Source organism: Bradyrhizobium sp. UFLA03-84 (assembly GCF_002289535.1).
Classification (GTDB): domain Bacteria; phylum Pseudomonadota; class Alphaproteobacteria; order Rhizobiales; family Xanthobacteraceae; genus Bradyrhizobium; species Bradyrhizobium viridifuturi.
The window spans coordinates 1-57,671 of sequence record NZ_NSJY01000012.1 but is presented as its reverse complement, the minus strand read 5'-3'; the positions used below and the strand labels follow the sequence as shown (position 1 = coordinate 57,671).

Sequence of the window (57,671 nt, the reverse complement as noted above, 5' to 3'; positions counted from 1 at the left end):
CTCGGTTCTGCAGCCCCGGCCCAGAGGAGGAATGTCGGGTGCGAGCTCGCCGCTGCGCGTCGCTATCCAAGCGATCAAATGCCGGTTGCGCAGCTGACTGACTGACACTCTCGGGGCATGTCGCATTCCACCGTGGTGCCGCCGGCGCCTGCCTCACACGTTATTGGCGCAGATCAACGCGTTGAGTGGTAGGAAGTCTGGCTAAATCAGCCAGCGTGTTTTGATCGCAAGCATCCAGATCACCCTAAGCCATATTGACGATCTGCTCAAGCCGCGCGACCTCGCCTCGCAAAATCTCAATAGCCGCGTCGCGAGTCCGAATAGCATCGAGCCCTGCAGCTCGATCAGCTTCTGACGCCAACAGTGCCTGTTGCAGCTGCGCTTTCATTGGATCGGCCAGCAGCACATTTTCGGCAAAGCTGGGGGCGGGCAGATCTTGCGCCTGCACCACGGACATGTCGCACGTGGCACGAACGTTCTCTGGAAGCTGCCGAGCAGTGTGGACTTGCTCGGATTGATACGGCCCGGACGATGCTGCCGCCTTGCCAGCTCGTAAATCCCACCAGGTTTGGAATATCTGTCGATAGAGTTCAGTTAGATGAGGTCCCCTATCGACAACTCCGGCTTGCTGTGCAAGCAGCAGGTCCTCCTCATAGCCGAGTTCTGTCAAAAGCTTGGTGCCGACCAGATCGGTCACAGTTTGCATCTCTTCGACGCTTAGTTGGGATTGCCATGCCTTGATAGAGCTTTGATCGACCGCGTTTCGTTCCAGGATCTTTCGATCTCCGAAGCTGCTGGATCGAAGATAATCTACTTGTCCCATGCTCGCATATGCGGCGGCCGCCGGATCACAGCCGAGCCCCAATAGCAGGCGCCGAATCTCTTGGTCCGGATGCGCCACCACGAGTTCATATCGCACCAGCTGTGTCTGCGCGCGCGTGCGGTGCGCTGCCAGCCTGGGAAAGCCCAGAACCAAATCGGCGAGTGAAGATATGATGACATCGGGCAGCCGGAGCATGAGATCGGCGAGGCTGGAGACGCTGACCGAATAGGAGCTCTCGGCCCGAAGCGGGATGCCCCACGTGGATTTCAGTGAAGCCGCGATGGCAAAAGGATTGCGCAGCAAGAGGATGTGTGACGCTTCTGGATAGACACGTTCAAGGAATTCGAGCGCCGTCCAATAGCGTGGCGTTTTGTCTATGATGATCCGCTTGCCCGCTGCTGTCAGGTACTGACCGTATGCTGCATCGGCAAAAGCCCGGATCGCAATCGTCCGATCGATGCGTCCTAGGAATTCGGAGGTTGCGACCTCAATCAACGAGGGTCCTGCCGGGTGGCGTTGATCCACCCTTCCAAAAGCTTCAAGTGCCAACATCAACCAGGGTTCAGGCGGAGCCAGGACGTCTGGATGGCGTTGGAGCAGGTGCGCCAGGAGTGTCGTCCCGGCTCGCGGAAGTCCGAGGAGAAAGCAGACCGCAGGCGAACGGCCAGAAGCACAACTCATAATTCAGGTCCTCTCGAAGAGCGAGCCGCGTTCGATTGAGCGAAATAAAGCCGGCCCTAGCCTCAGTTGAGGCGGCCGCTCGTATACCAAGCGTTACTGCTACGAGGATTTCGGCTGCCACTCATGATTTGAGAGCCGTTAAGTTCAATCGGTTGGGCGGGGATCGCAGAAGCGTTTGACAGCTGTGATCGCCCCGATTGCTCGACAGTTAAGGCGAAGTCAAGGACCAGCGCAACTGCACGAAGATTTACTGCGCATATGGGAAAGATGGAATGAACTATACGGAAGTTTGCCGGGCAACGACCGCGGGGCATGGGGCGATATCAAATACAGTCGACGCGATTCTGCTTGCCAGCCCATTGAAGACGTAAATGCAACATGCACTTCCCTGGTGCTCGGCGTACACCGGAGAAGTTCGACATATAGAGCGGACAGGCCGGCGAGCGGAACAAAGAACGAGGGCATCTCAAATGGCAGATCGGATCAAATCTTTTCATCGCGCGATATCGGCCCCGGCGCAACTGCCGCTGCTCGGCCAACACAATGAGCGTTTTGCACGTCTACCAGCCTGCCCATCGCAAGTCCCACATCGGTCCGAACTGTACCAACTATCTGACTTGCTTGTTCTTGCGGCGTTGTCCCGATTTCTAATCCGCGCTAATGGAAGTCTGTAAAGGATGGAACCCTGGCCCACGATGCCGCCGGATTTACCGAGTCCAGCAACCGCGCCTTATCGTATCTCCACTGACGGACAGGAGATATTCCGGCCGTTCATGTGGGAGATCAGATCGATCAGTGCCTGCCTCGAAGAACTCGCCAAATTTCGTGCCGATGTGCTTGGCATCACTGGGCCACAATGGATGATCCTGATGGCAGTGGACTATCTGGGCAGAGAAAAAGGTGTGTCCGTCAACCTGGTGTCACGCTTGATGCACGTCGATCCTTCCTTTGTCACGACCCACTCAAAAATCTTGGAGAAAAAGCGATTCTTGCTGCGCAAGCCATCCACAGCCGATGCGCGAGTAGTCCAGATGTCGCTGACTGCCAAAACGCGCAAGCATCTTGCAAGTTTGACGCCTCGAGAGGAAGCGCAGGATGTACAGGCTTTTGACGAATTCGGCCATGACGGATCAAGCGAGTTCATGGCCGGGCTGGCCGCAGTGAGGCATCGCTTGGAGAAGGCCCGCTCTGGAATCCAGAAGACCAAAACGAACAATCGTCAGAAATGAAGCTGGCCAATCATCGGACTCTCCCGGCTTTCGAATATTTCGTGACGCGGCGCGGTCGAAGGTGGTTATGGTCCCTTCACACCGCCGAAGGCTTGCAGGTGATGATGGGTTCAGCACGCAATCGCTCCGCCGCCGTCTATCAAGCCAACAGGGCGCTTTTTCAATTGCTGCTGAGCGCGCCCTATCGCTTGGGAGTTCAAGTTCACCAACAAGCTCCGCGGCCACCGCCTACGCCAAAGCTTTAGCCTAGCATGAGCTTCGACTGCGGCGGCGTGCGGGTCATGACTTGCAGCGATGCGGCTTGCTATTTGGAGCACTCCGTCTCGCCGTCACCGAGAACAATCGTAGCCCTTCAAAGCGATCCGCGGCATTCTACGATCCTTAACGGGAACGAGCGACCATCGAAACTGGAACAATTCGAAGCAGGACCGGTCGTAAGATTGTCTCATCGCTCTCGATCGTAAAGAGCAAAGCGGCCTTCGCGGCCTTACTGCTTTAACCTCAAAGATGACGAAGCACTGGAGCCCGTTCCACGAGAGTGACAAACCAAGCGCGTGAAAAGCTCTTTCCACAGCAATTGGCAGGCCCTGCAAAACAATTTTAACGGACGTAAAGGGCGGCCTGCGAGCCACCCTTTTGTGCCGGCTACCAGCGCTGCCAAGTAAGCTACCGCTGATGTCCGAGTCCTATTCCGAGATTTAATGCCTTCTGGCGCAACGCAGCGACGCTGCGTTTGGTCATTTTTGCAATTTTTATGACGGGAGTCCGAGCCTTCGAATGGACTTTGAGCTCTTTGATATCTGCCTTGGTCCACTCGCGCCGCTTAACGCGTTTCTTAGTTGCTTTTTTCACAGTGAATGCTCCTTTTGAGAGGATCGGCTTGTAACATAGTTTTTTCGGAGCGACGACCGTAAAAAAGAGGCAATCATAGGAACTCGCGCCATGATACGTATTCAGAAGACGAGGCACTCGACTATTGTAAACTTAGTATAGGTGCCGAGAGGCTTCGCCTGGTTATTCGAAGCTATGCCCGCAGACCAACATGTTGCTGGAAGGAAGCGAGCAAGCAGGGCATGGTAAGCTTAAACAAACTCCGAATCAGGCATGTTCGTGATTTGTATTAGGCGTGGAGGCTTAACGCTCGATGACCGTGACACATCGCAGCAATCCCTACCACGGTCGCCCACTAGCTTGGCGCGCTGCGCTGTCTAGACAGTCAGAGCCTTCTTGCGCTGGCGAGAACGCCGGATCGAATCTCCACTTCGCACCCGTCGTCCGGTCTCGGCTCAGAGTTGGAGGGACGAGTCTGTTGCTTTGAACGGCCAGCTTTCACCGCGCTTGACGCGGGGCGAGAAGGGCAATAGCTGCGATTGACTGCCCGCGATGATCTCTCATAGGGAGGCTTCGGCTGACATGAGGATGAGCGGCCACCGCTTCAGCCTTGATGGCGCGATCTTCCTCCAACTTTCGTCGCGAAGAAAGCGGCCACCTTATCGGGCCAAGGCGCGATATATGGCTTAACCTGCCCCATCCAAAGCTGACCGACGCCGACTTTTTCCCCGCCGCGAGGCCGGCCTCAAGCTTGCCGGACAAACGACCTTGCGGTGTCTCGATAGCCAGACGTGCTGCTGAATATTTGTTGCTGATCATGGCGCATTACTGCCCGAGGAATGGAAGCTCCTGGACGAGCCGACAAGCCCGCCGATCAGCAGGTCGCCTGACCTTCACGCAATGCCATCCATGGAGCTCGCCGTGCCCGCGTTCACGCGTCGATCAGGTGGTCTCGTCGTCTGCGTACTCAGTTCTTCAAGTGAGACACTATGATGCTTTGCGAACACACCGATTGCGGATTGTCGATCGGCGAGAAGCGCATTTACAGGCGCGCGCCCTGTTCAGCTGGAGCCGACACCAGCGCCTAGTCGGTCCCGCAGTGCCGGTCGACTGATGACAAGATCGGTGAGGTCCAGGTCCGGCCGTCTTGCTGCCAATCGTCTTACAAGTTCCCGAGTGCCGTCGACGACGAAGACGCCGCAGTCATAACCGTTCTGCTGCTGTCTTATCGGGGCCTGTTGCGGGTTAGCGTCGAGCCGTTCTGCGAGTTCCGCTGCGAGCCTGTCATTGTATCCTTGGGTGGAATCATAGTGATAGGCAATCGGCCGGCCCCAATTGCGGCGGTCAACCAGCAGCAGCGACCAGTGACTGCCGCGCTGATGTCTATCCGTATCGCTGGCATCGCTTACCGGGAGAAACAGGAAGTCGGCGGTATCATGGCGAATCCACCCTAATGCTCGTTCGGCGACCTCCTTGGAGGGGGATCGCAACATTTGGGCTATCAGGGGATCCACGAACCGCGTCCGAGCGGCGAGATCCGGATTGTTCTGCAACAATTCCTGCGCCAAGAGCTCATAGTCCCGCTGGATATGTTCGTCACCCAGCCATTGCGTGGGGCCCAGCACGGCGTCGCTGCGCGGGCCGGAAGAGGCAACGGTAGCCGAGGGGCCGATCTGAGCACCCGGGACGGGAGACGGGCGAGGATGATGGATGACCTGCGCACCGCGGCGTCCTAGCGGCCCCAATGGGATCGAGCGGGCCTTACCATTGACGGAGATCTGGGTTGGGTCGCTGAACTGGGTCGGCAGGACCCCGATGTTATCCAGGACATTGCGTAAGAAATCCGGCACCGGCTGGCGGCCATCCTGCCAATCCGCGTCGACTCGGTATCCGATGTCCTCAAGCTCCTGAGGTACGCCCGACCGCCCGACGACGAACGCGGGTTTACCGGCAGGGCTGAGCACCGGCGCTGACTGAGCATCGTCGCGCATCTGCTGCGGCGTGTACGGCAGATCAACGAAAGACTGAAGACCGCGGAAGGTATCTGCCGGCCGAGCTGGCGCGTCCGATGGTCTGGTGAAGAGCGGCGGCCTGGCGGCAGCCCCGCCCGCCGGCGCTGACTGAGCATCGTCAAGCATCTGCTGCGGCGTGTACGGCAGATCAACGAAAGACCGAAGACCGCGGAAGGTGTCTGCCGACTGAGCTGGCCCGCCCGATGGTTCGGTGAAGAGCGGCGGCCTGGCGGCAGCCCCGCCCGCCGGCGCTGACTGAGCATCGTCAACCATCTGCTGCGGCGTGTACGGCAGATCAACGAAAGACCGAAGACTTCGGAAGGTGTCTGCCGACCGAGCTGGCGCGTCCGATGGTTTGGTGAAGAGCGGCGGCTTGGCGGCAGCCGCGCCCGCCTGCGCTGAGTGAGCATCGTCAAGCATCTGCTGCGGCGTGTACGGCAGATCAACGAAAGACCGAAGACCGCGGAAGGTGTCTGCCGACTGAGCTGGCCCGCCCGATGGTCCGGTGAAGAGCGGCGGTTTGGCGGCAGCCCCACCCACCGGCGCTGACTGAGCATCGTCTCTCACTTCCGGCAAAGTGTACGACAGGTCGACGAAAGAGTCGATGCCTCGGTAGATCGCCGACGACCCCTCTGGTACCGCTTCCGGCGTCGGCCACTCAAAATCGTGCGGCAGGCGCGGCGACCACGTTAAGCTCGACTCCTCGCGCCGCGGCTCCCCGCTGGCCTGCTCAGGGGAGACGCCCAGCGCTGCGTTCGCCTCGACGAGCCTTAGGTAGCTCCGAAGACGATCGAAGCCCATGTCAGCGTTTCGGCTGGCTTTTTTAAAGTCCGTGTGATCGTCGTTCAACGACTTTTGCTGCTCACTGGTGCCGGTGAGCCGGCTTACTATGCTCCCTCGCCCGTTCCCCTGGAGCCAAGCGCCGAATCTGCGTTGGTTGCCGGCCAGATTTTGAACAACTTTTCTCCGGCTCGTATCCTCCGGTTTGAGCAGGCTCAGCTCTGCCTTTTCCAGGCTATCGATGATGCGGGCGTCATCGGGATAAAGATGCAATGTGGGCGACCGGACAGCATGACCGCGGGGTTTCCGAGACGCTCGCGCTCCGGAAACGTGCTCGGCATCGCTGACCTTGCCTAACGCGAACAATAGATGCTCGTCCTTCGGGAACAACTTCTGGGCAAATTCAATGCGCGCAGCGTGGTCCAATCCGGATATCGAGTAGCCCGCAGATTTAAGGGCGTTAGAAAATCTGCGAAGACTACGATCATGGCGAGCAGCGCTGCCCGACGTCATGCCGCTGGCGTTAAGCCGCTCTGAGAGGGGCGCGTCCTCCGCTGAGGGGATCGTTCGCGGCCGCCCGCCAGAAGCTACATAGCTCGGATCATGATACGAACGAAGGATATTCACCCCCTTCTTCATGTCTTCGTCCTTTGGGAAGTAAGTCTTGACTTGACGGACCAGGGACTCGTGGTCCCCCAGAACAATCGTTAGGCGATGAGCGCCAAGATGATTTCCAAGTCGGCGAAGCGCCTGAGTATAGCGCTTAACCGTCTTCAGGTTCGGCTTTTTCTGATCCGCATATTGGGCAATCGCTTTATCGATAATGTCCCGATGTTCTGCAGAGAGATGAGGATGGTGGTTGCGGCCGCCACCAGAGACAAGACCCGGATCGGGTGGGCGCGCCTCGGCCAAGTGCTGCTCAAAGCCCGCTTGCCCGGCATGGCCGCCCTGATGCTCTTCCAAGACGGGGTGCTGCACCTGGGACCAAGCGGATACATTGGATGGATCGGAATTATACGGGTCCACGCCAGCCTCACGTCCACGAACTCAATTGAGCTGATCCTATCTGGATAGGCTTTCCAGAAGCTGACGAGGCCGTCGCTTGCGGAACAATGCATCGCCACATCCGCAAAATGAAACCGCCCCCAAGGCTCTCGATCGTCGCACCCTTCATGGGTTTCAGGACCTACCTTTCGCCGCCAGGATCTCACGCTGATAGGCGAGGCTCGCGCTGTAGGCGCTGTCAACCTCGGTTCCCGGCAACGTCGTGATGGCAAAGCGCATCATGATCAAATTGGCGCAGATCACGACCGAAAAGAAAGCGAGCATGGTGATCAGGACAAAGCGTCCGGTGATGGGCCGCGCGACTGGATTTGATGCGGTCATTGGTAAGATCCCGTCGGTAATCTTAGGGGACGACGAAGTGGTCCGTTGCGGAGGCGACCTCACCGAGGCCGATGTCGGTGACCCGAAATGTGACCGGCATCGACCGTTCCGACGTGTCGTCGGCCGGCGCGGTCACCAATAGCCGCAGTTCTGTCGTAGTATCGCGAGCCAAGACAATCGTCGGTCGTTCCACGGTCACAGAATCTACGCCGACGACGTGCACGGACGTTTGAGGTGGCCCATCGATGTGGATCGCTATGACGCGGTCGAAGCCGCGCTTGTTAAGCAAGCGTACCGTGTAGCCGTTGCGAATCGAACCATCGCTGAGCCTGACCGCCATCGGATTACGATCGTGCAGCACGTTGACGTCGAGCAGTGTTCTGGACAACAACCCATAAAGCATCATCGCACAGACGACCGAGATCAAAGACGCATATACGATCGTCCGCGGGCGCACCGGCTTGAAGAGCTCCGACTTGCCTTCCATGCGGCGCCTGATATTGATGTCGTTGTCGCAACCAATCAGGCGACCTGCGCGCCCGATCCTCTTCATGACGGCATCGCAGGCGTCGATGCATAGGCCGCACTGGATGCAGCCGAGCTGGGCGCCGTTGCGAATATCGACGCCGGTCGGACAGACCGCCGCGCATTGATTGCAGTCGATGCAGTCTCCGATCTTTTCACCGCGCGCGCAGATCGAATGACCTCTTCAATGAGCAGCGCTGTTCGCCGCGATCGTATTTGTATGTGACATTGAGTGCCCACTCATCGGTGAGCGCGGCCTGGATGCGCGGCCAAGGGCACATATACACGCAAACCTGTTCGCGCATGTAGCCGGCCAACAAGTATGTCGTAACGGTCAGGATCCCGATCCAGATATAGGCGATCGCGGGCGCCTGGAACGTCGCCAGATCGCGCACCAATGTATGCGCATCGACAAAGTAGAGCACCAAGGCACCACCGGTCCACCAAGCGATCATCAGCCAGACCACGTGCTTTAGCACGCGCTTTGCCGCCCGCTCCACTGTCATCGGGCGTGCAGCAGCCCTCAGCCGGTCGCGACGGTCGCCCTCGACCCAACGCTCTACCGCATAGAACAGGTCGGTCCATGCCGTTGCGGACAGAGATAGCCGCACCAAATACGTCCGCCCAGAGCGTTCATCAAGAATAGTGCCAGCGCCGCAAGCACGAGCAGCCCGGTGACGTAATAAAGCTCCTGCGGCCACAGCTCGATGAAGAAAAAGTAGAACCGCCGGTTCGGAAAATCGAGCAACACCGCCTGGTCGGGGGCCACCAAGCCACGACGCCAACGCACGAACGGCAGCAAATAGTAGATGCCGAGACACACCACCATCAGCCGCCATTTGATGGTGCGGAAAGTGCCGCAGACGCTCTGCGGATGGACTTTCTTATGAGCTGTATAGAGAGGCCCATCTTCGCCGATCGGCGGGTCATCGCGCGGACCAGTCTTGTTCAGGGCTAGCTTCATGGCCGACCTTACATCTGGCACGGGTGACTGACTTAGAGCCTCGTCTATGGGCCGGTGGCTTCTCGGCTCATCTCACCTATTGTCTACCACCGAGCGAGTGCACATGGACCGCAAGCGCCTTGATCGTGATGGGATCGAACCGCCCGCTCCAGGCCGGCATGATGCCCGCGCGGCCATAACTGATCGTCTCGATCAGCGTCTCCTCGTCCGAGCCGTACAACCAAATGTGGTCCGTCAGATTCGGCGCGCCGAGCCCTGGTTGCCTTTGGCATTCTCGCCATGGCAGGCCGCACAATTGTCGGCAAAGATCCTTGCGCCGGCCGCGGCATCGAAAGTGACGACTGTTGACAGGCCAGACAGCGATCGCACGTAATTCGCTACCGTGGTGATCTCATCTTTCCTGAGGATGCCGTCGCGGCCGAAGGCCAGCATTTGCCCCTCATGGGCCTGGGCATGGCCGGACCGTGCGCCGAACTGGATGGTCTGCTGGATCTGATCGAGCGATCCGCCCCACAACCAGTCATCGTCGTTGAGATTGGGATAACCCTTGGCACCTGCGCCGCCGCTGCCATGGCATGGCGCGCAATTGTCTGCGAACACCGTCTTGCCCCGGGCACGGGCCAGTGCCAGCAGGGCCGGGTCCGTCTCGATCTCTGTCAGAGACACTTTGCCGAGAACTGCCATCTTCTCCCCCCGCAGCTTCTCGCCCGGCAAGATCATTGGCGACGCTCGCGCGGGCCGAATAATGAAATACGCCGGTCGTGTAGCTAGAGAGGAGCGGCCAGGCCGGATAGACGACCCAATAGGCGATCGCCCAAAGAACGGTGGCCTAGAAGGTCGAGATCCACCAGCGCGGCAGCGGCGTGTTGAGCTCTTTTATGCCATCCCATTCGTGCCCCGTCGTGGAGCGGCCGGAAATCTGATCGAAGTCGCGGTCAGTCATGGTCTGTCAATCCCGGCACAGCGGCAAGCGCGCCGCAGAGTCAAAACGCCGCTAATTGCCAGGCCACAGCGCATAAACAACAATGGCCATGAAGATGCCGACAAACAACGGCGTCCAGAGACTTACGACGAAGCTTGACGCCAGGTTCTCGACGGCTTTCATCACACGATCCTTCAGCGCAGATTGGCTTTTTCGTCGTAGAGCTTGAAATCGATCAGCGTTCCGAGCATCTGCAGGTAGGCGATGAGCGCATCGAGTTCGGTCGGATTGCCAACGCTTCCGTCGAAATTGCGCACAGCCGCCTTCGGATAGCGCTTCTGGAACGAGGCTCGGTCCGCGCTGTCAGGATCGAGCTGGGTCTTCAAGTCAGTGACCGCGTTCTTGATCTGATCTTCGGTATAGGGCACACCGACCGCCCGGTTGGTGCGCAGATGTGCGGCCATGTCGGTCAGGTCGAGCTCGGTGTGCGCCAGCCTCGAGTATCCGGGCATGACCGACCGCGGGACGATGGCCCGCGGATTGGTCAGATGCGTGACGTGCCATTCATCGGAATATTTCGCGCCGACGCGTGCGAGGTCCGGGCCGGTACGCTTCGAGCCCCATTGAAACGGGTGATCATACATGCTCTCGGCGGCCAGCGAGTAATGTCCGTAGCGCTCGACCTCGTCACGCAATGGCCGGATCATCTGCGAGTGACAAACATAGCAGCCTTCGCGGCACGTAGATGTTGCGGCCTGCAAGCTCAAGCGGGGTATATGGTCGTACGCCCTCCACGACCTCGATCGTACTCTTGAGGTAGAACAGCGGCGTGATCTCGACCAGTCCCCCAATCGCGATCACGGCAAGGATGCTGCGATCAGGATGATCGAGTTCTTCTCAAAGATCTTGTGTCGGTTCCAAAGAGACATGCGATGGCCTATTCCGCGACTTGGAGCGCTCCAGTGTCCTTGATTTGATCGGCCTGCTTTGCTTCACGGTCATTCAGAGATTGGCGGCCATGATCAGCGCACCAATCAGGAACATTGCGCCGCCCGCGGCGCGAATGATGTAGAAGGGATGCATAGCCTCGACCGACTCAATGAAGGAGTATTCGAGGAAACCTAGCGGGGTATAGGCGCGCCACATCAGGCCTTGCAGGACACCAGACACCTACATCGCCGAGATGTAGAGCACGATCCCGATCGAGGCGATCCAGAAGTGCCAGTTGACGAGCTTGAGGCTGTACAGCTCGCGATTCCAAAGCCAGGGAATCAGGCAATAGAGCGCACCGAACGACACAAAGCCTACCCAACCCAGCGCGCCGGAATGCACGTGGCCGACGGTCCAGTCGGTGTAATGACTGAGCGAATTGACGACCTTGATTGCCATGGTCGGCCCCTCAAACGTCGACATGCCATAAAAGGCAACGGAGACCACGAGCATGCGGAGCACCGGGTCTGTGCGCAGCTTGTCCCACGCACCCGAGAGCGTCATCAGGCCGTTGATCATGCCACCCCATGAAGGCATCCACAGCATGATCGAGAACGTCATGCCCAGAGTCTGCGTCCAATCGGGCAGCGCGGTGTAATGTAGATGGTGAGGGCCCGCCCAGATGTAGAGGAAGATCAGCGCCCAGAAGTGAATGATCGAGAGGCGGTAGGAATAGACCGGGCGCTCGGCTCTCTTCGGAATGAAGTAGTACATGATCGCCAGAAAGCCGGCGGTCAGGAAGAAACCGACCGCGTTGTGACCGTACCACCACTGAAACATGGCGTCCTGCACACCGCCCCGGGCGATTAGGATTTCGAACCGAACACGGAGACCGGTAATGCGGGATTGTTGCCGAGGTGGAGCACCGCAATGGTGACGATAAAAGCGAGATAGAACCAGTTGGCGACGAAAATGTGCGGCTCTTTCCTTTTCACCAATGTCGCCAGGAACACGATGAGATAAGTGACCCAGACGATGGTGAGCCAGAGATCGGCGTACCATTCGGGCTCGGCGTATTCCTTTGACTGGGTGGCGCCGAACAGGTAGCCGGTGCCTGCGATCAGGATGAAAAAATTATAGCCAACTACCACGAACCATGGCGCAAGATCGCCGGCGAGGCGCGTGCGGCAGGTCTTCTGCACGACGTAGAAGGAGGTCGCGATAAGCACGTTTCCGCCAAACGCAAAGATCACGGCCGACGTGTGCAGCGGGCGGAGTCGGCCGAAGCTCGTCCAAGGCAGATCGAAATTCAGTGCGGGCCACGCAAGTTGCGAGGCGATAAAAACGCCGACTGAAACGCCTGCGATACCCCAGAACATCGCCATCACTGAGGCAACTTTGATCGGAGCGAGATTGTAATTCGGCCGGCCTTTGATCTGCGCCGGCGGCAATTGCGCCGGGCGTTCATAGTAGCGATTGAGGATACGCTTGCGGCGGCCAGGCTGGCGGCGGAAGCGAGCAATGCGTGGAAGCTAAATGCAGAATCGTGCCCCATCGCCCCTGCGAAATAGCAAACGAAGGCAGAAACGGCGAATACCGACATCAGGCCTGCTTCACCCATGGTCATGGATTTCGCGGTGAGGGGTGGGCTTGGCATGTCTTGGCCTCTTTGAAAACGGATTGCCAGGAGATCACATTTCGGGGGGACGGGTTGATCGAGCGCGATCAATCGCCAAAATGCTGCGGAGTGCCGCCGATCTCACGCGCGAGCGCGCGCAGAGTATGTTCGTTGGGACAACCTTTGAGGGGATTTACAGGCTTATACCGTTCGAGGTCGGCCGCGCAGCGGATCCTGGTCTGACACAGGCCGCATACCCGCTGCAAATCGCGCAACACGTCTCCATAGCGGGCGGCCAGCGCATTCTCGGAGAAGCCTGCAAGTGCGAGGCGCTTGCTTAAGAGTTCAGGAGAGCCCGCACTTAGCGCCATCTTTCGAAAGTCGGGCGTCGACAGATTAAGTTCACGTGCGATCGCGTCGATGTCCTGCGCGCTCAAATAGGCCAATTCGGCGGTCCGGGACAGCTTCGCTCGGAATCGGGTGAGCAGATACTTGAACCCCCAAGGGCGACGGACATATCCAGATTGGCCAACCATGTGTCATCCCCTCAGAGCAACCATAGCCGCCCGCGGCAGACTTGTTTTTGACATCCATCAAATAAGGCTCGTCTGTGGGAGAAAATCGGCGGAGCGGAGGATGTCGCGGACAAGAGGGCCCGGCTGCTCAATTGGCGGCAGCATCGCGATGCTGTTGCCTCGATCGCCGCTCGGGAAGACGTTTTGCAAGTCTGGTGCCCGGATTCGCGGAGTGTCTATACGATCAAAATTCGTATACCTCCCTCGCCGAGCTCGGGTTAGCCACCCCATGCCGGGGGCAATGCAAGCGGGGTTCGAAGCTCCATCGCATCGGCGAAGATGGTCCAATCGCGGACACCTTTTTGCTTGCAGAAATCAGTTTCTGCCTGCTGTGCAGCAGCACTCAGCGAGGGCGCATCCACCCGGAACGCTGCCTGACAGGCACGATGCTCGTGGCCGGTATCGTCACAAACGGTCTTGATGAACCGAACGTTAAATGAAGGCATGACACCCCCTGTTCCTGTGCGTTTCCTCATGTTGCATTCTGCCAGCCGCACCAGGCGAGTATGTGATTTGTCTCAAGCAGCACCGAAAAAGATTCTCGCTCCATCGAGATAAGGTCGAGACTTGGGCAGGTGATATGAGTGCTCTTTCGTCCGAAGAAGCTCCAAATCAACAAGCGTCGGTTTGGCGGATCACATCTGGTTGAGGTCGCTCAGGAACCACAGCTCTCGTCTTCCCGTGCGTTGGGCCGGCAGAGTTGAGGCGCGGATCCAGAATATTCTCATGAGACGGTTGGGCAGATGGCGATGATCGATCGATCCCAACTTCAATCGCCGAGAATGTGGGAGCTTGTGCCGCCGCGAAACTTGCACGGTACTTGGTCGTCTCGCAAGGCATTCCCGACCGCTCCGCCTGATTGCGAGGCAGCGCGGGCAAAGGTATTTTCGACCGGAACCGGCGGCCGAAGATTACCGGCGGCGGCTAGAACTGCTCGCGCGTGGGCAAATGAGGCAAAGCGGCTTGATCTCGCTCGTGATGGTCCATCCTATCGCAGCAACCGCAAAGCCGATGATCAGGCTGGCCGCAGCCAAGGTTTCGATAAGCCCAAGCTTAAAGACTTCCGCGCCATACCCGATAACTACGATCAGCGCGGGCAAGACCAACGACAATGTGAGGCGAGCAATCAACTTACCATCTCCTTCGACTCTCGCAGCTCAGTGACACGCGCTCGTCATGACGCAATGCGCGTGCGCTGAGCAGCCTGAACATTTGCACATTGCGCGTCCTAGATTTTGATTTTCGTCAAACCCGCTACATGCTGGCGTATTGTGTGATCGATGCGCGCCTCCGCCGGATGACCCGGTTTGCTACGTGTTACCGGCAACGCACCGACAGTTGCCACTCGCCCTTGACCCGTTCTGGACGTGCATCAGCTTCTTTTTGACCTGCATCAATACAGCGGTTCCGGCTTGAGATAGAAAGGACGTACCAGTCAAGCTCAGACACGTGGCAGATTGAAAGACTTGGCGCCCTATCATCTTTTCGCCTACAAATACTGGCAAGTCGGCTCAAGGACTGCCGGACGCACCCGAGCGAAGTGCACCCGGTCGCCTGCGCCGCGTGTGATGCTGGCCACTTCATCGACCCGCGGATCGGTACGATGCTCTGGCCGAGCGCAGCTGGTCCATCTGAATGCCATCGAGCGAATTCGGGCGTCATACCGTTCCCGCACGGACACGCCGCCTGGCTCGCAAGAGCACGTTCGACGGCATCAAGAGTCCACGCCCCACGCTGACTTCGTGGGACGGGGAAACGTCCGACCGACAAAGGATGTTCGACATGACAGACCACGGCGACAATTGTCCCGCCGCGGCCACGCTGGCGGGAACTGCAGTCCACTCCAGCTGCTGTCCAACAGAATTCAATAACAACCGGCGCTGGCTCGAACGGGTCCGGTTTGACTCGACCGGATTCCGGGAACTGCTTCGCAACCCTCATACCTCGGTTGGCGATCGGATCACGTCCCAGCACGATCCGATCGGCGGTTGCTACGTCTCAAAGCATCCGGACCATAACTGGCTTGATCGAGACCATGCGCCGCTTGGGCGAGATCAGGCTGAGCTTGTTGGCGCAGCGGCCGAGCGATTTCGGCGCTAGTATTCGGAAGGTTACCTGATTTTGTCAGTCGGCGGCGATGAACACCGTCCAGGGTCTATTGGCAAACTGACCTGGGAGCGAATTGAAACGGCGCCCTTTGACCGGGAGCTGGAGATCGCGGTGATCGAGGGTCATGCCATTCACCGGCTGGTCTTTCCTTGTCGACGGATCTTCGGCGGCTGGATCAAGGCTATGACCGGAGAGCACGTCGCTGTACAGCCGACGCACTGGCGCATCTGGCCGAGATAGCGGCGCCGCCCTGCACAATAGGTAGCGCAACGAAACGCAGCTGCATCCGGCCTCCTCACATAGACAAGCTACGTACACTCGATCGAACGAGAGGGTCTGCCCGGAAACATGTCCGACCACATTTGGTACCACTATGTCACAGCCGCGGCGGCCGCCGCGCTGGCGGTCGTGCTTCGTGCGGCGCTGGATCCGTATCTTCAGGACCGCACGGCCACGATCATCTACCTTCCAGTCATCGTTTTTGCCGCTTTCGCTGGTGGCCGCGGACCGGCCATCTTCGCCACGCTGCTCTGCCTCATCATTAGCGCGGCATGTCTTGGGAACAACCTCATCTCCGATTCCGCAAACATGATCGATATAGCCGGACTCGCGATAGTTGGCCCCCTGCTCGGCTTCATGGGCGATCGGCTGCGGCGAGAATCAGAGCAGGCACGGTACCGGCAAGCCCATCTGCAGTCGATCCTGGACACCGTGCCGGAAGCCATGATCGTGATTGACGAGAGAGGAATCATCCGCTCGTTCAGTGCCGCGGCGGTGCGTTTATTCGGTTGGTCTCCGGACGAAGTGGTCGGAGCGAATGTATCCGGGTTAATGCCGCAACCCTACCGCGCCGAGCATGACCGCTACATTGAACGCTATCTGACTACCGGAGAGCGGCGCATTATGGGCCTCGGCCGTATCGTGGTCGGCGAGCGAAGCGACGGCTCGACCTTTCCGATGGAGCTTGCCGTCGGTGAGGGCAAAGTGCGCGGCGAACGATTCTTTACCGGCTTCATCCGAGACCTCACCGAACGGCGAGCGCAAGAACGCCGATTGCAGGAACTACAATCTGAGCTCGTACACGTCTCGCGGTTGACCGCCATGGGAGAGATGGCCTCGTCTATTGCCCACGAGATCAACCAACCGCTCTCCGCAATCACAAACTACATGCGCGGCGCCAAGACGCTGCTGGCATCAGACAAGCCGGACGCCAATCGTATTGCTGATGCCATCGAAAATGCCACCCAGCAAGCGCTGCGCGCCGGCGAAATCATCAAGCGCCTGCGGGAATTCGTCGCCAAAGGCGAGACGGAGCACACAATGGAGAATCCGCTCACTATGCTTGAAGAGGCGGTCGCTCTGGCCTTGCTCGGCGCCAAGGATCAAGGCGTGCGGGTGACGATCCACAGCGATCGCGATCTGCCATCGATGATCGTGGACAAGATCCAGATCCAGCAGGTCGCGCTGAACCTGATACGAAACGCGATCGAGGCGATGGCTTCCGGCCCGCGTCGCGAATTGACCGTCGGAGTTGCCAAAATCGACGGCCTCGCCAGGTTTACCGTCGCCGATACCGGTTCTGGCATCAGCCCTGATATCGCCGACCGCCTGTTCCAGCCCTTTGTCACGACCAAAGAGCATGGCATGGGTGTCGGACTATCAATCTGCCGGACGATCATCGAGTCCCATGGCGGCCACATCGCTGTAGAAGCCAATCCGGGCGGCGGCACGGTCTTTCAGTTTACCCTGCCATTTGCGGAGGCTGATGAAGAAGCATGACCATGCGGCGCGTTCTTGTGATCGACGATGACGCCGCGATGCGGGACTCACTCGCGTTTCTGCTTGATGTTAAAGGCTTCTACGTGGCAACCTATGAGACGGCGAGCGGCTTTCTCAGTGACGCCGCGAGCGGTCCGGTTGACTGCATTGTGTCGGACATCCGCATGCCCGGCATGAGCGGCCTGGAACTGGTCCGCAAGCTGAAGGCCGATCGCGTCGACTGTCCCGTCATCCTGATAACTGGTCATGGCGACGTAACGCTGGCGGTCGAAGCGATGAAAGCGGGTGCGGTCGACTTCATCGAGAAGCCCTTCGAAGACGAGGTGCTATTCCGTGCGATCAATAGCGCCTTGGAAGCACGGCCAACCAGGCCAGCGGACGATACGGCGAAACTGCAGGCCGAAGCCCGCCTGGCAGACCTCTCATCGCGCGAGCGTGATGTCCTGCAGGGACTACTGGCCGGCAAGATCAACAAGGTGATCGCCCATGATCTTGGTATCAGCCCGAGAACGGTCGAGGTTTACCGGGCGAACGTCATGGCAAAGACCAATGTTCGCAGCATGTCCGAGTTGATGCGAATAGCTATCGCCGCCGGTCTCTAGCAACATCGCAAGCGACGGAATGCCCTATTCAAGCGACCGGCTGTCCGTTTCAACTGAGCAGATCGCGCCGAGAAGGTCATGTTGCTGATGCGGTGGAGCTTTAAATCGCCTGCGGATTCTTTGCGGAGCGTAAATCGTGCAACACAGGCGAGTACTATTCCTGGCCGTGGACTATTATGAGGCCCGCTCCTTGCCAGTTTGTTCGTGCTCAAGAACATGCGGATCATTTGAGGGCTCGGATTCTTCCGAGGCAGCAGGTCTTTGACTTCGGAGAACAACAATGCTCGGGAACATACTGGTCCACCTTCCAACAGAGCTCCCGGTGCGGGCTGCAATCACCGGCTCGATTTCCTTCGCACAGAGTACCGGCGCGCATCTTGACGTTATAGCCATCGGCTACGAGAGAACAATTATTCCGCTTCTTGCAATTGGCGTAACGGCGGTTACTTCTGTTTTCGAGGTTGAGCAGTCGCGTGCGTTGGAGCGGGCCGAAGCAGCACTTCATGCCTTCGATCTACAGGCACGGAATACCGGCATTTCCTATACGAGTCGCGCGCTGAGCGCGCTTCCAACCGACGCGCGCCGGATCATCTGCGCGAGCGCGCGAGTCCACGACATGACCATCGTTACCCAGCCTCAGGGCGGCTACGATAGTTGCGACAATCTGATACTCAGGGGGATCCTTTCCCGGGCTGGCGGGCCAGTTCTGTATCTGCCACCAACCTTCGACGGCGCCTTCTCGATCAGACGAGTAGGGATTTGTTGGGACGGCAGCCGCCGTGCGGCGCGTGCGTTGCACGACGCAACGCCACTTTTGTGTAAAGCCGATATCCTCACCATCATCGCGACCACCGCCCCGGACAAAGTCCCCGCAGAGAGTTCCACCGCGCATCTGGGAGAGTATCTCGCAAAATCAGGACTTCCTGCGAGGATCGTGTCACTTCCGGCATCCCGGGCAGCGCGGCGCGCTCTCCCGTCGCTTGCGACCGACGAGAGCCTCGACCTGCTGGTGATGGGAGGCTACGGTTGCTCTCAGCTGCAGGAGAGGCTGCTCGGCACCGCCAGCCATATGCTCCGCGGGATCAACATCCCGGTCCTGATGTCACAGTGAGGCGGTACGGGCGGCACGTCGCCGGATCCGCGAAGATGCCATCAAAATGCTGTCGCGATCGGCGCATCCGACGATGCCTGACCTCGACATCAGGCTAGATCACGATTGTCCTTCGGTTCCTACGATTGCGGAGTGCCGGCAGAGCGGACTGTTGAGCCAGGACAACATGTCACGCGAGCCTAGCTCTATGATTCAGTTTCCAACTCGGACCACATGAAGTGACGGCCGGGCCGTCGTCCACGTCGATGAGCATACATGGATCCTCATGATCCCGGCTGGCCACTCAAGGCTGACCAGGATCAGAGTCATGATTTGCAGGAGACTTCCTGCGCCGGGCTGAGAGTGACGGTGGGGATAGCTCTTGGAACTCTCCACCGGTGTGGCCGTGCGCTTTCGATTGTTTTCGTGGCGGCCTGCCAGGTCAGCCTTCTGATTCAAAGCTGGCCCAATTGATTTGAGCATGTTCGAGTAGCAGGGGACCGGCGTCGCGCGTCGTTCAAGAGGAACTCAATCATGAGCTTACGCGTAACTACCTAGTGGCTTCTACTTAGGTAAAACATCTGGATTTCACAGTTTGTCAGGAGCGGCCAATCTGCGTGTCATCGACGTTCGCAAGCAAAGTTCGCCGTGCACGCCTGGGCCGCCAGCTTTCCTGAGACCAGCCGCCATCCACCCAACGCCTTGGGTGGGAAATCCAATCGTGGACCGCTTGGTATGATTGCGACACCGATGCGGTTCACACGCAATAGCGAGATTTACGGAGAGGATGAATCAGCTGAATACCTTTATCAGGTGGTATCGGGGGCTGTGCGAACCTACAAAATTCTGGAGGACGGACGTCGTCAGATCGGCGCATTTTATTTGCCTGGTGACATCTTCGGCTTTGAGGCCGAAGAAAGCCATATCTCTTCGGCCGAGGCGATCTGCGAGACGCACCTGCTCATGGTGAAGCGCACCGCTGTCATCTTTCGCGCCAGCCACCAGAGGGAACTCGCTAGGCAGCTCTGGGACGCGATGGCGCTTGAGCTCCGCCGCTTCCAGGCGCATTCGATGCTCCTGATCAGCAGCGCAGAAGAACGGGTCATCGCGTTCCTGCTCGACATATCCCGCCGCACCACGGAGAACGCGGCCATCGATCTACCCATGTCACGGCAGGATGTTGCAGATTACCTTGGCTTGACCATCGAGACGGTGTCGCGCACTTTCACTCAGCTTGAGCAGAATGGCGCGATCGCCCTGCCGACCACGCGCCGAGTTGAGCTCCGCAAGGACACATTGTCCAACCGCTTTGCGCAGAACTTTGGCTAACGTGATTTGCGCCGGCTCCAGGCTAGGCGGCGCACGCCTCTGTGCTCCGAGCCGGCTGGACAATACAGCGAAGGACATCCAACTGCGGCTTGGGAAACCGGGCACAAATCGCCGCCAGTTTACATTTTCCTCCATGGAGCACCGCAATGATCATCGGTCGCTTGCTTCGAGAGCATCGTAATATCGATCTTCTTTTGGTCGCCCTTCAACGCGAATTGGAGATTTTTGAGGAAGGACATCGTCCGGACTATGAGGTGATTCGCGCGATTATCAGCTATTTTGAGGTTTACCCCGAGGTGTACCATCATCCTCAAGAGGACTTGATCTTTTCCAAGCTCAAGAGGTGCGATCCGGATGGGGCCGCACTGGTCGGCGATCTCGCGCATGAGCATCAGGAAGTCATCGACCGCTTGCACCACTTCGCTCGCGCAATTGACGGTGTCCTGGCAGATCGTGAAGTCTTTCGGCAAGACGTCGGCAAGATCGTACGCGACTTTATAGTATGCGAGCGGCACCACATGATGTGGGAAGAACGGGACTTCTTCCCCGCCGCCGTTGCGGCTTTATCGGCTCAGGATTGGGCCGAAGTCGCTTCCGCCCTCACCGATCACGGAGATCCGCTATTCAGCGAGACAGCTGAAGCGGCCTCCGATGCGTTGAGAGCGCATATTCTACAATTGGAACAAGAAGCTGAGGCCGAACGGAGCGCACTTGCGTTTTCGAGCGCGTTGGCCGGCAACCCGCGACACAATGCGGAGAGGGAGGGGCCACACTGACCGCTGCCGCATTCGGCAGGAAATGGACATCATTCATGGGGCTCAAATGAAGATCGCCTCGCCGGCTCTCAGATCGAGCACAGGCGATATGCTTCTCCGCCCGATGATCGTTTGCTCTAACTGGCGGCGCAAGCGGCATGGCCGACGTTAAAGGCGGTCTGATTCGGCATAAGGCAGTGACCGTAACAGGCTCGGCCACGAGCATTGGCATCGCGCGAACGGACATTTCTGAGCAGAGCTGTCCGACGTCAATTAATGGTTCGTTTGCTGCTTCGTTTCGTCCGGTTTTCTCGCTCGATCTGACCATGATGGGAGGTGCATTTCCAAGAAAGCTCATCCTTGCCGCGGACCGCTTCATCACAATTCAAAATATGATGTATGCGCCGTTGGCATGCCCCACCGGCCAGCCCATCAGTAACCGCGATATTTGAGGCAGCGCAAAGCTTACCAAGCCCCTGTCCGATAATCGGGCGCCCAGAGAGCGAGAGAGGCATCGCAATGCGACCGGACCTAGCACAATTCTACGGGCAGCACCGACTACCGCGCTACACCAGCTATCCGAGCGCCCCTCACTTCTCGGCATCAGTTCGGGAGCTCGACTATCAAGCTTGGCTCAAGTCTCTCGATGGCCAGCAGTCCGCCTCTCTCTACGTGCACGTGCCATTTTGCCGAAGCATGTGTTGGTACTGCGGCTGCCATACATCCGTCACGAAACGCGACGATCCGATCGCGATCTATACAGCTGGATTGCGCACTGAAGCCTACCTCGTTGCAGATGCCATTGGCCAACGACAGGCAATCTCTCATATTCACTTCGGCGGCGGCACGCCGACGATCCTGACACCTGAAGCATTCGCCGATTTGGTCGGCTCGTTGCGTTATTCGTTCGCCATTCTGCCTAATGCTGAGATCGCCGTCGAGATTGATCCCCGCAAGTTGAGCAATGCGATGGCGGAAGCCCTGGGCTATAGCGGGGTCAACAGGGCAAGCCTTGGCGTGCAGAGCTTCGACCCAATCGTCCAACAGGCCATCAACCGCCGGCAGAGCTTCGAACAGACCGCAATTTCGGTCGAGCGGTTACGCCACGCCGGCATTTGCCGGATCAATTTCGACCTGCTGTATGGGCTGCCCGGGCAGACGGTCGATTCGTGCCTGGATACCGTCGGCAAATGCCTCGAATTATATCCGGACCGGTTTTCGGCTTTTGGTTACGCGCACGTCCCAACCTTCAAGAAGCATCAACGCAAGATCGACGAATCCACTCTGCCCGACAGTGTCGAGCGCTATTTCCAATCCGAGATGGTAGCTCACACTTTGGTTGACGCTGGATACGTACGCGTAGGCCTCGATCACTTCGCCCTGCCGCATGACAATCTCGCTGTGGCAGCGAAGCAAGGCAGATTGCGCCGCAATTTCCAGGGATATACTGACGATAGCGCAGTTGCGCTTATTGGCCTCGGTTCTAGCGCCATCGGCCGGCTGCAGCAGGGGTTCGTCGCGAATGCTGTCTCGACCAGGGACTACCTCGCTCGCATCACCGAGGATCGGCTCGCGGCCGCGAAAGGCTATTTGTTGACTGATGATGATCGCTATCGGGCGGAGATCATCGAACGAATTATGTGCGACATGACAATCGATCTCTCCGAGACGTCTCGCCGTCACGGCAGGGATCCGAATTCGGCTGTTGTCGATCGGCCCGGGCTCGACAGCCTTATCGCAGATGGCGCCGTCGTAGTCGAAGATGGCCGGCTTTCCGTAGTCGATGGCGCGCGGTTTCTGGTCCGGAACGTCGCCTCCGCGTTCGACGCTCACCTCGCTCGATGCGGGGCTATGCACAGCGCGGCGGTCTAATCGTGTGAGCGGCGGGCCTGCCACTCTAGCAATCCGCACTTCGGTCACCAGTGAACTGGCTTATGCCCGGTGCGGGCCGATCTCGTGATCGTGGATCATCCTATTTGTCCACCACTTTCATGGTCGCGCGTATCGATCCGCCCATCCATTCCGAACAGGTTCCCAAACCTTCGTTACAGTGGAACCGGACAGATTGCCTGCGCAGCCAGACAGGATCATGCATCGGTTGCTCGAGTACTTCTTGCAGTCGCGTTTGCTCGCATGGTCGCGCTGATCCGGCGGCAAGAAAGCGCCGCCAATTGCATTCGCCTTGGTCGGTACTAAGCCGGTCGGGTGTCGCCAGCCGCAGTCTTTGCTCGCCTCGACAAACCATTATGACCGGATGCTCCAAGCAAACCTTAGTCTAGTGTTGCAATACTCGATGACATCGGTCGCATACCACAGCATGATTGAGCTATGCTGATCCGTGCTTCAACTTGGGGGCGATTTACGGCGGATGTCCTCGCCGGCAATCGAACCATCGGCTGTCCTCCCTCCGCCGATGGAAGTCGGCGATGTGTCCGCATCGCTCCCCTCAGACTTAACTTTCGCCCGGCCGGCTAAGCGCGGCCGGGCTTCTTTTGTCCGAGTTCGGTCGAGATGATCCAGAGAGCAAACGCGTTATGAGCGGGTCAGCGTCCGGGAAGAGAGAGGGAGAGAGAGAGAGAGAGAGTAGGATCAATGACTTGTCCGATCGGAGGCCGCGCGCAGTTGCCGGGCGGCGGCGACCATGTTGATCAGCGCCGGGCGAACCTCCTCCCATTTGCGCGTCTTTAGACCACAGTCCGGATTTACCCAGAGCTGCGAATCCTGCAGCCGCTGCCGAGCCAATGCTATCAGCTCCTTCATTTCGCTCGCCTCGGGAATGCGGGGAGAATGGATGTCATATACGCCCGGCCCAATTTGATTGGGATATTTGTAGTTCCTGAACGCGTCGAGCAGCTCCATCTTCGAGCGCGACGTCTCGATCGAGATGACATCCGCATCCATCGCAGCAATAGCGTCGATGATGTCATTAAACTCCGAATAGCACATATGCGTATGAATCTGGGTCTGATCTGCAACGCCTGATGAGCAAATGCGGAAGCTATCGACGGCCCATTGAAGGTAGGCCGCCCACTCCGATCGGCGCAATGGCAACCCTTCGCGGAGGGCCGCTTCGTCGATCTGGATCATGCTCGCACCGGCTATCTCGAGATCGCGGACTTCGTCGCGGATCGCCAGAGCGATCTGCCGGCAGACCTCGCCTCTTGGAATATCATCGCGAACAAACGACCAGTTCAAGATCGTCACCGGTCCGGTTAACATTGCCTTTACCGGCTTACTAGTCAATGATTGCGCGTAGAGCCACCAATCGACCGTGATCGGTTTTGGCCGCAAAACATCTCCGAACAGGATCGGTGGCCTGACACAGCGCGAGCCATAGGATTGTACCCAACCATTCCTGGTAAATGCGAATCCGGCGAGTTGCTCGCCGAAGTACTGCACCATGTCATTACGCTCGAACTCGCCGTGCACAAGGACGTCCAGACCAATGTCCTCCTGCCAACGCAGAGCGCGCGCGGTCTCCTCCTTGAGGAACTTGTCGTATTGCTCGTCGCTTATGGCGCCTTGCGCATGTGCTGCGCGCGCATTACGGACCTCTGGGGTTTGCGGGAAGGATCCAATCGTCGTGGTGGGAAAGGCCGGTAGTCCAAAGCGCTTGCATTGGATGTCGGCTCGACGGACAAATGGGCTGGCGCGCCGGCACATGGCCTGGTCGATAGCTCGCATCCGCACCGCGAGATCGGCATCGCGGATCTTTGGTGAAGTCCGGCGGAACGTCACGGCCGACTGCGATTCAGCAAGGCTTTCAGCGACATCGTGATCGCCCGCGAGTGCCCGCGCCAGGATCGCAAGCTCACGCATCTTCTGTACCGAAAAGGCAAGCCAGCTCTTGAGATCGGGTTCAAGTCCGGTCTCGAGTTCAACATCGACGGGCACATGAAGCAGCGAGCAGGACGGAGCAATCTGGACATGACCTCTGCCCAGCTTCGCAATCACGGGATCCAGTTGCTGGCGGAGCGTCGACAGGTTTGACCGCCATACATTTCGCCCATCGATGACGCCGAGGGACATGACGAGGTCACTTCGGCGGGCAGCAATGATTCGGCCCAACAGGTTCGGCGCGCGGACCAAATCCACGTGCAGTCCGGCAACGGGCATGTTTAAAGCCGTGTCCAGATTATCGCCGAGATCGCCGAAATAGCTCGCGATCATGATCTTGACGTCAGGAACTTCCCTGGCGAGCCGATCGTAGACGTGTAGCAATGATCTTCGCGCCCCCTCCTCCAGATCAAGGACCAGGCAGGGCTCGTCGCATTGAACCCAGCTTGCTCCCCGTTTGGCCAGTTCTTGCAGAACTTCGACATAGACCGGTATCAGCTCGTCCAGGAGCGACAGCGGCTGGAACGCAGGATCCGCGCTCTTGCCAAGCTTCAAGAATGTGACCGGCCCGATCAGCACAGGGCGGGTCTGGAACCCGAGGGCCTTAGCTTCCTCGTACTCCTCGATAGGCTTTCGCGAGGACAGGCGGAACGTCTGTCCCCGATGAAATTCAGGGACCATGTAGTGGTAGTTGGTGTCGAACCACTTGGTCATCTCCTGTGCGGGTGCGCCATATCCACCCGATCCGTGGCTGCTACTCGCAGTCTGGCGGCCCCACTGTGAACCGCGGGCCATCTCGAAGTACGTCTTGAGCGAAACCGGTTCGGTTTCCGAGGCGTAGACTTCCGGGATAGCACCAACCATGACAGAGGTGTCGAGCACCTGATCGTACAACGAGAAATCGTTCGACGGAATGACAGTGACACCGAGGGAGTTTTGGCGGGCCCAGTTGGCAGCGCGCAGGCCAGCTGCGTCCTCGAGCAATCGCTGTTCGCTGATTGCGCCGGCCCAGTAACTTTCAAGCGCGCGTTTGAGCTCGCGCCTTGGACCGATCCGTGGCGTTCCAAGCGTGGCAACCGGAAGGGAGAGAAGAGACATAGCGCTAACCCCGTAGTTGGGGGCAAAGGCCATGGCGGACGCTAGCACAATCGCCCGAGGGCGGTTGCTTGGCGCACCACCGGGACACCCCGCCCGTGGACGTATATGTGGTCGAGGCAGGTCTCCTGGCTCGCGGGTCATCGCTGCTGTCCGGCCTTCCCGAAGCCGCACAGGCTTCAGTGACTTTGTTGGACAGCGGCTCGCCGCTTACAGTTGCGGGGGCAGCGCCGGCCTGTTCACCGGCTTCCCTCTTAGCTCCGGATCAAGCGCGACCGGAGAACCTCGACGACTTGGATTATCGGCTACAGACCGCTTCCGTCAACCTCTCAGATGGCACTCTCACTTCAATGCCGCCATCGGTGACTCCAATGGCCATTTAACGCCGAAAGTTGACCACGATTGGAAGCTCTCTCCGATACATGTGTCGAGAGAATTGTCGAAGGCGCAATTCGCGGCGCTTCCAACGCGCCAGCATCCTGTCTCTCGACAGTCGAGAATCGCCGCCGGGGGCAAAACATCTGCGCAACCATTCATCAGCATGCCCGGCGCGCATGTTGACTTATGAGCCCACCAATCCTGATAGGCGACTTGCGGTCTCTGATGCCGATAATACTCGGGCACGCATATCGATTCGCCTCAACGCACACTGGGGAGGCCCGTAATGAAAATGGCTGTTTGGAGCGCCGTCGGCGTATTTGCTGTCACCGTCTTTGCGGTCAGCCTGTTCAGGAGGCTGCTGACAGCGTTCATGAATCAATCCGTCAGTCAGACGCTCTCGAGAATGTTGAGCAACTTGAGAGGAAGCTAGCGCGACTTGATCGCTTTTCGCTTACCCGGCCGGCGCGACTGGAAACAGCGGCTCATCCAACCATGAATGCGTAATCGAGGCAGCTGGACGACTGACCGTGTGCGTAGGCTTCCGAACGATTCCAACGCCCGGCGATGATGAGCGTTTTTTGCTTATTATCGTTTGCGAGCCGGTAGAGATCGCGGGCGTTCGGGTGACCACACCGACCGGACGGTCCGACAATCTTTAAAAATGCTTCCCGATTTCTCATCCGTAAACCGGCAGCGCCCTTCGCTTACGCCTCGAAGATCGGCGCGACAAAGCTGAGCAAGCCCGCGCTGATCGGCGGATTGGAAACATTGAAACGAGCGGAGGTCGGAAAGCCGACAAACGCTGCACGAATCCGGCGCGATTTACCGGGTATTTCCTGGCACGAAGGATGCAGGCTCAAGATGCCCGGGCTTCTCCCCCTGGGCAGGTCCAGCACAGCAAATTGAGGTTGTCGCTGGCCCACTGAAGTTAGCGGCGCGTGACGTCGAGTGGGCTGCGCCTGCTCGCGCGCGGGACATCGGCAGGCGCCCGCGTCACGTTGCCGCTAACTTCTTCCAATCGAGGATAGCATTGAAGGCTGCCGCTTTGACGTGTGGATGCAAAACCGATGGTCCTGCCGCTATGAAGAGAATGTCTGCAAGAGCCACGCTTTGTCTCTGTCAATTGCTGATTTTCCTTGCTGGCCTGGTTGCGACGGGCAACAGTGCGCGAGCCGGCGAAAACGCGCTTGTCGAGCGAGTCAAGTCAACCTGGCGAGCACGAGACGGTGAGACAATCGAGCACATTGTTTCCAAAGTCTCGAAAGTGGCTCACTTCGTCCCTCGAAACTGGGGAATCGCCGAAGGCATCGACCACACCGAGTATGTTTATCTTTCCTGGACCAGACGCCAGGATAACATATCAGACGAACATTACGTTATTACCTGGAAGGTGGGGACCGACGGAAAGATTGAAGTTGCGTCTCCCTATGCAAAGCCCATCGAACTCGGCTGGCGTGCCCTCGCGCTTTCACTCATCGCCAGTGAAGTCACCGACGGAGAAAAAGACGCAAACCTTCGTTTTCTGCATGATCCGGTCAATTTCAACTTTGTGACGACCGCGCGGGGCAAGCTCGGAGATCTACTGCGGCGCGGCCGCTGTCATATCATCGAACCTGTTGTCGTGGATTACGTGACGGCGGCGAATGATAAGCCGACCGAGAAAGCGAACCGTTGGCGCGTTCTGCTGTTGGTGAACTGCAACATACCAGGCCCGCGTTATTTTACGGAGAATGGCGTCATCACCTTCGAGAAGCGCGAGGGGCACGATTGGGAGCCGCAATCTTTCCTTGCCAAGAGGATTGCGACCTCTCCTCCCGGCTCTTGGTTCCGTCACATAGAGCCAAACGAACGGGAGGCGTTGGAGGGGGTGCGAAAGGCCTCGGCAAATAATCAGGACGGCAGCGCTACTCCTTGAGCACCGAGCGGGTCGGGCCAACAGCAAGACCCATACGCTGAAATAGTGACGCGTCCAGCTATGCCAGCAGCAGGCAAGTCTTTCTCCGGCCTGCAAGCCCCCAATCGAGAAAGCCAGGCATCAGGATGGCGCTCGCCTCTTCGGACGAGTAGGCGGCGGAACCAGCACAAAAAGACACATCCGCTCTCGCCAGCGCGACGTGTCATGCTTCACGGACCAAGCGAGGCGACGCTGAGGCCAAGCCCGACCCGGCGTGCGCGCAGCGCATCGCGCGACCAACAAGCACCCGCGGGAGCGAGTGCAGCGACGAGACCGGTTTAAGAGGGACCCCGGGAACGGGGCAGTGATAGCGACGCCGGCATCCTCAATGGCGGCGGGACCCTTTCCCGAGTGCCCCCGGCGAGGAGCTCCGCAGCCTTGCTGCGAGGATGAAAGATCGAACTGAGCTTAATCTAAATTTCCTCGCGCGCATTCGTCTGCGCGTCATAGATCTTGATTTGAAGCGTGGGAAAACGCTTCTTTAGTTCTGCTCCACCAGCCCGGGCGCCGTCTCTGGTTGCGAATTCGGCCTTGAGCCGGCCGTCCACTTCTAGCGCGTAACAAGAGACCGGCAATTCGGGGGTGGCCATAACCATTTCAATCCCATTGTGCGGCGAGGCGGTTGAACATGATGACTAGCGTGAGTCGCCCAAGTCCCGCCAGCGCGAATGCCGCAATGCCTGACTGCAGACACGTGTTGTGGATTAATTCATCGCTCTGAAATCGCGACCAGATCGCAACTCGCAAGAGTGCGAGGACGCCTTTGCACCGCGGCCCGTAAAAGCCGTCCCACATCATTCCGCACGCTACGCCGAACCGTGCTTTCTTCCGTTCGACGAGCATCGACGGCCGGCCAGGCCTATGGAAGTCATTTCGCGCGCAGCGTTTCAGGGCAATGACGGTCGCGGATGCGGCCCACCGTGTAAGTGAAGCATGGTTGCTCTGTGCCGTGGAACCAATCGAGAGGCCGATCTCTTTTGAGCAATCACTCTATTCGTGCCTTGCCAAGCCTCCACTTTCCTTACCATTAACCGCGTGCAGTCCTGTCGAACGATAGAGACTTAGCAGTGCGGCTTCTTCCGCTCGGCGGTGAAGACTAGCACACGACCGCTTTTTCCGAGCCCTTGGAGAAATAGCGTGCCAAGCGCCCTTCCCGGGTCGTGAGTCCAGCGCTGAAAACATGCGGGAATATGTCCGGGAGAGAGGGAGCGAGCTTCGGATCCCAGAGCCGCATCGGAAAATACCCCCGAAGAAATCTCTTGAATCTCACCCAGCGTCAGGTCGTAGGCTGAAAGTATAAGCAAGCTTCCACAAAAGCGCTTCCAAAAGCATTGTCGAAAGATGCCGACCAGACGACGACCTGTGCGCTCAGCAGTCGGCTGTGACGACACCAGTTCGCTGCGATGTTGTGAGCCGATGAACCAAGAGCGAAAGGATATCAGGATGAAGTACCGCGTAATGATGGCAGCATTGCTCGCCATCATCGCGTCTCCCGTTTGCGCGGCGAAACTGAGCGGTGCTCCCCAAATCCTCGACGCCAACACGATAGAGATCGCGCAAACGCGAATTCGGCTCTCCGGTATCGAGGCCCCCGAGACTGATCAGATTTGCCTGGATACTCATGGTCAGAAATGGGCCTGCGGGGTAGCTGCTCGTGATGCCCTTATCAACTACTCGAATGGACGAATATGGGATTGTCAGACCGCAGGAGTAGACAAGTACGGCAGGTTTCTCGGCAGTTGCTTCGTCGAGGGCCAGGACGTGAACGCCTGGATGGTAAGCTCCGGCTGGGCACTGTCATCCGGTCCATCCGCGCATGTTTACCTCATCAATGAGGTGGTGGCGAGCAATGCCTTTGCCGGCCTGTGGTCGGGGGCATTCATCACCCCTTGGGACTGGCGCCGCCGCAACAAGAGCACGATCATTGTCGGCGCGAGCTCGGTGCCGAACAAAGCCCAGGAACTCCTGCTCGGATCTGCTCTGCTATCTGACCCGCCCTCCCCCGACTGCGTGATAAAGGGCACCGTCGACGGTAACGGCGAGCGCACGTATCACTCTCCGGGACAAATCAGTTACGGACAAATCGACATGACGAAGAAACCGGCTGAACGCTGGTTCTGTAGCGAAAACGAGGCCGAAGCCATGGGTTGGCATAGAGCCGCGCGATAGAGGTCCTATCAATGCGTGCAAACTATCCACAGGGCACTCCGTATCCGACCGAGGTCCCTCCATCCCGCCGCTCGCTGTTACTGTTCGCTCTTTCGGCATTTGTCGTGCCGTTTGCCGGCAACATTGTCGACGCGAAGCAAGCAACAGCGCCGCCGAAGCCGGATAATCAGCTCTCGCCCGATGCTGCACTGAAGCGGCTGATGGAGGGTAACGATCGTTATGTGCAGAGCGCGTCGCGAGGGCGCGATCTGGAACGCGAGCGCCGACTTTTAGTCGATGGCCAGAATCCATATGCGGCGGTTCTGAGCTGCGCCGATTCGCGGGTAGCGCCCGAGCTTGCCTTCGACAGCGGACTTGGTGATTTGTTCATATGCCGCCTCGCCGGTAACTTCGTCAACGATGACACGCTAGCGAGCCTGGAGTACGCAGTCGCCGTACTGAACACGCCGTTGATCCTGGTACTCGGTCACGATCACTGCGGCGCGATAGAGGCCACCATCAACTCGCTTGACGAAGGCAAGCCGGCACCGGGACATATCCGCTCCCTCGTCAGCGCGCTTGCGCCTGCCGTAAGAGGGACCGGCCACCAACCAGGTGATAGCTCCGCCGATGTGATCCGGCAGAATGTGATCGATAACGTCAATAAACTCAAATCCGCCAGCCCGATCCTGAACCCAGCTGTTGAGCAAAAAACACTCGCGATCGTCGGCGGTCTATATCGGCTCGAAACCGGCAGGGTCGACGTATTGGGCTGACGCTGATGCCTTCGCGCTATCGTCCAGCCGGTGTGCCCTCGCCCCCTCAATCAACTGACACAACATTCGCGGATACGGTGCTGTCCTAGTTAGGACGCTCGACAGAACAAACTAGGACACTTGGGGGATCGGTGTTGATGGAGCCGCCTTCCTGACAATCGTCAGCCGGCAGCTAACGGCCGCTTCGGTGCGGCCCATGTGAATGGCTATCTCTCGGAGCGTAAGCCCCGGTACGCCGGTGAGCGCGATCAGCGCAATGTCATCCTCAGGCGTCCAATGCTTGGCTCGGTTGATCGGCATAGAGCGTCCCCCACAAACTGCGCCGGTCACTCCTTGGTAACCGATGGGATTTGGGGTGGCCTATCCGTGCGATTACGGGGCCGTTTTCTTTTAGGTCACGTAGGCTGCCGTGCCTAAGTGAATGCGGGAACACCTGCTCCACCGCAAACTGACGACATGCTCAGATTTGATCATCACATGGACGGTGTCGAGTACAGCTTCGTCGGATTGGCTGCGGTTTCACTCGTCGCGCCGATCGCTAGTGTGAGCTGTCTCTTCATCTGGTGACGCTCGCCACCTCCAAGGCGTCGCCCACCGCCCCAGCGTGTGCCCCCTCGCTGGGGCCGTTTCTTTGGAACTGCCGTTTCAGTGCGTCAGCGAGCGGAACAGCATGGAAAGGGAATCTACGGTCAAGTCACGATTCTTCAAGTAGTGACAGGCGCTGTAGAGATGACCGAAAATCGTATTCGCGCGGATTTGGCTCGTAAGACCAGCACAGGCGATACGACAAATCGAAGGCTACCATCTGATTGTGGAAGGCCTCGTAGAACATGGGGAAGCGGCTCATCTGCTGGCTATCGCCGTAGCTGAGACCCAAAACCTCACCCGTTTCTACCTGCTCCAGTGCGCCGTACTGACTGGCCTCGAACTCGATGTCGGTCACGATGTTGCTCCATCGTCAGATGATAACCATCTGTCGAGCTTGGCTGTCTTCGCAGCATGATGACTTGTGCTTAACAGGGATCATTCCAGCGACGCTGCTCCATCGGCGGCCGTGAAAGTGATTGCTGACCGCGCGACATGGGTACGATCCGGCGATCGGTCGGGTATATTGATTTCAGTACGCCTTCAATATCGAACAGGTTCAGAACCTGTACGATGCGTACCGTCCGATCCTGGCTATCAAGCAGGACTAAAGATTACATACAGAAGAATTGCGACGAAGATGGCTGTCCAGCCAACCGATGATATGAACAGTGCTACTCGCGTCGACATCATGCTTTTTCTCCTTCGGCAGCCAACGAAGCCGCCAGTGTCGGAAAGAGCAACCTCGTCGAAATTATGTCGAGTTCATACTTGCGCCGCATAAAGCGGAACTAACGCGCACGGAACGTCGCGATCACCGACCGGCGGGAAGATTCGCAGCGCCCCGGCCCATTCCTCGGAAGATCGTTGACCGATCCGGATGCCGACAAGCATCATGATTGTGGGACCTCACCGTATCTTACCCCAGGTCTCTTCGACCAGCGCATCGATCATCTCGGATACATCATCTTGCTCGACATTAAGCGTTAACGAAATCCGCAACCTTGCCCTGCCCGGGGGCGCTGGCGGTCGTATTGCTCGGACATCAAAACCGCGCGCCTGCAGCGCAGCGGCTAGCCGGATTGTGCGTGCGTTGTCACCAACCCTGTAAGGAATGATCTGTGAGCTCGAACGGGTCGGGCGGCCGCAGATGGCGAGCTGACGGTGTGCAAAATCGATAAGATCGATCAGGCGTCGCCGCCGCTCAGGCTCCTCCTGTACAATTAAAAGGGCCTGCCGAGCAGCGACTGCCATCAGGGGCGATGGCGCGGTGGCGGAAATAAATGGACGACACCGATAGACCATGAAATCGCGCAATACGCTCGATGCAGTGACAAGAGCCCCGGCCGCCCCGAGAGCCTTCCCGCAGGTGTGGACCACCAGAATATATCCGCATCCCTGGTAGGGCGCTGTGAGCCCCCGCCCCTGCTCGCCGTAAATGCCTGTAGCATGGGCCTCATCCACAACCAGGAAAGCCTCGTACCGTTCAGCGATTTCAACCAGATCTGCAAGCGGCGCAAAGTCACCGTCCAAACTGTAGAGGCTCTCGATCGCAATCCAGACGCGCCCTACGCCGCCTTTGGCGTGCCAATCGCCAATCGTGTCTTCAACAGATTGAGGATCATTATGGGCGGCTATCCGGAACTCAGCTCGGCCCGCGCGCGCCCCCTCATGCATGCTGGCGTGCACGAGCGAATCGAGAACCAGCAGATCGCCTCGCTGCGGCAGCGTTGTCAAAATGGCAAAGTTTGCAATGTAACCGCTACCGAAAAATAGCGCTGTCTCCGCGCGAAAGAACCGCGCCGCTTCCGTTTCGAGGGCTTCGTGTTCCCCGCAATTGCGGCGCAGGAGCCGTGACCCGCCGGCTCCGATAGGAGTACCAGCCTTGAGCGCACCGAACAGAGCCTCCTTCATACGTGGCGCGCTAGCCAGTGCTAGATAATCGCTCGAAGCAAAATCAACACCTGCACGTGCCGTGAGGCCGGGCCGCCCGCCCTCTTCTCTCATAGCTTCCACGGCCGCGGAATACCGATGAAGCTTGCTCTGGTGAGTTAAGTTCATTGCTTGATCCAGCCTATGCCATCGAACGGGAAGACGAGGGTACGCCGCGCAGAACGCAGTTGCCTGCCCTCAAGCAGAGTACGCGCGACCTTTGCGCCTTCCCATGGCTGCAGCCCGTCTATCGAAGCCGCCAGTCCCGATTTCGGAGCGCTTCGATCACGTACATAGCCACCGTCGTCTCGGCTCCTATAAGTTACATCTTGTCCGCTGAACGGCTATACTGGCCACGCGGCCGCGCCATCGATCAAGTCTTTGTCCAACAATCTGGCTCGATCACTGGAGCGCGACGCATTTGCGGGACGTTCTACGGCATTCTGGCCAGAACGGCAAAGCACCGCGATAGCTTCCGTCGGGTCGGTCGACGCGATGACCAGGAGCGTTGCTGAGGCACCTTTCGATATGGACCATCACGACCACTAGCGCGCGCTCGAATGTCTCAAGGACGTTCCCAAATGACCGCCCTCAAGGTGAGCCACATCCGCCGACAGTCAAGTAGAACCGGCATTCCACCAGGTCTCCGTACGCTCGCCCGCTCCGGCGCTGCTGCCGCCGCAGCTGAATCCGCGACATCGCAGGAAGACACCTGTGCCTTTAATCCCTTGCACCCAAAAACGCCTCACCGAGGAGGCCCAATGAGAGGACGCGCCTTGCGCTGCGCGCTCTTCTACTCTTGGATAGTCAAGTTGGCAGATTATCGTTTGCCATTCGCGCAACCTCGGCACGAACCGGACAGCCGCGCACTACGACAGTGAGTGCGATCCAATTGCATCATAATCGTTCGATGCGTACGAACCGTTCCCAAGGCCACTGCCAATTTTAACGCCAACCGCTCTGATAACCTTGCGGCGAGCATCGCGGCAACCGGAGCAGCGTCGCGGTGCAGCCAATGCGACAGTCACGTCCTGACCGGTTTGGGCCGCGAGTTCGGATGTCTCAGGATTCGTGACGTGATTTGTTCATCGACACGAATGAGTTCAATCCAAGCGAGTTTCGACGGCAGACCGGAACTCGCACCGCTTCGCTGGGATAGATCGAATGATCTGACTTGGCAGACTTGACTGCCGATGTGTCGCATTAATTCGGAAGGCGTCCACTCCTTCCGAACTCAAAACGCTTCCGGAAATCGCAAAGGAAGAGCTCGCCGCATGTACAATGGTTGGTACGGTACGCGGGTTCGGACTTTCGACGGTACAGGTTTGACCGATGGTGAGGCCTGAAGGTCTGCTCGCCTGGCATTTGCCATCGGGCACCTCGCGAGCTCTAATCAGGGCCCGTTGCACGTGCAGTGAGGAGGCACGGGAGTTAGGTCGTTCTTCTGGCTGGCGCCGAGAGTAAGCAGCGACAAATGCGGGCGCGTGCTGGCATTGGGCGGTAATATTAGCTTTGCACGGAGCTTCCTTACAACGGGCAGCGGCGACATATAGGGACACCCGCACGCACCAACACCGATCGCTATCTGAGCTGTCATATAGCACTGATCTCACCAGCAAGGACCGGCAGACGCTGCCGTGTCGGACACCGGGCAGTCGCGCAGTCTCTTGGCTCGGTTTGTATCTTGGGTGCCTTTGCCTGTTGATGAATCTCGACCGAGGACGCGCCCGCCTCGGTCATTTGCTTGGCGAATCGCTGCATTCACCTCGCGCCCTGTCCGCTTGATGACACGATGTGGCTGGAACCAGACAGAGTTGGCGCTAACACCCCGCTGACCCGGCTCGTATCACGCGATTTACTTTTAGGGAAACACAGCTAGCAGGCCCTGTTTGATGGCACATCGATTGCTGGTGAGACGATAAACGGATCAACAGGTTCGTGAGGCCTCACAACTCCCTGTTTGAGAAGAGATGGGAAGCCAGCGCTATCGCCAGCTCTCGCAGTCCTGGTCAAACGGGTGAGGACGGATGCTGCCGCCGCAGTTGTTTGCTTACCGGTCCAAATTCAAGGGCAGCGCCGATGGCCATGTGTTGTTCAGCATTCGGGCCCCTCAACACCGTGTTGTTGACCCGATCCGCTCGGCAAGCGGTTTGGAGAGGAAGGAGCTTGCGGGCTGGTCACGATCAATATCAACTGCGGCAATCGGCGATCTTCTCGGGCTTCACCCAATACGGCCGGCTCTGCCATGCACTCGCAATCTCCGTCCATGACCGGCTACACCGCTGGTCGTCTTATCACTGAGGACAAACATGAACGCTCCGCCAGAAACGATCGCAGCAGAAACGGACGTTTCAGCTGCAACAAGTGATGATCTGTCGCCGCTGCTGGCCGATATCCGCGCGCGCCGTAACGAGTTTGCCCGCGCGCAGCAGGTTCCAGACGACGTTATTCAGGCATTCAAACGCGTTGGCGTCTACCGGGCTTTGGCCGCCAAACGTTTTGGCGGCGACGAGAGAACGCCTGCAGATTTTTGTCGCTTGATCGAGCGTATTTCCGAAGCGGACGGATCGGCCGGTTGGGTCGCCAGCTTCGGCGACGGGGCTCGCTACCTCTCTGCTCTCCCCGAAGACACGCTTTGCCGCGTATATGCCAACGGACCCGACGTGGTGTACGCGGGTGCAGTTTTCCCGCTCCAGCCCGCTCAACGAAGTGCTGCCGGGTTTGTCGTGAACGGCGTGTGGCCCTTCGCCAGCGGATCAACCGGCGCGGAGCTAATTGGCGTTGGAATCACTCTAGACGATGATCCAACAGGCGGACTTGCGCGTATAGCCGTGATGCCAGCCGACCAGGTAACTATCCGTCCCAATTGGGAGGTCATCGGCCTGCAAGGCACCGGCAGTCATGACATCGTTGTCGACAATGTTATTGTACCAGAGGAATGGACACTGATCCGCGGCGGTCCACCGGCTTTCGACGTGCCCCTCCATCGTTATCCTTCCGTGACTTTCGCCGCGCAGGCGCATGCGATTGTGGGCATCGGCATTGCGCGCTCCGCGCTAGACGAGGTGATCGGCATGGCCCGGAGCCGCGCTTCAATTACTGGAGCGCCGGTGATGGCAGAGCGCGGTTACGTCCAGCTGGAGGCCGCCAGAGCCGAAGCCATGCTGCGCTCCGCACGCTCCTTCTTCTATGAAGCCACCGAGGAGCTATGGAACGAAGCGTTGCAGGATGCGGTCCTGCCGAATACGACAAACCTGATGCGCCTTGCCGCGACCAACGCCGCCCGACAGAGCGCCGAGGTCTGCAAGATCGCGAGCGGTCTCGCAGGAACGCAATCACTTTATACCACAAGCAATCTCGCGCGCGCAATGTGCGACAGTTTCGTGGTTGCACAGCACGCAGCCTTGAACGAAGGAACACTTCAGAGCGTAGGTCGTCTCCTGCTCGGGAATTTAGCGCCGGCAGGGTTTCCATGAGGGCCGGCCATCCACGAGTACCTCCGCACGACCCGCAACAACGGATTGCCGAATTTCGCATCATGCTCGCTCGCCCGAGAACTCGTCCGGAAGTGTGAGACGCCTATGCGAGCGACTAGATAGCCAAGCGGGAAGCCTTGAACCAGGCTACGGGAACAATCCGCGTGTTCACGGAGGCAATGTCGCAGCTGACAATTCATCCGGACTGCGACAAACTTTTGGCCATTGAGGTAAAAACTCTCGGGCCGAGCCGGGATTGCTCGATCTGTTGCATCGCATTTCGTTCAAGATGGAGATCCTTCGCCGCAGTCTCGGTCGTGCGGGATAGGGAGAGGCCGCCTACCCTATTTTGGGTTGCAACCACTCGCCCCGAAAGACAACAAGGTCCATCAAACGCTGCGAAGCCCATGAACTATGGATAGTGCTGTGACAGGGTCTTTCGGCTTGTTAGCAAAGAGGATCACAGTTCACTCTACCAACCGACAAGCGATTCCGCACTCGTCAAACTCGCCATTTGTACGCTGCGTACAATGTTTTGCGCGTGGGCGATACAGCATCTGTTCTACGTGTCCATTAAGCTATGCGCTGGATGCAGCATAGAGTCACCAATGAACAGCGCTGAGTGGAATGGAAGACAGGCAGCCAACGAAACGTCGTCATCTGATTGACGCGTCTTATTCCGCGGCGATATCACGTCGGGAACATCCTTGTGATCCGCACCAGAATCAAATCATGATAGATCATCACGATCCAACATGAGCGATTCAATCAAAGTCCCGTCGCACAGCGCCGAAAGTATCACGGCGCCTCTGCGGCACGCGACCTTCCGTCGCATCTGGATTGCGAGTCTCCTGTCCAATGTCGGCAGCTTGATACAAGGCGTAGGTGCGGCCTGGGCGATGACGCAGATGACGTCATCAGCTGACAAGGTGGCGTTGGTGCAGACCGCGCTGTTGCTACCAGTGATGCTGATTTCAATACCAGCGGGCGCAATCGCCGATATGTACGATCGCCGCATCGTGGCACTGGTTTCGCTTGGCATCGCGCTCGCCGGCGCAACTGGCCTTACGGTGGCCGCCTGGCTTGGCCTGGCGACGCCGAACGTCTTGCTCGTACTCTGCTTCGTGGTCGGCAGCGGCATGGCGCTTATGGGACCGGCCTGGCAATCATCCGTAAGCGAACAAGTGCCGCTGGAAGCGCAGCTACCTGCGGCCATTGCGCTGAATGGCATCAGCTACAATATCGCACGGAGCGTCGGCCCCGCGATCGGCGGCGTCGTGGTCGCTAGCGCCGGTGCAGTGGCCGCATTCGCGCTCAACGCGCTGCTCTATCTGCCACTGATGGCCGCGTTGTTCCTTTGGAAGCGCGTCCGCGCCCCCTCACGCCTGCCGCCTGAAAGATTGAGCCGCGCAATGGTATCTGGCGTGCGCTACGTCAGCAATTCGCCATCGATCAAGGTCGTATTGCTTCGTACCCTTGTAACCGGCGTTGGAGCCGGCGCGATTACAGCGCTGATGCCTCTGGTGGTGCGGGATGTGTTGCATGGCGACGCCCAGACCTACGGCATCATGCTTGGTGCTTTTGGCGTGGGGGCCGTGGTCGGCGCGTTGAACATTGCCGAGATCCGCAGGCAGATGAGCGGCGAAGCTGCGATTCGTGCCTGTGCATTGTCCATGGGCGCGGCGATGGCTGCCGTGGCGCTGAGCCGTCAGCCGGTATTGACCGCGGCCGCGCTGGTCCTGGCAGGAGCCGTGTGGATGCTGACATGGGCGGTGTTCAACATCGCAGTTCAGCTGTCGGCGCCACGCTGGGTGACCGGTCGCTCGCTAGCGGCCTATCAGGCGGCGAGTTCAGGCGGGATTGCCGTCGGCAGCTGGGGGTGGGGCCACCTGACGGACGCGGCCGGCGTTGAAACCGCTCTGCTGGTGTCGGCCGCGCTGATGCTCGCCTCACCACTCATCGGCCGTTGGCTACCCATGCCCCGGGTCGGCGCGCGCGGCGAAGAGCCCGAGCTGCTCGCCGATCCCGAAGTACGGCTCGCCTTGACTGGACGCAGCGGGCCGCTCGTCGTCGAGATCGAGTACCGGATTGCACAAGAGAATGCCCGCGCGTTTCACAACGTCATGCAAGACGTGCAATTGTCCCGCCAGCGCAACGGCGCCTATGGCTGGTCGATCGCGCGCGACATCGCCGATCCCGAATTGTGGACCGAACGTTATCACTTTCCTACCTGGCTCGATTATTTGCGCTGGCGCAACCGCCCGACCCAATCGGAACGAGCGCTGGAGCGGCGGGCCATTCACTTCCACATCGGTCCTGCACCGGTACGTGTTCGCCGCATGCTGGAAAGGCCATTCGGCTCGGTACGCTGGAAAGACGACACACCCGAGCACGCGAGGGCGGAAATGCGGCCCGAGATGGCAAGCGCGGCAAACGCACGTAGCCGGCCGCTTCGGCCGACCAAGTAACCCGGTTTGCCAAAGCCCGGAACCTTCGCGAACGGATGTGCTTGAATATGCAGAATGCCGAGTTTCGGGCAGGCTCTTCGGCTAGTTCAAAGTGCGAGTGGCCCGCCAGCGAATCCGATCTTATGACCAAGGCCGGCCGCGTCACTCGAGCACTGATCGCGCCAGCAGCTAGTACAGCGAAAACGGCTCTGTGCTCGCTTATGTCCGCCTCCATCGATATCGGTGACACATGTTGATTGTTTTCATATGGGGGACAGTGTGAAAGATCGCCTCATCCCTCCCCGTCCGGACAGCCCGCCTCTCGCATACGCATTCCTGACGCGGCGGGCTCTGTACGTTGTGGACCGAGCTATCACTTTCCTGACTGCATGATTCCGCTAGTGTTCGTCCAAGGCAGCCCGTGCGTTCAACGAGCGGCGGGCAATATGAAATGGACAACGCGTTGCGAGAATGAGACGGGACGCTTTGTACGTTAACGTTGCTCGTTGATCTAGCTCCGCCCTTGCGCACGCGCCCCGGCCTATCACTCTGCTGGAACGGCATCGGAAAATGTCCTCGTACTGCTTTCGGGTGATGAGCTCCCTGCCGATAGTTCCTCGAACCTTTATATGGTTCGGCGAGACGGAACTGTTTCTCCACCGGCTCAAGGTGGGCTGTCGCTCCATCATGGCAGTGCACTCGAAGGGGTTCGATGCGCGACCATGACTTTATCTCCGGCTGCTTTTTAGGCGCTGGCCGTCGCCGGGCTCGCTTTGCTTTGCTCGACTTACTCGCCGCCGCATTTACCTTGTGAGGACCATCCATGACATCACTCAAGCTGATTGGCTTTGCGCTTGGAGCACTTATTGCGCTGTCCACCGAGGCATTGGCAGAGGACATCACCATCGCCGTCGCCGGACCGATAACTGGGGGCGAGTCCGCCTTCGGCCGGCAAATGAAGAACGGCGCGGAGATGGCGGTGGAGCAGATCAACGCGTCCGGCGGCGTACTCGGCAAGATGCTCGTCCTCGACATCGAGGACGATGCCTGCGATCCCAAGCAGGCGCGATCTGTCGCGGAGAAGATCGCTGCCGCCAAGATTCCATTCGTTGCCGGGCACTTTTGCTCTTCGTCGTCGATCCCGGCTTCGGAAGCCTACGCGGACGGCAACGTACTGCAGATCACGCCCGCCTCGACCAATCCCCTGTTCACCGAGCGCAAGCTATGGAACGTGGCGCGCGTCTGCGGCCGCGACGACCAGCAGGGGCAGGTTGCGGCCGATTATATCGCCAAGCATTTCAAGGGCAAGAACATCGGCATTCTCAACGACAAGACCACCTATGGCAGGGGGCTTGCCGACGAGACGAAGAGGGCCCTCAACAAGGCAGGCGTCATCGAGAAGATTTACGAGCCCTATAACAAGGGCGACAAGGATTTCAATGCGATTGTCTCGCGCCTGAAGCGAGACAATATCGATCTCGTCTATGTCGGCGGCTATCATCAGGAAGCAGGTCTCATCCTGCGCCAGATGCGTGATCAGGGCCTGAAGACCGTACTGATGTCGGGTGATGCCCTGGCTGACAAGGAATTTGCCTCGGTCACCGGCGCAGCTGGAGCGGGCACGCTTTTCACTTTCGGGCCAGACCCACGCAACAAGCCAGCGGCGGCTGCCATCGTCAGTAAGTTCAAAGCCAGGAATGTCGATCCCGAAGGGTACACCCTCTACACCTACGCTGCAGTGCAGGTCTGGGTTCAAGCCGCAATCAAAGCCGGCACCACGGATCCGAGGAAGGTGATGGACGTGATCAAGGCGGGCTCCTGGGACACGGTGATCGGCAAGCTGGAATACGATGCCAAGGGTGACATCAAGCAGATCGACTATGTCGTTTACAGGTGGGACGACAAGGGCGGCTATAGCGAGACCAACCCGAGCGCGTTTTGACGCATCTTAGGCCGACGCATCAAAGCTGGCGTGTCTCCCGGAGCGATGATCAATGCCGATGGAGCAGCTTGGTATCCGTAAATAAAGCCGGCACCGCCTGCAAACGCTGATCGTCGACCTTTACCCGATCGACGCACGGCGCGCTCTCCAGATTCAACGCCTCCACCGGGTTGGAGGTAATCGAGCTTGTTAGACCTGCATAGCGCAGGTCTATGAGCAAGCGATCGACAAGATGAAACGGCTGATCGAGAGCCTGCAGACCCACATTTTCCGTGCGATACGCACTCTTGTCCATCGATCCATGAAGCGGTTCGACCGGAAATTACGCGGCCCCGCCCCAAGAAGAACAAGGGCGGGGCCGCTCCCCTCCCCCGGGGGACGCCGCGCTGCGGATCATAATGGCTATTGTCAAACGTCCATCATCTGCGCATTGACCATTCGGTATACGGCCGAGCGCGTCAGCCGGATTGCGACTTTCGGCCCTCTGCATTTTGCGTGACATTGCGCAAGACGAGTTCAGAAAGCTGCACGACCAGCTGTTTGAGACGCGCTATCTCCCGTCTGCAGCGCAGCTCACGCTCTTCATCTGTCGTTGTCGACAGTTCATAGCGGCTTACAACCGCATGATTCATTTGACCCTCTATCCGACCAAATAACCGCGAACGACAATTCAAGCACACCCTATCGCCCCGTAATTGTACGGAAACATCGGCCTTTCGACGCCACGAAACACTGTACGAAGCGATCCAACTGTCTCGCCGAGCCGATCAATGTGTTATCCGCGCTACAGATCGGTCCGTTTCGTACTTACATAAACTCGCTGGCATGACGCGCCAGGAGGCCGCGCTTTGTCCTCTTGGAGCCGGAGCGAATAATCACTTCGGATTTCTATTGCCAGCCTGATTTGCACGTCACGGCGACGACAGGGCGCACCGCCCCCGAAACCTATCGCAGGCTGACGAGGCGATCGCCGTTCCTGCTGACAAGGTCTGCCGATCGTGTTTCAGGGGCTTCAGATCCGGCCGCCGTTCGACGGCATCCCCCCTCACTCACGATCGACCGCAAACCAGATGCACTCTTGCGTAGCCAGATGAGCTGCCCCGGCTCCGCAATTGCTTTGCTCGGCTGCCGCCAAGGCACGATGCGGAAGGCGTCAGTGTCGAGCCGACGTTGGCTGCACGCTCGTGAGCCTTGACGCCGGTTGGAGGGTACCGCAGCTCGGCGGTCCAGGCGATCGCGCACCATGTTTCGTCGTTCTACAGAAGTAAGTGGTTTATCGTCGAGCTTTCAGGGATAGCCAGAGCGTCATCGTCCAGTGCGTTTATGGGCTATCCGGCGTCTCCCCTAGAGATCGCGCAAAGCTCGAATAGGGGAGTAGGAGAAACGTTGAACATCAAGGGGAACCGTGCAGAATGGCCGCGGCTATGGCTGGTGGGGATAGGTGTCGATATCGGCGTGCCCCGGCGATAGAACGGGGTTTGCTTGCCGCACCAAATGCTCATTGCGCGTCTGCGGAGCGTCACGGGCTTGTCCGAGCAAGACCAAGCTAAGCTCGAAAGCATGCCTCACACCATCAAACGGTTCGCTCCTGGCGAGTGCCTGGCGCGCCAGGGGGATCGGCCTGTGAGCTGTGCAGTCGTGATGGGCGGCTTTCTGTCTCGCCAAAGAGTGGCATCGGATCGAATCCAGATAACGTCCTTCTATATACCTGGGGACATCCCCGACCTGCACACCCTTCACTTTCCGGAAATGGATCGCGATCTCCGCAGCATCGGCACCAGCATCATTGCCCTTGTACCCCACTCCTACCTCAGGGAAATCCTCGCGAAGTCTGCCGCGCTCGCCCATGCGTTTTGGCGGGAGACGTTGATTCACACGGCGATCTATCGCGAATGGATCGAAAATCTCGGCTCCCGGGAAGCGTTGCCCCGGCTTGCTCATCTTCTTTGCGAGATCGCCGCGCGGCTTGAGCTCGTCGGGCTTCTGAACAATGGTCGCTTCCATGTTCCATTCACACAGCAAGACATCGCCGATGCATGCGGCCTTTCGACGGTACACGCGAATCGGACGATCCAGGAGCTTCGGCGCAGGAAGCTCATTGAATGGAACGGACATGCTGTTGATCTTATTCAGCGAGATCGACTCGAGTTGCTTGCAGATTTCCGTCCCTCCTATCTGATGCGCTGAATTTCTTGGGCCGTTGCTGCCTGCGCAGCTTTGCCTAGACATCACAGGCGGCGTTCACCTTTCGACAGGTAAGACCGAGCGCTGGTATGTATTGGCTTTGAGGCGAATGCATTGCTCGTGGGCGGAATCCCCAGGGCATTTTTTTTGCCCGGCCAGCGCCCCGTCGCGATCTCGCGCAGCGAACGTGTGTCGCCGACGGATTTCGAGGAACGCCGGCAAGATCCACAAAATCTGCATCGTCAATCGTTGGGAGCTCGCGGCCACGGGAGAGCGATTTCCGTGTTGCCAGCACAGCTTTGGCGCTTGGCTGTGATATGCCCGCCGAATGAGCCGCGCCGCGCAACTCCCCGGTAAAGATGCTCGGATCGGGCACCGAGCCCATCATGCTCGGACCACCCCCGTCCAATCTTGGTAAGATGATCATAGCACATTTGAGATCGTCGACACCGACCGTGTGATTAGGCCGGCTAACAAGACGCTCAAAAAGTGCGCTGCTCTGAAGATTCTCTGCCGCCAATCAGCAAGCACGTCAGCTTCTGGAAAGGCCAAAAGGCATGAGATCACGTGGAAAACATGACGCACAACGCGTCTCGATCACGGTGTAGTACGCGACTATCAAAGAACGAGAGCAACACGTACGTCTGCTCCTCTCGAAGGTACTTAGCTGATTGTAAAGGCCCTCGGCTTGAATTGCATGCGGGTCAGCTCAAAGAGCTTGAATCGCACGCGGCGGCACGTTGTATCATCTCAGAGTAGCTAACAAGGGAGTCCGAAAGGACTTCCTGTTGCTGCCGTGATGAGACGCTGATGCGATCGGTATGTGTGCAGCAGAGACCAACTCCACTGTTGCCACCATCATCTATGAGATGACGCGAAGGAGGAACGCTCGACACCAGATCTGCCCGACATGATCCTTCGCAATTTGAATTTGCGGTAAAATCCTTGCCGCAAATATCCGTCGGCAGCCTCCCTCTGTCGACGGAAGCTGGCGCGATGCTTAGCAGCCTCGCTCCCCCAGACGGACTTCGCCCGGCCATCGATCAGGCCGGGCTTTTTTTTGCTGCCCATGAAGAGCGTAATTTGAGGCGTTCTAGCCGGCGTATAATGATTGCGGAGAGTTGAGAACGAATTTGAATTGCTCGTGGGTCCATCAGACCGGCTGAGTCTCTCGCGATCAAACCGCTTACAATTCGTACGATGATATGCGACAGTGGTGACCGATCGACGCATTCGAGTGACTGCGGCCTTAAAACTTCCACATGGCGTCGCGAAGCTGCGCTTGCGAGCACCTTCTCGATCACGACAATATGTGTTTAGTACCCGCATCGGGAGCACTGGTGGGTCGATTTGCTTTGAGAGCTCTTAGATCTCTCAAAAATCGCATTTCGCGGAAGCCGCTTGCTCATATTTATGCGATTGCTGCCTCGAAGGGCTTGAATCGCACGCAGCGTCATATTGTACGATCTCACGGCGATGATCCCTAGCGGACGAGCGAAGCCAAACCGGAAATCCGGAGCGATCGCATGAATCAGCCGCGCGTCCAACGCCCGCGATGAGACTTAGTTCGATGGCATTTCCTCTCTAATGAACACGGCGCGATAGCGCATCGGCGATATTTGTTGCCAGAAGATGGGATAATGACGGCCGATATTGTTGATGTATGTGTAATCGGGAGTGGCGCCAGCGGCTCGACGGTCGCTCACGAGATCGCACAACGCGGATTGCGAGTACTTCTTCTCGAGCAGGGACGAACACTTCCTCCCGGCGCTTCGCTGGCGAACGTCCAAAATGGCATGGATAGCGCCCTGGTGCAGTCTGCGGCAGGAACGTTGACGCCGTTCGGGCGTCCGTGGACCGTCTGCGCGCTCGGCGGCGGAATGACTCTGTATGCCGGGATAGCCTTCCGCTGTCGCGCCATCGATTTTGACGCACGAGCGCATGTGGCCAGGGACGCGCTCGACCCGAGCTGGCCAATCGACTACACGGACCTACGCCCATTCTATGATGAGGTGGAACAGCGCGTGGGAGTAGCCCGCCTGGCCGGAGCGGATCCGCTCGAGCCGCCGAGCGATCCCCCCGTTCTGCCACCGCACAAATACAGTTTGCAGGGCCAGTTGATCGCCGATGCCGGGGCACGCCTGGGCCGGCTGCCGTTCCCCACTCCATTGGCAATCAACTCGATCCCATATCGCGGCCGGCCAGCTTGTCGCTGCGAGGGACCATGCAACGAACATCTGTGCCCGAGCGGCGCGAGGGCCGACGCACGCTCGCCGTTCAGGGGTATCGCCCTGCCGCCGGACGCGCTGACGATTGCGCTTGGCAGCAAGGCCGTCCGCATCGATCTCGGCAACGTCAGTCGCGCCGATGCGGTGGAATGGATAGACACTCTCAACCGACAACGCGCTCGGGTCCGCGCCCGCTGCGTTGTACTCGCGGGCAACGCGGTACAGTCTGCCGCCCTGCTCCTACGCTCGGCGCAACAGGCAGCGCCCAACGGCATCGGGAACGCGTCTGGCATGGTAGGCAGTGGCATCTCGTTTAAGATCAGCGGCTACGTGACCGGTAGGACCACGTTGAATCCGCCGACCACGCCCCAGTCCGGCCACCCCTTCTCCACTGTCGCGGTGTCCGATCACTACCTGGACGACGAGGCGCCTTCGGGGCTCGGCGGAATGATCTACGAAGCAAGTCAGCCCGAACGCACGGATTCCGGCGAGATAAGGCTACGGCTGCATTTTTTGGCGGCCGATCAGCCCATGCGCAACAACACGGTCCGGCTGGCCACCAGCCGGGACGGGCTGGGTTTGCCCAAGATCATTCTCGATTACCGGACCCACCCCCTCGACAAGCGCCGACTAGGCTACTTGTCGCGACATGCGTCGAACTTGCTGGCCGAGGCAGGGGTAAAACAAGTCGATTATCAAGATTCCAATTATCAGTTCGGCAGCGGACATCTGCATGGCGGCTGTCGGGCAGGAAGCGATCCGACACAATCGGTGGTTGACCGTTGGGGCCGCGTGCACGACATCGACAATCTCTATGTCGCGGATGGCGGCTTCTTCCCCTATGCCGGGGGCGTCAACCCGACCTTCACCATTCAGGCGAACGCGCTGCGGATCGCTCGAAGAATAGTCACGCAGCTGACGTAACGAGCGCAACGGAGAGGGTTTTGTCGATCAGCACGCCTACTGCCGCCGTGACCGCGACCGACGGGCATGGATCGGCACTGCGACGCGCCCTGCGCGTCACCGCTTCGCAGAAGTGGGACCTCAACAGGCGTTTTCCGGTCGTGATGACGCGCGCGTCAGGCGCGCATGCATGGGACATCAATGGAAAGCAATACGTCGATTTCACTTCCTGTAGCGGTGCCGCACCGCTTGGGGCCGGATACGAGCCGGTCGTGGCGCACGCAGCCGCTGAGATGCGCCGCACCGGCGGGATTCTGCCCGGACCGCTGTCCGTGCACCGGGTCGAACTGGCCGAACGGCTGGCGGAGATCTTCCCCGTCGCGGAACGCTCAGTGTTTTTCCGCACTGGATCTTGCGCTACCACCGCAGCCGTGCGCCTTGCCCGCGCGTTCACGGGCATCAACCATGTACTGACCAGCGGATATCACGGCTGGCATGACTGGCAGTTGCAGGACCGCCCCGAGATGGGGCTGCCCAATCGGGACCGCGACAGCGTGGACTTCCGCTACAACCTCGACTTGCTCGATCAGCTGGCAGGTGTCCAGCGCGTCGCCGCGGTGATCGTCACCCCGGAGGTCAACTTCTTCCCGCCAGAATACCATCAGGAACTGCAGAGACTGGTGCATCGGCACGGCGCCCTGCTTGTCCTTGACGAGGTGATGACCGGATTCCGCTACGCGCTTGGCGGGTACCACATGGCGGTCGGCCTCACGCCCGATTTGATTACACTGAGTAAAGGACTGGCGAACGGAATGGCGCTGTCGGCAGTCGCGGGCCGGGCGGACGTACTGGCCGCGGCCGAAAAGACATACATGGGAAACACCTACCAGCGCGAAGTAACCCCGTTCGCCGCTGCATTGAGCACCCTGCACGCCCTGCGCGACGGGACCGCGCTGGCCCGGATGCGCGAGGTCGGCGAGCAATTGATCAAGGGGCTCAACGGCGTCTTCACAAGACAGCAAGCCGCGGCATGGGCGTTTGCCTGGCCCACCATGTTCGACGTCGTATTTGCTGACCCCGAGCTTGGCCATGCCTTCTTCCAGGAAATGTGGGCTCGGGGCTTCCTGATGCAGTATGGCGGGCGTTTCATGCCATCGGCAGCAGTGTCCGACACCGATGTGCAGGCCGCCGTCGAAGCAGCTGGAGAGGCCCTTCCGGCAGCGCTGTCCCGCATGGAGAACCCGGCTCGCGACCCGGATCCGGTCGCAGCTGCAGTACGGTTTGCCAGAGATCATTTCGTTGCCACCCCGGGAGCGGTTCGGCGCTGGTTCAATGCGCCCGTCCACTGACCAGCACACATGTCGAACAGAGAGCAGGGCCATGTCGCAGCCGGATACATTTTCCACATCGCCGGTGCTGCTCGGCGGTGACAACCGGTCGGGCACCACCCTGCTGAGTATCGTGCTCGACTCGCATCTGGATCTGGTAGCCGGGCCAGAGATCGACTTCCTCGAACCGCCCAACCTCGGGCCGCACATTGTTGGTGCCATCGATCAGCTTGCGGCCGCCGATTCGTGGGGCATGGGCACAAGCAAGAACACAATCGATCCGTTCTGGTATGACGGGATGCATTTTGTGGTGCAGTGCCGCCGCTTCGGTCTCGACTTCGATGACGTGCGCGAACTTGTCGGCAAGGTCATGGTCGTCACGGGCAATGACATTGTCTCGTTCGCCGACCGATGCCATCTCATTAACGAGATCGGTGAGTTGCGCCGTGCGCGCAGCGGAGCGCAACGCTGGGGATTGAAACTGCAGCGGAAAATCACCCGGGTCGATGACTTCGCCCGCCTGTGGCCGCGTGCACATTTCGTGCATATCGTGCGGGACGGCCGTGACGTTGCCGCCTCTCATCTGAGGACAGTTCCTGACTGGGGGTACCGAACAATTGCTGATGCTGCGCAGGGTTGGTTTGAAGTGGTGTCCCGGCCGCACAGAATCGCGCCGCCTGGCCGTTATCTCGAGGTGCGTTACGAGGACCTTGTAAGCAGTCCCCACACTACACTGGCGGCGATTTTGGATCACCTCGGCTTGCCGTGGGACGAGGCCGTGCTGCGTCACGCTGAATACGAACACGCGTTGTTCGAACAACCGCACGACCATCCGGCAGCCGAGGCTGCGGGAAAGCCGCTGCATCAGGGGCGGATCGGTCGCCACGTCCAAGATTTGACGCCAGCTGAGATTTCGGAGTTCGAGGAGATCGCCGGAAGTGAACTGGCCCGACTAGGTTATCTGTCCGCCTCAACGCCGTCTGGCGACGCGTGAGCCGCCGGCGCCGATCTGATGCGCCTCACCGGCTGCCAAGCAGCTACCTTGCGCTGCTCGTCGGCCAGACCATTTCCTTGCTGGGCTCCAACGTAACCATGCTGGCGCTGCCGCTCACTGCAATTACGCTACTGGATGCCGGACCGGCGCAGGCGGGGCTCTTGCTGGCCTGCGGTCGGGCACCGTGCCTTTTCGTGAGCCTGTTCGCCGGGGTCATTGTCGACCGTCTCCCGCTCCGACGTATCCTTCTGACCGCTAATCTGGTGATGGCGGTAACGCTCGCCACCATTCCGTTGTGCGCCAGCCTTGGACATCTGGGAATGGTTCAGCTGTACGTGACAACCGTGCTGGTTGGGATAGCCGCGGTGATCGCCGACGTGGCTTATCTGGCGTGCATACCTACAGTCCTCGACCGGTCTCAGCTGGTTCGGGCGCAGAGCTCATTGGAGTTCAGCCAGGCGACTGCGATGGCCGCAGGTCCGCTTCTGGCCGGCTGGCTCATCAACGCCTTCTCCGCTCCAACCGCAATCCTGGCCGACTCCGTCTCATTTCTGCTTGCCGCCGCGTTGCTCTCGCTGGTGCCGATGCGTGCCGCCTCATGCTCAGCGGCCCCCTCGAGCACTGTGCTGGTCCAAATGGCAGAAGGGTTGGCGAGCGTTTTCGGCAATCCGGTTTTAAGGGCCGCTACCCTAGCCACCGGCACATTCATCTTTTGGCTCAACGCGTATTCTGCGGCGTTTCTCCTGCATCTGACCAGGAATCTCGAGTTCGACAGCCGAATCGTCGGCATGGTGCTCGGTATCGGCGCTCTCGGTGGTGTGGTGGGCGCGGCGGGCTCACCGTGGGCGGGCCGGACATTTGGGCTTGGTCCCGTATTAATGACCGGCTTGGCGGTGAGCGCGGCAGGCATGAGTCTTGGAGGCCTGCTCACCGCGCCCTGGTGGGCAGCAGTGGCATGCGTGGCGCTCTCCCAATTCATTCTGTGGATTGGCCAAGGACTCTACCACGTGCAGCAGGTTCCAATTCGATATGGGCTGGTCCCGCAGCACCTGCAAGGCCGGGTCAATGCGAGCATCCGCTGCGTCGTGTGGGGACTGGGCTCGTTGGGCGCACTGGTCGGCGGCGCAGCCGCCGCTGCAACGAGCCTGCGCACCATGTTGCTGGCGAGCAGTGTGCTTGGCACTGCCTCGATACTCTGGATCTGGCGCTCGCCGCTGCGCCGCATGCACAGCTTGCACCTGTAACCATCGCGACGGCCAGTCATGGACATCAAGCAATTTTGCGATACTGATCGGCAGGCGGGTCGGCTGATGCTGTGGCGGGTCGGCGTTCCGGACCCGGTCAGCTGGCGGCCCGACCCGCGCCGTCCGTCCCATGTTCAGGAAGACCACCTTCGCTTTGCGCACGATGGCCGGCCCGGCTGGCTCGGCACCGCCTTCGACTTGCCGGGCGAGTTCAACAGCGCTGCGCTGACCAAATCGATCCTTGGCTGGGTCGACCGGCACGAGGCGCTACGCAGCCGGTTGGTCAAGGATGGATCGACAATCCATCGTGCCACGATCGGACCAGGCGCGGCAAGGCTTGAAAAAACCGTGGTCGGTGACTACGCCGATGGCGATGAAATAGTTCAATTGCTGGAAGAGCTGTTCGACGCAGAGACCAGGCCGGTGTCCTGGCCAGCATATGTCTTCGTGACGATCACACGGCCGACATCGACAAGCCTCCTCTTGGCCTGCGACCACTCCGTCAGCGATGCCTATTCCATCGCTTTGGTGCCATACGAAATTCGCGAGCTGTACACAGCCGCAATCCTCGGAGTGGCGCCCGAGCTGGCACCGGTGAGCAGCTATCTGGACCACGCTGAATCCGAACGAGAGCGACTGGGCGATTTGACCGATGATCATCCTGCTATCGCTCACTGGCGCGAACTGATCGCCGCAAACGGCGGTCAATTGCCGGATTTTCCACTACCACTCGGTGCGCCGGAGGGCACCTTACAACGCACAGGGCGAATGTGGCTGCTCGACGCGGCACAAGCAGCTGAGTTCGATCACGGCTGCAGGTCCCAGGGCGGAAACGCGACGACGGGATTATTCGCCTGTCTGGCGCTCGCCGGAAAGACACTGGCAGACCAACAAGAATTCCTCGCCGTTGCCCCCTTTCACACGCGGTACGACCTGCCCTCGATGCGCTCGGTAGGATGGTATGTCGGGATGGGCCCGGTGCGTTTCCGCCTGGCTGGCACGTTACCGGAGCTCCTGCGCGCCGCGCGGCTCGAGCTCAAGCGAGCCAAGAAAACCGCTCAGGTGCCATTTCCGAAGGCGATGGAGCTGCTCGGCACCGCGCTGCGCGACCGTTTCATGGTCTCTTATATGGACAATCGCACCGTGCCCGGGTCAGACCTGTGGCCGCAGTGGCGGACACGATTTATGATCAGTCGTAGTTCTGATGCTTGCGAGACATACCTGTGGATCAGTCGCTGGCAGGACGGAATTTATGTGCACTTCCGTCACCCCGGCACCGCCCTCGCGCGAACCGCGATGGATCATTATCTCGCTGAAGTGGCGGCGCACGCTCATTTCATCAGTCGCGCTCGTCCGCTGCCGCAAGTTTCGAACTGACCAAAAGGCGCACAGCATCCTCACCTGCGTTTGTTGCACTGAGCCTGGCGATGGCACAGTCCTTGCCAAGTCTCGGCCGTGAGATCAATTCGTCCCAGAACGGCCGAGGAGGCCTACGGGACGATCGGCTGCTGCAGTTATGCTCGCATGGATAAAGGGAGCTTCAAATGAGCCTGCTACGACCAAGTTGTCCGCAGATGCAGACCCGTTTGAACAAGGAAGAGGCCAGGGATGGCGTGAGCATCAACTCACGGCATGAAATAACAATAGCGGCGCCAAGCGCGTGACGAAGTCCGACCAACTCAAGGAGCTACGCGAACTCATGCAATTGCTTTGGCATTTGTTCGAACGAGTGCACGAGCTTCCAAGAGGCCCAGAACATACAGCAGCCGTTCAGACGCTTAAACGCTTGGAGCGCCGGCTGGTAGTCCTGGTTCAAGCATCTGAAACGGCTCGGGCGACTGACCGCAAACTCGCCGGTGGTTCGGCTCGCTAAGCCGGTGATTGTCACACTCTCACCAAAGCCTCGACCTGGCCGCCATCGGCGGGATCTGCAATAACAGCCGAGAACAAAAGGACGCTTGCAAGCCTGTCCGACCGCTGCGTTTGTTCGCCCTATTGATCATTGATTGTGCAGCTTTGGGCGGCATAAACTGCGCAAATCAGTCTTGCAGCTACGAATGAGCGCCGTATTCAAGTAGCCGTTAGAAGCGCGTATTTTTAAGCAATACGTCGCCTTCCACGTCGCGCGGATAATGCGCCGCCACTTCGAACGACGGTAACAGGTCAAGAATGGCCCGCAAAGACAGCTGCCCTTCGTAAAGCTCGCGGTCGCTGTATTCCGTGTAGATGAAGCGCGTGTTGCTGACGGTCTGCATGCCGCCGGCGATGACGTCGGCTTCGGCTCCCTGGACATCCATCCAGATGAAATCGACCCTGTTCAGCCCGGCTTCGTTGCACCAATCGTCAAGCCGCCGCGTTTGAACCGGGACAGGACGATCGAAACGAACCCAATCATACTCAGTCAAATGATTTTTCGGGCGGCGTATCGAGCCGGAAAGGTCCCATTCCTTCGCATCGCCATCTGCATTGCTTGGATGGAATTCGATCACCCCGTTCCGATCGCTGATCGCGATTTCAAGCAACTTCACCTTGTCGAGAGATGGGCCCAGCTTCTTCCTGAAGCGCGCGATCGCTCTGGGGTCAGGCTCGAAGCAGTAGAGCTGCGCTTGCGGGCACAGGTTGAGAAAGTGTTGCGTGTCAGTTCCGTCGTTGCATCCGATATCGAGGATGACCGGATCCGACTTCTCAAGAAGCGAAACAATGTGCTGATGTATTTCCACAGAAGACACCGGTCTTGCCCCAATAGTTGAGATTTGTGCTCGAAGCCGCAATCACATGCCAGACGCCGCCGCACAATGCATATCAACGTATATAATTCATATGTGCGTTCCCCATTTATCCATGGCCATCTGGACGGCGATACCAAAGGGGGGTCTGTCGCGGCGAAAGCCGCAGCAATTGCCCTGGGGCGACAGAGCTATCCGGAAGAACGTAAATCGGAAAATCGTGCACGAGCGTGCGGTCCCTCGCCTCCAGACTAAAGATCGTCTTCCTCAAAACATCGTCGTGCCGGCGCATTACCCGTCGGCGGATCTCGATAGAGTGGTCGAGGACAGAGTGACCGCTCCTGCGCAACGACGACCAATCCCCATCGATCGCAGTTGCAGCCCAGCCAATGTCGCCCTGCCATCTGATAGTCGGCGTTCCAGATCCGCGCACTCACGATCTTCGGCTGACGACTTTTAGGCTGTTTGGCCTGAAGGAGCGCGATCACGCCGGGCAATCCTGAGAGCGCGCTCAGGCCACGCTGACCGCCGCTGAATGATGGTCGCAGAACTCACTGCAACGTTCGCCGATCCATGTACTGGCGCTCGGAGAAAACAGCATTGGCGCGGCGCGAACTCCTAGGGGGCATCGATCACGGCCACTCCGACGGGGCACGCGGCCTCCCAGTTGGTCGGGCCCCGAAGTCCATTGGTCGCTCCCGACGAATCGGTTCGGTTCCGGAAGGCTACGCCAATTCGGGCCGTCGACCGCGAGTCACGCTGCGTTCCGCTACCCTTCACTTCGCGGGACCCGCGGCGCGCATCCAGAGACTGCAAGATAAGGGTATAGAGGGAATGTGGTTGTGTTGACGAAATGCAATGTCATTTTCGCAACAGCTTGGCTGTCTTTAGACATGATGACGTCTGCTTCCGACCTAGGACACGCGCAGTCCAGGCGCGCGATTCAGCCGAACTGCAGGCAAGGGGCGCTCCTCATCGTTGGCCTGGCTCTTGCTATCACCGATACTGTTGCAATGTGGCGAAACGCCAACTCGTTCAAATGCTCAGGAGGTCCGCATGAATTTCCGTCCGCTTCACGACCGCATCGTGGTCAGGCGCATCGACGCTGAAGAGAAGACCGCTGGCGGTATTATCATTCCCGACACAGCCAAGGAGAAGCCCTCGCAAGGCGAAGTCATCGCCGTCGGCCCGGGCGGCCGCGACGAGACCGGCAAGCTAATTCCGATCGACGTCCAGGTCGGCGATCGCGTCCTGTTCGGCAAGTGGTCGGGCACCGAGGTCAAGCTCGACAGTCAGGAGCTGTTGATCATGAAGGAAAGCGACATCATGGGCGTTCTCACCGACGTGTTTTCCAAGAAGAAGGCCGCCTGACCCGGCTACTCGCACACCTCACCCCGACGGGCGTCTGCTCGGCGCACCGAAGGATGAGAGAATAAACCGAAGGAATTGTTTATGTCAGCCAAAGAAGTCAAATTCGGAGTAGACGCGCGCGACCGCATGCTGCGTGGTGTCGACATCCTCGCTAACGCGGTGCAGGTCACACTCGGTCCGAAGGGCCGCAACGTGGTGCTTGACAAGTCGTTCGGCGCTCCCCGCATCACCAAGGACGGCGTCGCCGTCGCCAAGGAGGTCGAGCTCGAGGAAAAGTTCGAGAACATGGGCGCCCAGATGGTGCGCGAAGTCGCCTCCAAGGCTGCCGACGCGGCCGGCGACGGCACCACCACGGCGACCGTGCTTGCGGCCGCAATCGTGCGCGAAGGCGCCAAGTCGGTCGCCGCCGGCATGAACCCGATGGATCTGAAGCGCGGCATCGACCTCGCGGTCGAAGCCGTCGTGGCCGACCTCCAGAAGAACTCGAAGAAGGTCACCTCGAACGAGGAAATCGCCCAGGTCGGCACCATTTCGGCCAATGGCGATGCCGAGATCGGCAAGTTCCTCGCCGACGCCATGAAGAAGGTCGGCAACGAGGGCGTGATCACGGTCGAGGAAGCCAAGTCGCTCGAGACCGAGCTCGATGTCGTCGAGGGCATGCAGTTCGATCGCGGCTACATCTCGCCCTACTTCGTCACCAACGCCGACAAGATGCGCGTTGAGATGGACGACGCCTACATCCTGATCAACGAGAAGAAGCTCTCCTCGCTGAACGAGCTGCTGCCGCTGCTCGAGGCCGTGGTGCAGACAGGCAAGCCGCTGGTCATCGTCGCTGAAGACGTCGAAGGCGAAGCGCTGGCCACCCTCGTCGTCAACCGCCTGCGTGGCGGCCTGAAGGTCGCGGCCGTCAAGGCTCCGGGCTTCGGCGACCGCCGCAAGGCCATGCTGCAGGACATCGCGGTCCTGACCGGCGGCCAGGCCATCTCGGAAGACCTCGGCATCAAGCTCGAGAACGTCACGCTGCAGATGCTCGGCCGCGCCAAGAAGGTGATGATCGACAAGGAGAACACCACGATCGTCAACGGCGCCGGCAAGAAGGCCGACATCGACGCCCGCGTTGGCCAGATCAAGGCGCAGATCGAGGAGACCACCTCGGACTACGACCGTGAGAAGCTGCAGGAGCGTCTCGCCAAGCTCGCAGGCGGCGTCGCGGTGATCCGCGTCGGCGGCGCGACCGAGGTCGAGGTGAAGGAGCGCAAGGATCGCGTTGATGACGCGATGCACGCGACCCGTGCGGCTGTTGAGGAAGGTATCCTGCCGGGCGGCGGCGTCGCCCTGCTCCGTGCCTCGGAGCAGCTCAAGGGCCTGCGCACCAAGAACGACGACCAGAAGACCGGCGTCGAGATCGTGCGCAAGGCGCTGTCCTGGCCGGCCCGCCAGATCGCGATCAACGCTGGCGAAGACGGCTCGATCGTGGTCGGCAAAGTCCTCGAGAACGAGCAATATTCTTTCGGATTCGATGCCCAGACAGGCGAGTACAGCAATCTCGTCTCCAAGGGCATCATCGACCCGACCAAAGTCGTGCGCATCGCGGTCCAGAACGCGTCCTCCGTGGCAGCTCTGCTGATCACCACCGAAGCGATGGTCGCTGAACTGCCGAAGAAGGTCGCGGCGGGTCCCGCAATCCCTCCCGGCGCCGGCATGGGCGGTATGGATTTCTGACGCCGTCCATCAGAGGGTCGACACATGCGGAGCCCTGGCAGGAATGCCAGGGTTTTCAGCTTCGGGCGAACCATCTAGATACCATTTCAGCCGGGTCGGCAGGTGGCGTCGAAAGCCCCATCGGTCATCCATGTCAGGAGCGGTTGGCCCGACCAAGCCGTCTGGTCAGACGCTCTGCACCTCGGCAGGGCAAAGAAAGGAGCCCAACTTGTGACGGAAGCCTGGCCTGCGCGCCATTCCGCCTGACGAAGCTGCCACTGTTCATTCGAGACCTCATCTGAGCAGACGCAGATCCGGTGCCAAGCTCCGGCTTTCACATTCCGCCTACATTTACAAATTCTGACGCGCCGTCCGAAGCGCCAGATACCGTTCCTGGCTCCGGTCTGACATCTCGTCGCCATCGGGCCGTGAAGTGCGCTCAAGAGGACGGATCCTTCAATTTCGCAGCACATCTTCCTGGTATCGACATATCGCTCCTGGAGCGACGCAACAGCAAGACGTGCAACTGATGCTGTTGAGTGTTCGATCAGGCAGATCGCGGGACTCTGACGAAGGAACAACTTGCTCAAGAGACTGCAAAGATACTCCACTGCTGCTAGCCGTTCGCTTGATCAAAGATCAAGCGGCGCGGCGAGTTGTCCGGGCTTTACAAGCAACGGCCAAAGCCCACAGAGTCAACCCAGCACTGAGCGCAGCCGCAAGACCGCCAATCCGATGCGTCAGTCTCACAAATGAAGAGACCCCAGCGGGGAATCCCCGCTGAGGCCGAGGTTCGCAAATGAAGCCTATGACCGCCTGCACCAAGATGCGGATGAACTCTCCTTTTGTAGATCAAGCCACCTTGTCAGCGAGCGTTTTCAGCGCGCGGCTGAGAGGACGCGCATGCTCCCCGAATACGCGGCCTGGCTGTAACATTTCGCCGATGGTAGCCGTGCGTCCGGATGTCTTCGCGGATTTGCTCGCTCACCGACCGTACGACACGTTTCTTCCGCCAGTTCCTGTTAAAATGGAGCGGAATGGAATCGCCCCGAGGAACGACGAGAAGGTCGTTCCGTTCGTTCACGTATATATCGTACATGGATCCTCGCTCTCGACGAACATAGGCCGATGCTTAAGCGGTTTGGTGACTTTGACGACACAGTCGCGAGAAAGCCTCATGAGCCGCTTTGCTCCTCGAGAGGGTCACGCTCGAGCCACCGCCTCCACGGCAACGCGGCGGCGAGCGTGAACTAATCAAGTCGCCGGGAGAATCCCGCACGCGGACATCGAAAGACGCCTCGGCGTCTTCCTCAAGTTCAATTTTTACGCCGGTCTTCAAATTGCTCAGCATGCTGTGGCAATAACCTGCAACGTAGTGAGCGAGAGGAAGGCCTCGGGGTCTACAAGCAGCTTGCCAATCAACCTTTTGACGTCCGCTGGAAAACGGCCCTAGCACCTCTGGGGGCCAAGGGCCGGTGC

41 protein-coding genes, 4 pseudogenes and 1 riboswitch (1 of these 46 running past the window's edge) are annotated in these 57,671 nt (G+C 59.1%); of the genes and pseudogenes, 22 read left to right on the top strand and 23 right to left on the bottom strand.

Annotated features, from left to right (window positions below; genetic code table 11):
* A protein-coding gene (gene cysD, locus CK489_RS13770) for a sulfate adenylyltransferase subunit CysD (protein ID WP_283807272.1) crosses the window boundary here: on the bottom strand, positions 1 to 13 show its beginning. It extends 923 nt beyond the left edge of the window; the window shows 13 of its 936 coding nt (coding positions 1-13); it begins with the start codon at positions 11 to 13; its stop codon lies beyond the left edge, outside the window.
* Between the two features lie 231 nt (positions 14 to 244).
* Positions 245 to 1,504 (bottom strand): nodulation protein NoeE, encoded by a 1,260-nt coding sequence (noeE, locus tag CK489_RS13765; RefSeq protein ID WP_095732657.1) that lies wholly within the window; start codon positions 1,502 to 1,504, stop codon positions 245 to 247.
* A 677-nt stretch (positions 1,505 to 2,181) separates the two neighbouring features.
* On the opposite strand from noeE, the gene CK489_RS13760 reads away from it, so the two are divergent.
* Positions 2,182 to 2,733 carry a MarR family winged helix-turn-helix transcriptional regulator gene (locus CK489_RS13760; protein ID WP_244522121.1) on the top strand — a complete coding sequence of 184 codons (552 nt, stop codon included), beginning with the start codon at positions 2,182 to 2,184 and terminating at the stop codon, positions 2,731 to 2,733.
* Positions 2,734 to 3,399: 666 nt separating this feature from the next.
* Here CK489_RS13760 and CK489_RS13755 read toward each other — a convergent pair.
* The 12 genes and pseudogenes from CK489_RS13755 to CK489_RS42775 all read right to left on the bottom strand — a co-directional run bounded on the left by CK489_RS13755 (position 3,400) and on the right by CK489_RS42775 (position 15,604).
* Positions 3,400 to 3,585: a hypothetical protein gene (locus tag CK489_RS13755; RefSeq protein WP_083992266.1), complete on the bottom strand. Its 186-nt coding sequence runs from the start codon at positions 3,583 to 3,585 to the stop codon at positions 3,400 to 3,402.
* Between the two features lie 1,040 nt (positions 3,586 to 4,625).
* Positions 4,626 to 7,319: a Ulp1 family isopeptidase gene (locus tag CK489_RS13750; RefSeq protein WP_245350367.1), complete on the bottom strand. Its 2,694-nt coding sequence runs from the start codon at positions 7,317 to 7,319 to the stop codon at positions 4,626 to 4,628.
* Positions 7,320 to 7,535: 216 nt separating this feature from the next.
* Entirely contained in the window at positions 7,536 to 7,742 is a 207-nt protein-coding gene (locus CK489_RS13740; RefSeq protein WP_083992268.1) for a FixH family protein, read from the bottom strand.
* A gap of 22 nt (positions 7,743 to 7,764) precedes the next feature.
* Positions 7,765 to 9,231 (bottom strand): annotated as a pseudogene (gene ccoG / locus CK489_RS13735) (cytochrome c oxidase accessory protein CcoG).
* Positions 9,232 to 9,307: 76 nt separating this feature from the next.
* A pseudogene (gene ccoP, locus CK489_RS13730) lies at positions 9,308 to 10,174 on the bottom strand (cytochrome-c oxidase, cbb3-type subunit III).
* 51 nt (positions 10,175 to 10,225) lie between these two features.
* A complete protein-coding gene (locus CK489_RS13725; RefSeq protein ID WP_095732655.1) occupies positions 10,226 to 10,336 on the bottom strand; it encodes a cbb3-type cytochrome c oxidase subunit 3 in 111 nt (36 codons plus the stop codon).
* Positions 10,337 to 10,347: 11 nt separating this feature from the next.
* Positions 10,348 to 11,082 (bottom strand): annotated as a pseudogene (gene ccoO / locus CK489_RS13720) (cytochrome-c oxidase, cbb3-type subunit II).
* A gap of 8 nt (positions 11,083 to 11,090) precedes the next feature.
* A pseudogene (gene ccoN, locus CK489_RS13715) lies at positions 11,091 to 12,710 on the bottom strand (cytochrome-c oxidase, cbb3-type subunit I).
* A gap of 98 nt (positions 12,711 to 12,808) precedes the next feature.
* Complete coding sequence (locus CK489_RS40790) at positions 12,809 to 13,237, bottom strand: hypothetical protein (protein WP_143278153.1); 429 nt, start codon at positions 13,235 to 13,237, stop codon at positions 12,809 to 12,811.
* Positions 13,238 to 13,494: 257 nt separating this feature from the next.
* Positions 13,495 to 13,722, bottom strand: a complete 228-nt coding sequence (locus CK489_RS13705; RefSeq protein WP_083992269.1) for an LYR motif-containing protein — start codon at positions 13,720 to 13,722, stop codon at positions 13,495 to 13,497.
* Positions 13,723 to 14,187: 465 nt separating this feature from the next.
* Entirely contained in the window at positions 14,188 to 14,406 is a 219-nt protein-coding gene (locus tag CK489_RS13700) for a hypothetical protein (RefSeq protein ID WP_143278152.1), read from the bottom strand.
* A 994-nt stretch (positions 14,407 to 15,400) separates the two neighbouring features.
* A complete protein-coding gene (locus CK489_RS42775; RefSeq protein WP_050626557.1) occupies positions 15,401 to 15,604 on the bottom strand; it encodes a hypothetical protein in 204 nt (67 codons plus the stop codon).
* A gap of 129 nt (positions 15,605 to 15,733) precedes the next feature.
* Between CK489_RS42775 and CK489_RS13690 the strand changes: the two genes are divergently transcribed.
* The 7 genes from CK489_RS13690 (at position 15,734) to hemN (ending at position 22,812) form a co-directional block, all read left to right on the top strand.
* Positions 15,734 to 17,164 carry a PAS domain S-box protein gene (locus CK489_RS13690; RefSeq protein ID WP_050404867.1) on the top strand — a complete coding sequence of 477 codons (1,431 nt, stop codon included), beginning with the start codon at positions 15,734 to 15,736 and terminating at the stop codon, positions 17,162 to 17,164.
* Positions 17,161 to 17,766 carry a response regulator FixJ gene (fixJ, locus tag CK489_RS13685; protein ID WP_050404868.1) on the top strand — a complete coding sequence of 202 codons (606 nt, stop codon included), beginning with the start codon at positions 17,161 to 17,163 and terminating at the stop codon, positions 17,764 to 17,766. Before CK489_RS13690 ends, fixJ begins: the two co-directional genes overlap by 4 nt.
* A 280-nt stretch (positions 17,767 to 18,046) precedes the next feature.
* A complete protein-coding gene (locus CK489_RS13680) occupies positions 18,047 to 18,877 on the top strand; it encodes a universal stress protein (RefSeq protein ID WP_050404869.1) in 831 nt (276 codons plus the stop codon).
* Positions 18,878 to 19,591: 714 nt separating this feature from the next.
* Positions 19,592 to 20,185 (top strand): helix-turn-helix domain-containing protein, encoded by a 594-nt coding sequence (locus CK489_RS13675; protein WP_050404870.1) that lies wholly within the window; start codon positions 19,592 to 19,594, stop codon positions 20,183 to 20,185.
* A gap of 146 nt (positions 20,186 to 20,331) precedes the next feature.
* Positions 20,332 to 20,961, top strand: coding sequence for a hemerythrin domain-containing protein (locus CK489_RS13670; protein ID WP_050404871.1), 630 nt, complete (start codon positions 20,332 to 20,334; stop codon positions 20,959 to 20,961).
* Positions 20,962 to 21,098: 137 nt separating this feature from the next.
* Entirely contained in the window at positions 21,099 to 21,392 is a 294-nt protein-coding gene (locus CK489_RS13665; protein ID WP_050404872.1) for a hypothetical protein, read from the top strand.
* A 67-nt stretch (positions 21,393 to 21,459) separates the two neighbouring features.
* A complete protein-coding gene (gene hemN, locus CK489_RS13660; RefSeq protein ID WP_050404873.1) occupies positions 21,460 to 22,812 on the top strand; it encodes an oxygen-independent coproporphyrinogen III oxidase in 1,353 nt (450 codons plus the stop codon).
* A gap of 717 nt (positions 22,813 to 23,529) precedes the next feature.
* Here the strand turns inward: hemN and metE are convergent.
* Positions 23,530 to 25,875 (bottom strand): 5-methyltetrahydropteroyltriglutamate--homocysteine S-methyltransferase, encoded by a 2,346-nt coding sequence (metE, locus tag CK489_RS13655; RefSeq protein ID WP_095732678.1) that lies wholly within the window; start codon positions 25,873 to 25,875, stop codon positions 23,530 to 23,532.
* Positions 25,876 to 25,973: 98 nt separating this feature from the next.
* A riboswitch (cobalamin riboswitch) is annotated at positions 25,974 to 26,175 on the bottom strand.
* 782 nt (positions 26,176 to 26,957) lie between these two features.
* Positions 26,958 to 27,113, bottom strand: coding sequence for a hypothetical protein (locus tag CK489_RS41320; RefSeq protein WP_157113598.1), 156 nt, complete (start codon positions 27,111 to 27,113; stop codon positions 26,958 to 26,960).
* Between the two features lie 230 nt (positions 27,114 to 27,343).
* Here CK489_RS41320 and CK489_RS13650 point away from each other — a divergent pair, with 230 nt between their 5' ends.
* Positions 27,344 to 28,168, top strand: a complete 825-nt coding sequence (locus CK489_RS13650; protein WP_244522124.1) for a nodulate formation efficiency C protein — start codon at positions 27,344 to 27,346, stop codon at positions 28,166 to 28,168.
* Positions 28,169 to 28,620: 452 nt separating this feature from the next.
* Here the strand turns inward: CK489_RS13650 and CK489_RS13645 are convergent, their stop codons facing one another.
* The gene (locus CK489_RS13645; protein ID WP_244485953.1) at positions 28,621 to 28,797 is read right to left on the bottom strand and encodes a hypothetical protein; all 177 of its coding nucleotides are present in this window, start codon (positions 28,795 to 28,797) and stop codon (positions 28,621 to 28,623) included.
* 471 nt (positions 28,798 to 29,268) lie between these two features.
* The gene (locus tag CK489_RS40780; RefSeq protein ID WP_143278151.1) at positions 29,269 to 29,691 is read right to left on the bottom strand and encodes a hypothetical protein; all 423 of its coding nucleotides are present in this window, start codon (positions 29,689 to 29,691) and stop codon (positions 29,269 to 29,271) included.
* Between CK489_RS40780 and CK489_RS13635 the strand changes: the two genes are divergently transcribed.
* Complete coding sequence (locus CK489_RS13635) at positions 29,651 to 30,376, top strand: thermonuclease family protein (RefSeq protein WP_050404925.1); 726 nt, start codon at positions 29,651 to 29,653, stop codon at positions 30,374 to 30,376. The genes CK489_RS40780 and CK489_RS13635 overlap by 41 nt on opposite strands.
* Before the next feature lie 11 nt (positions 30,377 to 30,387).
* Positions 30,388 to 31,131 (top strand): carbonic anhydrase, encoded by a 744-nt coding sequence (locus tag CK489_RS13630; RefSeq protein ID WP_050626558.1) that lies wholly within the window; start codon positions 30,388 to 30,390, stop codon positions 31,129 to 31,131.
* A gap of 694 nt (positions 31,132 to 31,825) precedes the next feature.
* Here CK489_RS13630 and CK489_RS13620 read toward each other — a convergent pair.
* Both CK489_RS13620 and CK489_RS13615 read right to left on the bottom strand, forming a co-directional pair.
* Positions 31,826 to 32,074 (bottom strand): hypothetical protein, encoded by a 249-nt coding sequence (locus tag CK489_RS13620; RefSeq protein WP_050404878.1) that lies wholly within the window; start codon positions 32,072 to 32,074, stop codon positions 31,826 to 31,828.
* Between the two features lie 551 nt (positions 32,075 to 32,625).
* The gene (locus CK489_RS13615; protein ID WP_095732652.1) at positions 32,626 to 33,777 is read right to left on the bottom strand and encodes an 8-amino-7-oxononanoate synthase; all 1,152 of its coding nucleotides are present in this window, start codon (positions 33,775 to 33,777) and stop codon (positions 32,626 to 32,628) included.
* Positions 33,778 to 35,957: 2,180 nt separating this feature from the next.
* Here CK489_RS13615 and CK489_RS13610 point away from each other — a divergent pair.
* The 3 genes from CK489_RS13610 (at position 35,958) to CK489_RS13600 (ending at position 41,513) form a co-directional block, all read left to right on the top strand.
* Positions 35,958 to 37,124, top strand: a complete 1,167-nt coding sequence (locus CK489_RS13610) for an acyl-CoA dehydrogenase family protein (protein WP_050626561.1) — start codon at positions 35,958 to 35,960, stop codon at positions 37,122 to 37,124.
* A 755-nt stretch (positions 37,125 to 37,879) separates the two neighbouring features.
* The gene (locus tag CK489_RS13605; protein ID WP_095732651.1) at positions 37,880 to 39,592 is read left to right on the top strand and encodes an MFS transporter; all 1,713 of its coding nucleotides are present in this window, start codon (positions 37,880 to 37,882) and stop codon (positions 39,590 to 39,592) included.
* A gap of 802 nt (positions 39,593 to 40,394) precedes the next feature.
* Entirely contained in the window at positions 40,395 to 41,513 is a 1,119-nt protein-coding gene (locus CK489_RS13600) for a branched-chain amino acid ABC transporter substrate-binding protein (RefSeq protein WP_050626563.1), read from the top strand.
* A 49-nt stretch (positions 41,514 to 41,562) separates the two neighbouring features.
* Here CK489_RS13600 and CK489_RS13595 read toward each other — a convergent pair whose 3' ends face one another.
* Both CK489_RS13595 and CK489_RS13590 read right to left on the bottom strand, forming a co-directional pair.
* Positions 41,563 to 41,808, bottom strand: coding sequence for a hypothetical protein (locus CK489_RS13595; RefSeq protein ID WP_050404883.1), 246 nt, complete (start codon positions 41,806 to 41,808; stop codon positions 41,563 to 41,565).
* A 163-nt stretch (positions 41,809 to 41,971) separates the two neighbouring features.
* Entirely contained in the window at positions 41,972 to 42,145 is a 174-nt protein-coding gene (locus CK489_RS13590) for a hypothetical protein (RefSeq protein WP_244485954.1), read from the bottom strand.
* A gap of 895 nt (positions 42,146 to 43,040) precedes the next feature.
* Between CK489_RS13590 and CK489_RS13585 the strand changes: the two genes are divergently transcribed.
* The 6 genes from CK489_RS13585 (at position 43,041) to CK489_RS13560 (ending at position 51,771) form a co-directional block, all read left to right on the top strand.
* The gene (locus CK489_RS13585) at positions 43,041 to 43,700 is read left to right on the top strand and encodes a Crp/Fnr family transcriptional regulator (protein WP_245350366.1); all 660 of its coding nucleotides are present in this window, start codon (positions 43,041 to 43,043) and stop codon (positions 43,698 to 43,700) included.
* A gap of 1,637 nt (positions 43,701 to 45,337) precedes the next feature.
* Positions 45,338 to 46,849, top strand: coding sequence for an FAD-dependent oxidoreductase (locus CK489_RS13580; RefSeq protein ID WP_095732649.1), 1,512 nt, complete (start codon positions 45,338 to 45,340; stop codon positions 46,847 to 46,849).
* A gap of 20 nt (positions 46,850 to 46,869) precedes the next feature.
* Positions 46,870 to 48,177 carry an aminotransferase class III-fold pyridoxal phosphate-dependent enzyme gene (locus tag CK489_RS13575; protein WP_143278150.1) on the top strand — a complete coding sequence of 436 codons (1,308 nt, stop codon included), beginning with the start codon at positions 46,870 to 46,872 and terminating at the stop codon, positions 48,175 to 48,177.
* 31 nt (positions 48,178 to 48,208) lie between these two features.
* Complete coding sequence (locus tag CK489_RS13570; protein WP_050404887.1) at positions 48,209 to 49,150, top strand: sulfotransferase family protein; 942 nt, start codon at positions 48,209 to 48,211, stop codon at positions 49,148 to 49,150.
* Positions 49,147 to 50,394, top strand: a complete 1,248-nt coding sequence (locus tag CK489_RS13565) for an MFS transporter (protein WP_283807269.1) — start codon at positions 49,147 to 49,149, stop codon at positions 50,392 to 50,394. The genes CK489_RS13570 and CK489_RS13565 overlap by 4 nt, the downstream gene beginning before the upstream one ends.
* An 18-nt stretch (positions 50,395 to 50,412) precedes the next feature.
* Entirely contained in the window at positions 50,413 to 51,771 is a 1,359-nt protein-coding gene (locus CK489_RS13560) for a condensation domain-containing protein (RefSeq protein ID WP_050404888.1), read from the top strand.
* A gap of 704 nt (positions 51,772 to 52,475) precedes the next feature.
* Here CK489_RS13560 and CK489_RS13555 read toward each other — a convergent pair.
* Positions 52,476 to 53,123: an FkbM family methyltransferase gene (locus CK489_RS13555; RefSeq protein ID WP_050404889.1), complete on the bottom strand. Its 648-nt coding sequence runs from the start codon at positions 53,121 to 53,123 to the stop codon at positions 52,476 to 52,478.
* Positions 53,124 to 54,176: 1,053 nt separating this feature from the next.
* On the opposite strand from CK489_RS13555, the gene CK489_RS13550 reads away from it, so the two are divergent.
* Positions 54,177 to 54,491 (top strand): co-chaperone GroES, encoded by a 315-nt coding sequence (locus tag CK489_RS13550; RefSeq protein ID WP_095732646.1) that lies wholly within the window; start codon positions 54,177 to 54,179, stop codon positions 54,489 to 54,491.
* A gap of 81 nt (positions 54,492 to 54,572) precedes the next feature.
* On the top strand, positions 54,573 to 56,213 hold the full coding sequence (groL, locus tag CK489_RS13545) for a chaperonin GroEL (protein WP_095732645.1): 1,641 nt from the start codon (positions 54,573 to 54,575) through the stop codon (positions 56,211 to 56,213).
* Positions 56,214 to 57,671: the final 1,458 nt, after the last annotated feature.

Excerpts from the sequence above, each read along its gene's own strand:
- CK489_RS13630 (WP_050626558.1), top strand. The coding sequence starts at position 30,388 with ATGCGTGCAAACTATCCACAGGGCACTCCGTATCCGACCGAGGTCCCT.
- CK489_RS13615 (WP_095732652.1), bottom strand. The coding sequence starts at position 33,777 with ATGAACTTAACTCACCAGAGCAAGCTTCATCGGTATTCCGCGGCCGTG.
- fixJ (WP_050404868.1), top strand. The coding sequence starts at position 17,161 with ATGACCATGCGGCGCGTTCTTGTGATCGACGATGACGCCGCGATGCGG.
- CK489_RS13635 (WP_050404925.1), top strand. The coding sequence starts at position 29,651 with ATGAAGTACCGCGTAATGATGGCAGCATTGCTCGCCATCATCGCGTCT.
- CK489_RS13760 (WP_244522121.1), top strand. The coding sequence starts at position 2,182 with ATGGAACCCTGGCCCACGATGCCGCCGGATTTACCGAGTCCAGCAACC.
- CK489_RS13680 (WP_050404869.1), top strand. The coding sequence starts at position 18,047 with ATGCTCGGGAACATACTGGTCCACCTTCCAACAGAGCTCCCGGTGCGG.
- CK489_RS13705 (WP_083992269.1), bottom strand. The coding sequence starts at position 13,722 with ATGCCTTCATTTAACGTTCGGTTCATCAAGACCGTTTGTGACGATACC.
- CK489_RS13605 (WP_095732651.1), top strand. The coding sequence starts at position 37,880 with ATGAGCGATTCAATCAAAGTCCCGTCGCACAGCGCCGAAAGTATCACG.
- hemN (WP_050404873.1), top strand. The coding sequence starts at position 21,460 with ATGCGACCGGACCTAGCACAATTCTACGGGCAGCACCGACTACCGCGC.
- CK489_RS13610 (WP_050626561.1), top strand. The coding sequence starts at position 35,958 with ATGAACGCTCCGCCAGAAACGATCGCAGCAGAAACGGACGTTTCAGCT.
- CK489_RS13670 (WP_050404871.1), top strand. The coding sequence starts at position 20,332 with ATGATCATCGGTCGCTTGCTTCGAGAGCATCGTAATATCGATCTTCTT.
- CK489_RS40790 (WP_143278153.1), bottom strand. The coding sequence starts at position 13,237 with ATGGTTGGCCAATCTGGATATGTCCGTCGCCCTTGGGGGTTCAAGTAT.
- metE (WP_095732678.1), bottom strand. The coding sequence starts at position 25,875 with ATGTCTCTTCTCTCCCTTCCGGTTGCCACGCTTGGAACGCCACGGATC.
- CK489_RS13650 (WP_244522124.1), top strand. The coding sequence starts at position 27,344 with ATGTCTGCAAGAGCCACGCTTTGTCTCTGTCAATTGCTGATTTTCCTT.
- CK489_RS13725 (WP_095732655.1), bottom strand. The coding sequence starts at position 10,336 with ATGAAAGCCGTCGAGAACCTGGCGTCAAGCTTCGTCGTAAGTCTCTGG.
- CK489_RS13600 (WP_050626563.1), top strand. The coding sequence starts at position 40,395 with ATGACATCACTCAAGCTGATTGGCTTTGCGCTTGGAGCACTTATTGCG.
- CK489_RS13590 (WP_244485954.1), bottom strand. The coding sequence starts at position 42,145 with ATGAATCATGCGGTTGTAAGCCGCTATGAACTGTCGACAACGACAGAT.
- noeE (WP_095732657.1), bottom strand. The coding sequence starts at position 1,504 with ATGAGTTGTGCTTCTGGCCGTTCGCCTGCGGTCTGCTTTCTCCTCGGA.
- CK489_RS13595 (WP_050404883.1), bottom strand. The coding sequence starts at position 41,808 with ATGGACAAGAGTGCGTATCGCACGGAAAATGTGGGTCTGCAGGCTCTC.
- groL (WP_095732645.1), top strand. The coding sequence starts at position 54,573 with ATGTCAGCCAAAGAAGTCAAATTCGGAGTAGACGCGCGCGACCGCATG.
- CK489_RS13560 (WP_050404888.1), top strand. The coding sequence starts at position 50,413 with ATGGACATCAAGCAATTTTGCGATACTGATCGGCAGGCGGGTCGGCTG.
- CK489_RS13690 (WP_050404867.1), top strand. The coding sequence starts at position 15,734 with ATGTCCGACCACATTTGGTACCACTATGTCACAGCCGCGGCGGCCGCC.
- CK489_RS13550 (WP_095732646.1), top strand. The coding sequence starts at position 54,177 with ATGAATTTCCGTCCGCTTCACGACCGCATCGTGGTCAGGCGCATCGAC.
- CK489_RS13645 (WP_244485953.1), bottom strand. The coding sequence starts at position 28,797 with ATGGCCACCCCCGAATTGCCGGTCTCTTGTTACGCGCTAGAAGTGGAC.
- CK489_RS13570 (WP_050404887.1), top strand. The coding sequence starts at position 48,209 with ATGTCGCAGCCGGATACATTTTCCACATCGCCGGTGCTGCTCGGCGGT.
- CK489_RS40780 (WP_143278151.1), bottom strand. The coding sequence starts at position 29,691 with ATGATGGCGAGCAATGCTGCCATCATTACGCGGTACTTCATCCTGATA.
- CK489_RS13740 (WP_083992268.1), bottom strand. The coding sequence starts at position 7,742 with ATGACCGCATCAAATCCAGTCGCGCGGCCCATCACCGGACGCTTTGTC.
- CK489_RS13580 (WP_095732649.1), top strand. The coding sequence starts at position 45,338 with ATGACGGCCGATATTGTTGATGTATGTGTAATCGGGAGTGGCGCCAGC.
- CK489_RS13665 (WP_050404872.1), top strand. The coding sequence starts at position 21,099 with ATGGCCGACGTTAAAGGCGGTCTGATTCGGCATAAGGCAGTGACCGTA.
- CK489_RS13675 (WP_050404870.1), top strand. The coding sequence starts at position 19,592 with ATGATTGCGACACCGATGCGGTTCACACGCAATAGCGAGATTTACGGA.